This is a genomic window from Streptomyces sp. PH9007 (genome assembly GCF_059813725.1).
Map to the genome: position 1 here is coordinate 1,362,261 of NZ_CM187440.1, position 55,094 is coordinate 1,417,354.

Here is a 55,094-nt window from a genome sequence, read left to right on the forward strand (position 1 = left end):
ACTTCGACGCCGGGGCGCGCGGCAGCGCCGAGACGTTCGTCTCGGCGTGGCGCTCGGCCACCGCGCTCATCGGGGACAAGGGCTTCATCTCGCTGCCCACCGCCAATCACGACTTCTCCCGGCTGTGCTGCGGCCCGCGCACCGCCGAGCAACTGCCGCCCGCCTTCGCCTTCCAGCTGACCTGGCCGACGCTGCCCGCCATCTACTACGGCGACGAGATCGGCATGCGCTACCTCCCCGGGCTGCCCGACCACGAGGGAAGTGTGCTGGAGGCCACGTACAACCGGGCCGGCTCCCGTACGCCCATGCAGTGGGACGCGACACCGGGCGCCGGGTTCTCCACCGCCCCCGCCGACCGGTTCTACCTTCCGCTCGACCCGGACCCGGACCGCCCCGACGTCGCCACGCAGCGCGCGGACGAGAACTCGCTGCTGCATCTGGTGCGGCGGCTGATCGCGCTGCGCTCCGGCACGCCCGAACTGGGCGGCCGGGGCTCGGTGGAGGTGCTCTCCACCGGCTATCCGCTGGTGTACGTGCGCGGCGGGCGCTATCTGGTGGCGGTCAACCCGGGGCTCGCGCCGGTCACCTTCCCGTACCGGACGGACGGGGCCACGCCGCAGCCGGTGGAGGTGAGCGGGGTGCGGATCAGGGACGGTGCGATCAGCGCGGACGGTTTCGGTTTCGGGATCTTCGCGCTGTAGGACTCCCGGGCGGTCCGGTCGCCGGCGGAGGACGCCCCCGTACACCCCTTCCGCTGGAGCCCACTTCAGCGTGCAGACTCCCCGCATGACGACAACACAACGGGTGCTGGGACGTTCCGGGATCGCTGTCAGCCCGCTCGGCTTCGGCTGCTGGGCGATCGGCGGCCCGTGGCAGGACACCGGGGGCCTGCCGCTGGGCTGGGGCGCGGTGGACGACGAGGAATCGGTGCGGGCGGTACGGCGGGCGCTGGAGCTGGGTGTCACCTTCTTCGACACCGCCGACTGTTACGGCACCGGGCACAGCGAGGAGGTGCTGGGCCGGGCGCTGAAGGGGCGCCGCGAGGAGGTGGTGATCGCCTCCAAGTGGGGCAACGTCTTCGATCCGGCCACCGGCACCATGCTGCCGGAAGCGGATGTCAGCCCGGGCTACGTGCGGCGGGCGCTGACCGCGACCCTGCGCCGCCTGGGCACGGACCATCTGGACCTCTATCAGTTCCATATCGGCCACGCGCCGCCCGAGGCGGGCGAGGAGTTGCGCGAGGTGTGCGAGGAGCTGGTGGCCGAGGGGCTGATCCGGGCGTACGGCTGGTCCACCGATCTGCCCGACCGGGCGAAGGTGTTCGCGGCCGGCGCGCACTGCGCGAGTGTGCAGCTGAACTGCAATGTGCTGGAGGACGCGCCCGAACTGCTGGCGCTGTGCGAGGCGGAGGGGCTGGCGGCGATCAACCGGGGGCCGCTGGCGATGGGGGTGCTGACGGGGAAGTACGACAGCGCCCCGGGCGGCGGCGCGAGCCTGAGCCCCGGGGACATCCGGGCCGAACCGCCCGCCTGGCTGCGGTACTTCAAGGACGGCCGGCTGGAGCCCGGGTGGCGGGCGAAGTTCGAGGCGGTGCGCGACGTGCTCACCAGCGGGGGACGTACCCCGGCGCAGGGCGCGCTGGCCTGGCTGTGGGCGCGCAGCCCGGCCGCGGTGCCGATCCCGGGCATCCGCACCGTGGCGCAGGCCGAACAGAACGCGGCGGCGATGGAGTTCGGGCCGTTGACGGCCGAGCAGCTGATGGACATCGAGAGGCTGCTCGGCCGTCGCTGACCGGCCGGGGCCATGACGGCCGGTGGGGAGGCACGTGCCCGCCGGCCGGGCGTTGACCGGCGGGCACGCTGGCTGTCGTGGGCTGGACCGTCAGCCCAGCGACAGCGTGCGGCGGCGGGCGGCGTAGAACGCCGCGACACCTGCCGCGCTCAGGGCGGCGGCGCCGCCGGCCAGTTCGGCGAGCGGGATACCGCTGCCGGTGCTGGCCAGTGCGCCACCGAGGGCACCGCCGGAGGCGCCGCCCTGGGGGGTGGTGCCGGCCGGGGTGGTGACGGGGTCGGTGCCGCCGGGGTTCTCCCCCTGGGGCAGTTCGGCGTCCTCGCTCAGGGCCACCGTGACGGTGAGCGTGTCGAGTGCGGTGCCCGCCGGGTACATCGGGGTGCCGTTGTACGCGAACACCTCGGAGCCCTCGGCGGTCAGCGTCGCCGGGATGTCCGTGAGGACGATGACATCGTCCTCGGAGGTGATGGCGCCGGCCGGGATGTCGAGGTCGGCGACCGTGACGGCGTCGTACGTGCCGTCCTTGGTGACGACATCGGCGATCAACTCACCCTGGGTGCCGTCGATCTCCACCGCGAAGTCGGAGAAGGTGAGGTCGAGGGCGTACCCGCCGCCGGCCTCGGCGTGGCCGAAGAAGCGGACGCTGCCGTCGAAGGCGGCGCCGAGGGTCTCCTCGGTGGTGTCGAACTCGCCCTCGGCGTCGGTGAAGCGGTAGCCGTCGCCGCTCTGGAGGGCGCCGTCGGCCAGCTCCACATCGCCGTGCGCGATGGGTCCGTTGATGTAGGTGCGGAAGGACTCCTTGACGCCCCAGTCCAGGGTGCCGTCGTGGATGACACCGGCGAGGATCGGGTCCTCGGCGTCCGGCTCGTCGTCGACGGGGTTCTCACCGTCCGGGTTCTCGGGCTTCTCGGGGTTTTCCGGGTTCTCGGGGTTTTCCGGGTTCTCCGGGTTCTCCGGGTTCTCCGGGTTCTCCGGGTTCTCCGGGTTCTCCGGGTTCTCCGGGTTCTCCGGGTTCTCCGGGTTCTCCGGGTTCTCCGGGTTCTCCGGCTCCGGCTCGGGCTCCGGCTCCGGCTCCGGTTCGGCCGTCTTCGGGGTGACGGTCAGGGTGGCCGGGTCCAGTTCGGTGCCCTCGGAGTACATCGGGCTGCCGTTGTACGAGAACGCCTGCTCGCCGTCCTTGGTCAGCGTGGCCGGGATGTCGGCGAAGACCATCGCGCCGCCGTCGCCCGAGCCGGGCCGGACGCCCGACAGGTCGAGGCTGGCGACCTCCACGTCCTCGGTGACCTCACCGGCGACGGTGATGTCCGCGACGATGGCCCCCGCGGTGCCTTCGGTGACGACCCGCAGATCGGAGAATGTCAGGTCGAGCGCGCCGTGGTGCCCCTCGTAGTGGACGCTGCCGTCGAAGGCGGTGTCCACGCCGTGGGTGGAAAGGTCGTAGCTGCCGGTGCCGTTGGTGAAGCGGAAGGTGGAGTCGGCGTTCGTCTCGGCGCCGTCGGCGGTGGTGATCGAACCGCCGGCTATCGGACCGGAGATGTAGCGGTTGAAGGAGGCTTTGACGCCCCAGTCCAGGGTACCGTCGATCAGCTCGAAGGAGCTCGCGCCGGGCCGCTCGTCGGCGAAGGCCGGGGCCGCGAAGCTGGTGGTGTACAGCACGGTGGCGGTCGCCGCCGCCAGCAGCATGCCGCCCCGCCGTACGGTACGGGTACGGGCTCGGGTTGCGGTCGTCATGATCGCGTTGACTCCTCGGGTGTTCCGGAAGGATCTTCTGTGTGCCGCGCGCTGCGGCGCCTCGAGATGAGGTAGGCGGTGAGGGCGGCCAGTACGAGGACCGTGCCGGCGCCCGCCGCGATGAGGGAGGTCGGGGAGGAAGAGGAGGCGGCGGCCGGTTCGGGCTCGGGTTCCGCGTCGCTCTCCGGTGCGGGGGCGGCGGTCTCCGTCTCCACCGGGTCGCTGCCGATGTCGGGCAGGGCGGGGAGTTCGGCGTCCTCGGTGAGGGCGAAGGCCACCGTGACCGGGTCCATCTGTGTGCCCGGCTGGTACAGGCCGAAGATGTCCGCGCCCTCGTCGGTCAGTTCGGCGGGGGTCTCCTCGATGAGGATCAGGCCCTCGGACGGGGCCAGGTGTTCCGGGTCGGCGGCGAAGGTGACCAGCGGCTGCCGCTCGCGGGCGCCCTCGTCCGTGGTGACATCGGCCGACAGGGTTCCGGTGCCGTCCGCGATGTCGACGCGTACGGCGCTCAGTTCGAGGTCGAGGTCGTTGCCGGTGAAGCGCAGCGCCCCGCTGAAACGCGCCTCGGCGGTGCCCTGTTCGGGGTCCACGGTGCCCTCGCCCGCCGGGAAGCGGAACAGCGCGCCGCCGTCCTGGGCCCCGTCGGTCAGCTCCCACCGTCCGGCCGCGATGTCACCGGTGACGTACTCGCGGAAGGTGCGCCGTACCCCCCAGTCGACGGCCGCGTCGGTGATCTCTTGGGCGGCGGGCTCCTCTTCCGTCCCGTCCTCGGGCTCCTCCCCCGGCCCGGGGCCGGGTTCGGGGTCCTCGGTGGACGGGGCGGCGGGCTCCAGGGTGTCGGCGGTGAAGGTCACCGGGTCCAGCGCGTCGCCCGCCTCGTAGTAACCGGCGAAGGCGGTCGCGCCGTCACTCGTGAGGGTGGCGGGGATGCCGGAGACCGCCAACTGGGTGCCGCCGCGCAGGTCGACGCCGGAGAGGTTGAGGGAGGCGAGCGCCACCTGGGCGCGGTCGGTGATCTCGCCGCTGCCGCGCGCCTTGCTGCGCACGTCGGCGTACAGGGTGCCGGAGCCGCCGGAGAGGGAGAGCGTGGGGTTGGAGACGGTCAGGTCCAGTTCGTAGGAGCCGTCCGCCTGCTGGTGCCCCAGGAAGCGCACGCCCCCGGAGTAACCGGCGGTGGCCGCGCCACTGTCCGGGTCGTAGGAGCCGGTGGCGGAGTGGAAGCGGAACTGGCTGGTTCCGACGGTGGAGGCCCCGCCGCTGAGCGACCAACTGCCCTGGGCGATGGGCCCGGTGATATAGGTGAGGAAGGAGGACCTGATGCCCCAGTCCAGCCGGCCGCCGGAGACGGAGCGTTCAGCGGCCTGGGCCGTGCCGGGCAGCAGCATCACCGCCAGCAGCGACGGCAGGAGGGCGAGCAGCGCGAGGACGAGTGCGCGGGCACGCTGGGATCTGGGCAGCATCGAAGGGTTCCTTCCAGCAGACCCGGGGTCATGGACTGAGGTTAGGCTAACCTAAGCTACATGTGGCCGGATCGGAAACCCCGGGCCCGAAAGGCGGACTCCCCGTGACACAACGGCACCTACTGCGCGGCCCACTTGCCGCACTGCTGCTGCTCGCCACACTCGTTCTCGGCGGGTGCGCGACCGGCACCGGAGACGGCAGCGGCACCGGGGAAAAGGCCGGCACGGGATCGGCGGGCTCGGCCGGCGACACCGCCGACCGCCTCGAACCCCTGGAGGGGCCCGCGCCGGTGCCCGCGCTGCCGGTCACCGTGGACTCGGCGGACGGCGTGGAGATCACCGTGGACAGCGCCGAGCGGATCATCCCGCTGTCCGGATCCATCGCCGAGATCGTCTACACCCTGGGCCTCGGCGAGCGCGTCGTGGGCCGAGACGTGACCGCCACCTTCGAGGAGGCGGCGGATCTCCCGGTCGTCACCCGGGGACATGAGGTCTCGGCGGAGAGCGTCCTGTCGCTCCACCCGGACGTGGTGCTGATCGAGTCCACCACGGGGCCGGCCGAGGCCATCGACCAGATCCGCGGCGCGGGCGTCCCCGTGGTCGTCTTCGAGGCCGCCAAGGAACTGGACGACGTGGCGACCCGCATCACCGCGGTGGCCGGCGCGCTGGGCGTACCCGAGGCCGGGGACGTGCTGAACGACCGTACGGGGCAGCGGATCGCCGCCGTGCAGGCCGGTCTTCCCTCCGGCGGCGACCGGCCCCGGGTGGCGTTCCTCTATCTGCGCGGCACGGCGTCCGTCTATCTGATCGGCGGAGCCGAGTCGGGGGCCTCCTCGCTGATCGAGGCGGCCGGCGGCATCGACGCGGGCAAGGAATCGGGACTGACGAAGGACTTCACCCCGATCACCAGCGAGGCGCTGGTGACGGCCGCGCCCGATGTGATCCTGGTGATGACCAAGGGCCTGGACTCCGTCGGTGGCATCGACGGGCTGCTGGAGATCCCCGGCATCGCCGAGACCCCGGCCGGCGCGGACCGGCGGATCGCCGACATCCAGGACGGCGTCCTGCTGAACTACGGCCCCCGCACGGACGAGGTGCTGGCCGACCTCACCGCCCAGATCCACGCCACGGGCGACGCCGCATGACCGCCCCCGCCCCGTCCCCGGGCGGCGGCGCGGCCCCCAGCACGACCCTCGACGCCTCCCCGGTGTCCGCCGGGCCCGCGCCCGTGGCGCCGGTCAGGCGGCGGAGCGCCGCCCTGCTCACCGTCGGTCTCCTCGCCGCCCTCGTGCTGCTCGCGCTCGTGGCCACCGGTACCGGCGCCTACCGGATCGCGCTGCCCGACATCCTGTCCTCCGTCGCGCACCGCACCGGGCTCGGCGGCCAGGCCATGGACCGCACCGCCGAGAGCGTGCTGTGGAACGTCCGGCTGCCGCGCGTCGTCCTCGCGCTGCTGGTCGGTGCCTCGCTCGGCTGCGCGGGAGCGCTGATGCAGGGGGTGTTCGGCAATCCGCTCGCCGAACCCGGCGTGATCGGCATCTCCCTGGGCGCCGCCGTGGGCGCGGTGGCCACCATCGCGTTCGGCTGGACGTTCCTCGGCAACTGGACGGTGACGGCCGCCGCGTTCGTCTCCGGACTGTTCACCGTCCTGCTGGTGTACGTGCTCTCGCGCTCCGCCGGGCGCACCGAGGTCGTCACCCTCATCCTCACCGGTATCGCCGTCAACGCCTTCGCGGGCGCGCTCGTCGGCCTGTTCACCTTCTTCGCCGACAACGCCCAGGTCAGCCAGATCACGTTCTGGCAGCTCGGTTCGCTCGCCCAGGCCACCTGGCCCAAGGTGCTGGCCGTTCTGCCCTGCGCGCTCGCCGGGCTGCTCATCGCCCCGCTGTACGCGCGCCGGCTGGATCTGCTGGCCCTCGGCGAACGCCCCGCCCGCCACCTGGGGGTGGACGTCGAACGGCTGCGCATCACCCTCATCCTGGTGGTGGCGCTGCTGACCGCCGCCGCCGTGGCCGTGGCCGGGGTGATCACCTTCGTCGGGCTGCTGGTGCCGCATCTGCTGCGGATGGCGGTCGGGCCCGGTCACCGTTTCCTCATTCCGGGCAGCGCGCTGGGCGGCGCGCTCGTCCTGCTGGCCGCCGATCTCGGCGCCCGCACCCTCGTGGCACCGGCCGAGCTGCCGCTCGGGGTGCTGACCGCCCTCATCGGCAGCCCGTTCTTCTTCTGGCTGCTGCGCAGGACCCGTCGCAGGCAAGGAGGCTGGGCGTGATCCGCCAGTTGCTCACCGGACTGACCGCCCGCGCCCCGCGGCCCCCGGCGCCGCCCGCGCCGGGCCGGCCGCTGGCGCACGCCAGGGGGCTGACCGTACGGCTGGGCGGGCGCGCCGTGCTGGACGGCGTGGATCTGTCGGTCGCCGCCGGTGAGGTGGTGGCGCTGGTCGGCCCGAACGGGGCGGGCAAGTCCACGCTGCTGGCCGCGCTCGCCGCCGATCTGCGCCCGGACGCGGGCGAGTTGTTCATCGCGGACCGGCCGGCCGGTGACTGGGACGCCCGCGATCTGGCGCTGCGCCGCGCGGTGCTGCCGCAGTCGGCCGAGCTGTCGTTCCCGTTCGCGGTGGCCGAGGTGGTGGCGATGGGCCGCGCGCCGTGGGCGGGGACACCGCAGGCGGACGACGACGAACGGGCGGTCGCGGAGGCGATGGCGGCGACGGAGGTGACCGCGTTCGCGGCCCGGCCGTTCTCCGCGCTGTCGGGCGGTGAGCGGGCCCGGGTGGCGCTCGCCCGTGTCCTGGCCCAGCGTGCCCCGCTGCTGCTGCTCGACGAGCCGACGGCCGCGCTGGATCTGCGGCACCAGGAACTGGTGCTGCGCATCTGCCGCGAACGGGCGGCGGCCGGGCAGGGCGTGGTGGTCGTGCTGCACGACCTCGGGCTCGCCGCCGCGTACGCCGACCGGGCCGCCGTGCTGCACGGCGGGCGGATCGCGGCCGAGGGCCCGCCCGGGGAGGTCTTCACAAGCGGACTGCTGTCATCCGTCTATCAGTACCCCGTCGAAGTGCTGCCGCACCCCCATACGGGTGTGCGGTTGGTGATACCCCGCAGAGCGACTGAATCCGGGCGCTGACAACGGCACATCGGGAAAGATTCGACCAACAACCGCCAAACGGTGGTGCTTTCCCCTAAGCTCTCTGCTGCTGCACGGGCGCGACTCACGGGGAGATGAGGACGCGCCCTGTTCACTGCTGATTCACCACACCCGCACAACCACCCGCCCGTCCGCCCGGCCGGGCGCCGCCGCTCCCGCGCACCGCCTCCGTACCGCCGCACCGCCTCCGTACCGCCGCAACTCAGCACCGTCGCACCGCCGTACCGTCGCACCGTCGCACCGCGTCCACCATCGCGCATCACCTGGGGGGTCCATGCGTCCACTGGGTACCTCACGCTCCGGAGCCGTCCGAAGACCGTCCGCCGCGAGCGCGCCGCCCCCCACCCGGCGCCGCGACAAACCCGCCTGGTACGCCCCCACCGCCCTGGCGACCGACGCCCTCGGCGTCTTCGTCCCCGTCCTCGCCGCCTACACCGCCACGGGTGAACCCCGCCCGCTGGCCGCCGCGGCGACCGCCGCCACCGCCTGGGCCGGCGTCCGCGCGGCCCACCACCGCTACGCGTTACGCACCCTCGGGGAGACCCGGGGCCTGCTCAGCTCGCTGCACGACTGGCTCATCCTGCTCGGCCTGCTCGCCGCGCTCCGCGTCCTCACCGGCGAGTCCTCCACCCTCCTCACCGCCGTCGGCGCCCTCGCCCCGGCCCCGTTCCTCACCGCGCTCGCCGCCGCCCTCACCCACCGCCATCTCACCCGCAGCCGCCGCCGCGCCCAAGCCCTGTGCCGGGTCCTGGTCGTCGGCGAACCGGGCCCGGTGGACGCTGTCACCGCACAGCTCGCCGCCCGCACCGACCACGCCTACGTCGTCATCGGCACCGTCCCCGTCGGCGGCGGCCACCTCACCTGCGGCGCACCGGAGACCGGCCGGCTCACCGCCGACGAACCCACCCTCACCCTCGCCCTGTCCGAGGTGCTTCCCGAGGGCCCGGACGGCTCCACCGTGCTCGACGCCGCCCGCCGGCTGGAGGCCGACCTCATCCTGGTCGCGCCCGGCTCGCTGCTCACCGGCGACCGGCTGCGCCGGCTGTCCTGGGCGGTGCACGACGCCGGGCTCGGCTTCGTCATCGCCTCCGGGCTGAGCGAGGTGGCACCGGGCCGGGTACGCATCCAGGCCACCGCGGGACTGAGCCTGCTCCATGTCGCCCCGCCCCTGCGGCGCGGCCCGCAGCCGCTCCTCAAGGCGGCCCTGGACCGTACCGGAGCGGCCCTCGGCCTGCTGCTGCTCGCCCCGCTGCTGGCAGCGGTGGCGCTGGCCGTACGGCTCGACTCGCGCGGCCCCGCCCTCTACCGGCAGACCCGGGTCGGGCTGCGCGGCGAACCGTTCACCATGTGGAAGTTCCGCACCATGGTCACCGACGCGGAACGGCTGCGCCCGGCGCTGGAGGCCGCCAACGACCACTGCGGTGGCCCGCTGTTCAAGATGCGCCGCGATCCGCGCGTCACCCGGGTCGGACGCTGGCTGCGGCGCAGCTCGCTGGACGAACTCCCGCAGCTGCTCAACGTCGTGTCCGGCCGGATGTCCCTGGTCGGCCCGCGCCCGCCGCTGCCGGACGAGGTGGAGCGGTACGGATCGGCGGCGCTGCGGCGGCTGTCGGTGAAACCGGGCCTCACCGGGCCCTGGCAGGTCGGCGGGCGCTCGGAGCTGTCGTGGGACGAGAGCCTGGCGCTGGATCTGTCCTACGCCGACAACTGGTCGCTGACCGGCGATCTGGACGTGCTGGCCAGGACGTTCCGCGCCGTCGTCGACGGCCGGGGCGCGTACTGAGGGGCGGGACGGGTGATGACACCTCTACGCGGTCCGCGCCGCCCGCTCGCCGCCCGGGGCCAGCTGGTCCTGACCGTCCTGCGCACACCACCAGCGGTAGGTGTCCCGGATGCCGTCCGCCAGCGGCACGGCCGGGGCGAAACCCAGCGCGCGCAGCCGGGAGACCTCCAGCAGCTTGCGCGGGGTGCCGTCCGGCTTGCCGGTGTCCCAGCCGATGCCACCGGTGAACCCGGTGGCGTCCGCCACCAGGCCGGCCAGCTCCGCGATGGAAAGGTCCTCGCCGCAGCCGACGTTGACCGGGCTGTCCCCGTCGTACCGGCGCAGCAGCAGCAGACAGGCGCGCGCCAGGTCGTCGCTGTGCAGGAACTCCCGGCGCGTGGTGCCGCTCCCCCACAGCACCACCTCCTGGCGGCCGGCCGTGCGTGCCTCGTGGAAGCGGCGGATCAGGGCGGGCAGGACGTGCGAGGTCTCGGGGTCGAAGTTGTCGCCGGGCCCGTAGAGGTTGGTGGGCATCGCCGAGATGTACGCGCGCCCGAACTGCCGCCGGTAGCCGCGTACCTGGGTGATCCCGGCGATCTTGGCGAGGGCGTACGGCTCGTTGGTCGGCTCCAGCGCGCCGGTGAGGAGCGCGTCCTCGGTGATCGGCTGAGTGGCGTGCTTGGGGTAGATGCACGAGGAGCCCAGGAACAGCAGCCGGTCGATGTCCGCCGCGTGCGCTCCGGCGATCACGGACAGCTGGATGCGCAGGTTGTCCTCCAGAAAGGGCACCGGGTAGCGCGAGTTGGCCATGATCCCGCCGACCCGGGCCGCCGCGAGCACCACCGCGTCGGGGCGGGTCTCGCGCAGGAAGGCGCCGGTGCGCCCGGCGTCGCGCAGATCCAGCTCGTCACGGGTGCGGGTGAGGACCTCGTACCCCTCGGCCGTCAGGAGGCGGGTGAGGGCGGAGCCGACCAGGCCGCGGTGGCCGGCGACGAAGATCCGGGCGGCGGGCGGCAGCAGGAGCGGGGGCGTGGGCGAAGGCGCGGGCGACGTCACGCCACCGGATTCTGCCAGCCCGTCCGCACGCGGCAACGCCGTTTCACACAAGCCGACTTCACATCCCACTGGGGGAACCGCTGATGCCGAGGACCGCGCTGATCACCGGGGTGACCGGACAGGACGGCTCGTACCTGGCCGAACTGCTGCTGGGGAAGGGGTACACGGTGCACGGGCTGGTGCGCCGCTCCTCCTCCTTCAACACCGAGCGGATCGACCACATCTACCAGGGCCCGCAGGATTTCGAGCGGCGGCTGATCCTGCACCACGCCGATCTGTCGGACGGGGTGGCGCTGGTCAACCTGCTGCGGGAGGTCAGCCCGGACGAGGTGTACAACCTCGGCGCCCAGTCGCACGTGCGGGTGTCCTTCGACGCGCCGCTGTACACCGGGGACGTCACCGGGCTCGGTTCGCTGCGGCTGCTGGAGGCGCTCCGGGCCAGCGGCGTACCGGCCCGGGTGTACCAGGCGTCGTCCTCGGAGATGTTCGGCGCGGCGCCGCCGCCGCAGCACGAGGGGACGCCGTTCCACCCGCGCAGCCCGTACGGCTGCGCCAAGGTGTTCAGCTACTGGTCGACCGTCAACTACCGCGAGGCGTATGGGATGTTCGCGGTGAACGGCATTCTGTTCAACCATGAGTCGCCGCGCCGTGGTGAGACCTTCGTGACCCGCAAGATCACCCGCGCCGTCGCCCGGATCAGGGCCGGGCTCCAGGACAAGCTGTATCTGGGCAATCTGGACGCGGTACGGGACTGGGGCTACGCGCCGGAGTACGTCGAGGCGATGTGGCGGATGCTCCAGCGCGAGGTGCCCGACGACTACGTGGTGGCCACCGGTGACGCGGCGACGGTACGGGACTTCCTGGCCGAGGCGTTCGCGGCAGCGGACATGGAGTGGGCGGACCACGTCCGGTTCGACCCCAAGTACGAACGCCCCAGCGAGGTGGACGCGCTGATCGGGGACGCGGGCAAGGCGCGGGAGCTGCTGGGCTGGGAACCGACGGTGCGCTGGCGCGAGCTGGCCCGGCTGATGGTGCGGGCCGATATCGCCGCGCTGGAGGAGGAGTTGAGCGGTGCCCGGGTACGGGTGGATCGGTGAAGGGGAGCGACCGGTGAAGGACGGCGAGGCGGAGTGGGCGCGATGAGAGCACGGCAGAACCGGAGTGGGTGGCGGCGGGCCACCGTGTACGGCACGGCCTTGGCGCTGGCCGCCGGGGCCCTGGTGGGAGCCGGCGGTGGGGTCGGCGGCGAGAGTGGCAGCGCGCAGGCGCTGACCCCTCCCGTGGGGTTCACCGCGGACGAACTCCCGACCTGGCAGACGAACGGCATCGTGCACGCCCTGGCGGAGGCGGACGGCACGGTGTTCGTGGGTGGGACCTTCTCCACGATCCGTCCGCCGGGCGCCGAATCCGGCACCCAGGAGCAGGCCGTGGACAACTTCGTCGCCCTGGACGCCGCCACGGGCGAGCCGGTGGCGTGTGATCTGCGGTTCACCGTCGGCTCGGGCACCGCCACGGTCCGTGCCCTGGAGGTCTCCCCCGACGGCGAAACGCTGTACGTGGGCGGCACGTTCGGTTCGGTGAACGGGGCCGGGGCCTCCTCGGTGGCGGCCTTCGACCTGCCGGGCTGCACCCGCAAGAGCTTCCCGGTCGCCGCCAACAGCATGGTGCGCTCCTTCGCCGTCAGCGACGACCGGGTCTATCTGGCCGGCAACTTCACCCAGATCAACAGCACCGCCAGGTCCCGGTTCGCCGCCGTGACCCAGGACGGCACACTGACCGACTGGGTCGCCAACGCCGATGAGCCGGCCAAGGCGGTGGAACTGACCCCGGACGGCAGCCGGGTGATCCTGGGCGGCGACTTCTTCACCGTCAACGGCGCCGACTCGCACGCGCTGGCGGTGGTGCGGGCCGACACCGGCGCCAACGTCCGCACATACCCCGTCGGGTTCATCCCGCGGACCTCCACCGTGCAGGACATCGCGGTGGACGCCACCGGCTTCTACACCGGCAACGAGGGCACCGGGTCGGGAGTCTTCGACGGGCGGATCGCGCTCAACCACAGCGACCTCAACGAACGCTGGCGCGACACCTGCCTGGGCGCCACCCAGGCGGTCGAGGTGTACCAGGACGTGCTGTACAGCGGGCACCACGCCCATGACTGTTCCAGCATGGGCGAGTTCCCCGACCAGCCGCGCTACCACCTGTTCGCCCAGTCGGTGAACGACCCCAAGCTGCTGGGCTGGTTCCCCAACACCAACGACGGCCTCGGCGAGGCGCTGGGGCCGCGCGTGCTCCAGGCCGCCCTGGACCACCCCACCGACGGCCGCGACTTCCTGTGGGTGGGCGGCGGCTTCACCACCGTCAACGGGCAGCCGCAGTGGGGCCTGACCCGGTTCGCCGACCGCCCGGACACCGGGAATCCGTCCGTGCCCGAGGTGTACGCCTCCTCGCACACACCGGGCCAGATCGAGGTGAACTGGCGGCCCAGCATCGACCTGGACGACCACCTGCTGACGTACCGCGTCTACCGCGACGGCTCCGCCACCCCGATCCACACCAGCGAGGTGGAGTCGGTGCCCTGGCGCCGCCCGCAGCAGACCTTCACCGACACGGCGGTGACGGCGGGCGAGACCCACAGCTACCGGGTCACCGCGACCGACGGGGCCGGCAACACCACGGCGCTGTCCACCCCGGTCTCGGCGACGGCCGCCTCCGGCACCCAGCCGTACGTGCAGGCCGTGCGGGCCGACAACCCGCTGCTGTACTGGCGGTTCGACGAGACCTGGGGGAACCTGGTCACCGACGCCTCGGCGAACAACCGGGCCAACGGCGTGCACCGCAACGGCCCGCAGCGCGGCGTCACCCCCGGCGCCGTACCGGGGCCCGGCGCGGCGGGCGTGGGGCACAACGGGACCTCGACGTACACCTACAGCGACCGCAGCTACTCCGGCCTGACCCGGTTCACGGTCGAGACCTGGTTCAAGACCACCACCACGCAGGGCGGCAAGCTCATCGGGCTGGGCAACCGGACCCTGGAGCCGAGCTCGGTGCGCGACAACAACCTGTACATGCTGAACGACGGCCGGCTGTCGTTCGGGGTGTACGACACGGCGCTGCGCACGATCACCAGCGGCGGCACGGCGCGTTACAACGACGGCCGGTGGCACCATGTGGTCGCCTCGGTGGGCGCGAACGGGATGCGGCTGTACGTGGACGGCACCCAGGTCGCGAGCAACACGTCCATCACCCAGGTGCGGAACCGCACCGGCTGGTGGCGCGTCGGCGGCGACAGTACGGCGAGCCTGGCCTCCCGCCCCTCCAGCGACTTCTTCAACGGACAGCTGGACGAGACGGCCGTGTACGGGACGCAGTTGTCGGCGGCCCGGGTCACCGCGCACCACCAGGCGGCCTCGCAGCCGGTGGACACCGTCATCCAGCTGACGCCGGTCGCCGACACCTACGTCAACGCGGCGGCGGTCAGCGCCAATTACGGCACGCACCAGAATCTGGCGGTGCGCGGCACCCCCGGGTACGAGGCGTATCTGCGCTTCCAGCTGCCGGCCGCGCCCTCCGGGACCGTGCTCAAGAGCGCCGCGCTGCGGGTACGGGTGACGACGGACGCGGTGGCGGGGTCGGTGGACGACTTCACGGTGCTGCCCATCACCGGGAGCTGGACGGAGACGGGCACCACGTACACGAGCAGACCCGCGCTGGGGACGGGCGCGCTGGGCACGCTGAGCGCGCCGGAGTCGGTGGGCGGCACCTACACGGTGCCGCTGACGACGGCGACGGTGCGCGGTTCGCTGGGCGGGCAGCTGAACGTGGCGCTGGTCGGCGACGGGGACGACAGTCTGTGGCTGTACGCGCGCGAGTCGGGCGCCGAGGCCAACCGTCCGCAGCTGCTGCTGACGTTCGGGGCGCCCTGATGGCGTGGCTGCGGAGGTACAAGCTGCTGTTCGCGCTGGGGCTGCTGGCGACGCTGGCGGGGCTGCTGGTGCTGAACCAGTGCTCGGCGCGCAGCGGCGGTGGACAGGTGACGGTCGGCGCCGGGCAGCCCGGGGCGACGGAGGGGGCGGACGGGGCGGACGGGACAGTGGAGCCGGACGCCGCCGGGGAGCGGGACGCGGCCGGGGACGCGGATTCCGGGGCGGACCCGGAGGCCGGGGCCGAGGCCGGGGCGGCAGGGGAGCCGGACGCACCGGCGCAGCCGCAGGGCCCGCCCGCCGGTCAGGCACCGTCCGGGGGCGGACTGACGGCGCAGCAGCGGGCGTTCGTGACCGAGCTGTCCGACACCCCCGAGGTACCGGCCGGCACCGACCCGGCGGCGGTGCTGGAGATCGGCACGGAGGCGTGCGAGCGCCTCGGCTACCTCGACCGGCACGCCACCGGGGAGGAGATCACCGGCGCGCTGCGCGACGGCGAGATCCCGCAGGCGGAGGCGGCGATCGAGAACCTGTGCCCCGAGTACGGGGACCTGTTGGACCAGGCCCGAGGAGAGTGAGCGCACCGGTGCGGAAACTACCCATCGTCGTGGTGATCCCGACGAAGAACGAGGCGGAGAACATCACCTCCACGGTGCGCTCCGTCATCCACCACTTCGAGACCGTCGTCGTGGTGGACTCCGACAGCACGGACAGCACCCGCAAGCTGGCGAAGGCGGCCGGCGCCGAGATCGTCCCGTACACCTGGAACGGCAAGTACCCGAAGAAGAAGCAGTGGTGCCTGGACCATGTGCACCGCGAGAGGGACTGGGTGCTGTTCCTGGACGGCGACGAGACGCCGAGTCCTGAGCTGCTCGCGGAGCTGCGGCGGATCTTCTTCGACGGTCGCGGGGTGAAGCCGGCGGCGTTCGACATACCGCTGGGCTACTGGTTCGGCGGGCGGCGGCTGCGGCACGGGTACACCATCGTGAAGCGGGCGCTGCTGGACCGGACCCGGGCCAGGTTCCCCGAGCCGGACGATCTGGACGCGCCGGGGATGGGTGAACAGGAGGGGCACTACCAGCCGTTGGCGCACCCGTCGTTCCGGCTGCGGGCGCCGATCGAGCACCGGGACCTGGACCCGGTGGGGACATGGTTCGATCGGCACAACCGCTACTCGGACTGGGAGGCGTGGCTGGAGCTGAACCCCGAGGTGCGGGAGCAGATCCGGGTGGCGAAGACCCGGCAGGGCCAGCTGTTCCACCGGGCCCCGTTCAAGCCGCTGGTCTCGTTCGCCTACGCGTATGTCGGCAAGCGTGGCTTCCTGGACGGGCGGGCGGGGCTCGACTACGCGCTGGCGATGAGCTTCTACCGCTGGCAGATCGGCGTGAAGGCGCGGGAGCTGGCCGAGTCCCGTTTCTAGAGCCTGCGTTCGAGGCGCGCGTAGATGCCGAGGAGTTCGCCGACGACGGCGTCGAGGGTGAACCGGCGCCGCACCAGGTCCCAGGCGGCCAGCGAGGCTTTCTCGTTGGCCGCCGGGTCCAGCAGTTCCAGCACGGCGCCCGCGATGTCCCGCGGCGATTCCACGACCCGCCCGGCGCCCGCCCCGGCGACGTCCGGGGCGAGCCCCGTGGTGGCGGTGATGACGACGGGGGTGCCGACCGACATCGCTTCCAGGACGGAGACGGAGAAGGCGTCCTGGACGGACGGCAGTACGAACACGTCCGCCGCCCGCAACTGCCGCAGCACGTCCGGCCCGTCGAGCCCGCCGGGCACGTCGAGCGCGTCGCGCACCCCGAGTTCGCCGGCGAGCGCGAGCGTGCCGGCGAGCGCCCCGGTGTCGGGCCCGGCGAGTACGAACCGCGCGTCCGGGTGCCGGTCGAGCACGGCCGGCATGGCCCGTACGAAATCCTGCGGCCGCTTGCCCTCCTGCACACGGGCGAGGTAGAGCACGGTCGGGGGGCGTCCGGGGCCGGGGAGGCGCGTCCGCCGCTCGCGCCCCGGCACCCCGTTGACGAGGCGGTGGGCGGGGGCGATCGGGTCGGGGGCGACGACGGCGGCGGTCTCGCGCCGCTCGCGCTCGGTGAGGTGCAGGACGGCGTCGGCGCGCCGGAGCACCCGGCGCATTCCCAGGATGTCCACCAGTTGCGCGACGCGTTTGTCGGTCGGATCGACCATGCCGTGCGTCTGGACGACGAGGGGCCGGCCGGCCCGCAGGGCGAGCAGGGCGAAGGGCAGCGTGATCAGGTCCCGCATCAGGTGGACATGGACCACGTCGGCCGAGCGGATGTACGACCTGGCGCGGGCCAGCAGGGCGGGCGAGGTGATGCCGCTGACCTCGAACCGGGGCAGCACGTGCCGTGCCGGGAACAACCGCGCCGGCACCCCGTCCACGTGGCGCGGCAGAGGCTCCCCGGGCGGGAAACCGTCGCCGAGCGCGAGCATGACGGCCTCGTGCCCGCGTTCGCGCAGACCCCGGCAGAGGTTGAGCGCCACCCGGGTCGGGCCGCCGAACTCATGCGTCGGGGTGTGCAATGTGACCACATGAAGAACCCGCACGGGCCTCAGTCAAGCAGACCGGGGGTTCAGGCGGAGGCGAGTCGCAGAATCAGGGCGGCGACGGCGAGCAGGCCGGAGACGATGGGCGGGACCAGGCCGCGGTCACCGGCGCGCAGGTGGATGAGGACCGCCCCGATGAAGTAGCAGATCACGCCGGAGGCGGCCGCGGCGCCGAGCGGCACGATCACCAGGCCGGCGAGCAGCCCGATCCCGCCGGCCAGCTTGGTGAGGGCCAGCCGGGGCTGCCAGGCGTCCGGCACCCGCAGGGCGCGGAGATTGGCGCGGTATTGGGCGTTGCCGGACAGGGATACGGCGGCCGTGCCGATGAGTATGGCGGAAAGCAGGGCGCTGACGATGCCATAGGCGATGAACATGACCGCTCCGGGGTGGGGTGGCGCGAGGTGACGCGAGGTGACGGGTGTGTGCCGGAGGACACCCAATCAGGAGAACCGCCCCTGTACATAGGCCCTTTGCGCGTTTAACCGATCACACGTACGAGGGAGAAGCCGTCGTACCCCTTGCTTCCGACGGTCTGAACGGCGGTGGCGGACAACCGCTCGTCCCGCGCGATGCGTTCCAGGTACCGCCGTACGCCCCTGACCCGCTCGTCGGTGCTGTCGGAATCGATGACGGCGCCGTCCCGGACCACGTTGTCCCCGATGATCAGGCTGCCGGGGCGGGTGAGCTTGAGCGACCAGTCCAGATAGTGCGCGTTGTTGGGCTTGTCGGCGTCGATGAAGACGACGTCGAACGGCTCGGCGCCCTCCTCGGCCAGCGCGGCGAGCGTATCGAGCGCGGCGCCCACCCGTACCTCCACGGTCTCGGCCAGGCCGGCCCGGTGCAGATTCCGGCGGGCGACATCCGCGTAGACCGCGTCGGACTCCAGCGTGATGAGCCGGCCGCTGCCGTCGGTGGGCAGTGCCCGGCCGAGCCAGATGGTGCTGTAGCCGCCGAGGGTCCCGATCTCCAGGATCCGCCGGGCGCCCTGGAGCTGGGCGAGCAGTTGCAGCATCTTCCCCTGGTTCGGCGCCACGTGCAGGGGTGGCAGCCCCGCCGCGTCACTGTTGAGCAGCGCGGCCCGCAGGACCTCGTCCTCGGGCGCGAGCAGGCCGGAGAAGTAGTCGTCCACGGCGGTCCACCGCGACTGAAGGTGCTGCTGGTGATGCGAGTGGTGGAGAGGCATGAGCCGAACCTAACAAATCGGACAGCTGCCGCCGGGTGGCGAACCGCACGGGCGAGGTCCATGGCGCCGGGAGGGGGCCGGCGAGCGGGGCGGTGTCCCGGGTGTCGCAGACGCGGGCCGTATCGGGCCCGGCGGACGGAACGGCGCGGTGGGCACCCTCACGGTCACCGTGTACCACTGCGGCGCCGGATCAGGAACGCACTGCCCCCGATATGAAAGCCGTCCACTGCTCACGTGTGAAGGACAACCGCGCTCTTTGCGCGGCCTTCGTGTCACGGACCTGCACGCCGTCACAACTCTCGGCCACTTCAATACAGTTGGCACCGGAGCCATCGCTGTAACTGCTCTTTCGCCAAGCCGGCCGCTCACCGTTCACAGCTCTCCCGCCAATCGTTCGATGAGGCGCGCGGACCGCTCCGCGTCCAGCGCCTGCATACGGATAATGCCATGGCGCTGAGCCTGCACACCGACTCTCAAGCGGTCGGTGATCACCGCGCTGATCTCCTGTGACTCGGTATAGGCCACACTGCGCCCGTCCTTGGTGTCCAGCAGAGTGATGGAGCCGTAGATGCCGTGGTGCCGCCACTGGGAAGTCGGCATAATCTGAAGGGACACATTGCGCAGTGCGCCCATCCGCAGCAGCCAGTCACACTGCTCCGCCATCGTCTCCCTGCCCCCCACCGGGCGGCGCAGCACGGACTCCTCGATCACGAAGGCGGTGACGACCGCCTTGTGGCTCTCGAAGATGCCCCGGCGCTCCATGCGCGCGGCGACCAGTTCCTCCACCACCTCTTCGTCGATGGGCGGGCACTGGCCGCTGATCAGGGCCCGCGCATAGCTCTCCGTCTGCAACAGCCCGGGGACGACCAGGGGCTCGTACGAGTAAAGGCTGAAAGCCTCTTGCTCCCACTTGGCGAAGTCACGGAATCGGGCCGGGAAACGCGCCCGGTCGATGTCCTCCTGAATGGCCTTCAGTACGCCGCCGGCGTCGAGTACCGATTCCACGCCGTCGATGAAGGGACCTTTCGGGGCGCGACGCCCGCGTTCGACGGCCGACACCTGATCGACCCCGTATCCGATCCGGTCTCCGAACTCCTGCTGTGTCAATCCGGCTGCCTCGCGCAGCCGCTTGATCTGTTTTCCCACGACCCGCAACAACGGATCGACGACCTCCCGGCTCTCTCGGTTTCCCTGTTCCCCACCTTCGAATTCGGGAACATCGTGCTCGTCGGTACTCATGGTGCGACCACCTCACAGTCGTCCGCCTGACATCGTGTCAGGCTAGAGGCGGCTCCCTCCTCCGCACGGATTCCGCTGGGGAATTACCTCACACGGGTCATTGCCGCTCGGAGAAATTCCCTCGCCCCGGCGGCAATTGCGTCATCCGACCGGGGTGGGCCGGGGTCGACCGGTGTCGCCCCGGTCCGGTACTTCGGACGGCTGTCCTGACGAACAGGCTGGTCACAGCGCTGCCCGACGGTGCACGCCGGGGCCCGTGACGAACGGTGCTCCCGCCGCACCGCCGACCGCCTCCACCCAGGTCGCCCGCATGCCACAGCCGTCAACACGGCGTGCGCCCCGGCCTGCGCGACGGCCGGACGCAACGGCCTCTCCGGAAACGCCACTTGACCTCAATCGCGCTTGAACTTCTACGGTCGTGAGCGATGAAGGGAGTCCGTACGTGACGACTTTGGTAACAGGCGCGACCGGGAACACCGGACGGCATGTGGTGGCGGAACTGCTCCGCCGGGGCGAACCGGTACGGGCGCTCACCCGCGATCCGGCCGCCGCCGTGGCGGCGGGAAGACTTCCGGCGGACGGGGTGGAGGTGGTGACCGGCACGCACACCGCGCCCAAGTCCCTGGACGGTGCCCTCGCGGGCGTCGACCGGCTGCACATCACGGTGACGGCGGGACTCGCCGAGGCAGGTCCCGCGCTGGTGCGGCGGGCGGTGGACGCGGGCGTGCGGCGCATCACGGTGGTGTGGGGCGGCTGGGTGGGACCGGTCGAACAGGCCGTCGCGGACTCGGGGGTGGAGTGGACGCGGCTGGAGCCGCAGGAGTTCATGTCCAACGCGTTGACGTGGACGGAGTCGATCCGCGCCGAGGGCGTGGTGCGCGAACCGTACGACGCGCCCAGCGCCGTCATCCACGAGGCCGACATCGGCGCGGTGGCGGCGAGCGCTCTGCTGGACGACGGCCACGCCGGACGGGCGTACAACCTGACCGGGCCCGAGACGCTGACCACACGGGAACGGATCGCCGTGCTGTCCGGAGCCATCGGGCGCCCCGTGGAGTTCGTCCCGATCACGCACGAACAGGCCGTGGACAGGCTGCTGGCCGAGGGGGTGTCCCGGGAGGACGCCGACTACGTCATCAACTGGCACGCCGCTCCGCCGCCCGAGGCCTCGACCGTCGCGGACACCGTCGAGCGGGTGACGGGCCGCCCGGCGCGCACGTTCACGGAGTGGGCGACGGCCCACGCCGGCCGCTTCTGACCATGCCCGACCACGCCCGGCCGGCCGGGGGGCCGGCCGGGCCGGCCCGGCGGCGCCGAGGTCAGATGGCCGCCCAGCCGTTGTCCACCGGGAGGATCGCGCCGTTGATGTTGCTGGCGGCGTCGGAGGCCAGGAAGACGATCGCGGCGGCCTGTTCGGACGGCTCGGAGACCTTGCCGACCAGGCGCAGGTAGGGACCGATGGCGCGGGGGCCGTGGGCCTCGGGGTCGGCCTGGGGGCGCATGCCGGTGGCCGTGCCGCCGGGGGCGATGGCGTTGGTGCGGATGCCCTGCTCGCGGTACATGACGGCCAGGGACTTCGTCAGTCCGGCGATGCCGTGCTTGGCGGCCGTGTACGCGGCGCCCGCCGCGCTGCCGCGCAGGCTCGCCTCGGAGGCGGTGAAGACGATGGCGGCGCTCTCCCGTTCCAGCAGGTGCGGGAGGGCGGCGCGGGTGAGCAGGAACGGGGCGGTGAGATTGACGCGGATGACCCGGTCCCATTCGGCGTCGCCGGTCTCGCCGAGCGCGGACATCCGGTCCATGATCCCGGCGTTGTTGACCAGGATGTCGAGACCGCCGTGCGCCTCCACGGCGGTGGCGACGACCTCGTCCACCACGCGCTGTTCGCTCAGGTCGCCGACGACGGCGCGGGCGGTGCCGCCGTCGCCCCCGATGGCGGCGACGACGCGTTCCGCCGCCTCGCCGTCGAGGTCGGCGACGAGGACCCGCGCGCCCTCCCCGGCGAAGCGCAGGGCGGCGGCGCGGCCGATGCCCGAGCCCGCCCCGGTGACGATCACGCTCTTGTCGCGGAGTCCCGTGGTGCCTGTGGTGCTGGTCATCGTCTCTCCTCCTGGTGGCGGGTGCGGGTTCCCGGGCCCGCGCAGATCGGGCCCGGGAACCGGTGCCGATCCCCGTCCCCACGGGTTTCGGCGTACGGACCGCCTCCGCTCGTGGGCGGTCCGGTCCTGGGGGCCTCCCGGGAACGTGTGTGCCAGCTGGCACGGGGGTCTGAACTGCCGTTTCGCCGGGAAGTGGCTTACTTGACTTAGGCAAACATGATGAGCTTGCCTAAGTCAAACAATCACGGCGAAGACATTGCTTGACTCAGGCAAAGCTGAAGTAAAGTGGATCCATGACAGTCCCCACCCCCTCCTCCGGCGACGCTCCCGCCGACGGAGCGCCTTCCCCCGAGGTGCTGGCCATCGAGAGCGCCCTCAACCGCATCACCTACCTCACCGCCCGCGCCCGCCAGCACACCCGGCTGATGTCCCAGGCCGGGGTCCCCCTGGACCGGGCCGGCGCCGCCCTGCTGCGGCAGGTGGCAGAGGCCGAGCCGATGCGGCCCAGCGAGCTGGCCCTGCGGATGTCCGTGGAGGCGTCCCACGTCACCCGGCAGGCGCAGCAGCTCCAGCGGGCCGGCTATCTGACCCGGGTCGCCGATCCGGAGGACCGGCGGGCCCAGCGCATCCAGATCACCGAGGCCGGCCGGGAGGCGGTGCGCAAGATCCGGGACGCCAGCGGCCGGGGCATGGAGGTGGCACTCGCCGACTGGTCACCGGAGGAACTCACCCAGCTCGCCACCCTGTTCAACAGGATGGTGGACGACTTCCTCGCCCACGCCGACCACCTCGCCGAGGAGGAGGGTACGGACGGGGCCTCCCCCCACGGGCGCTGAAGCCCCCGCACTCCCCGCCCTCGCTCTCCCCACCCCTCCCCGATCCCTTGTCCCCGTCCCCCTCCCCGCCGCCCCACTCGCCGTGAAGTCCAAGTGCTCCTTCCGAATGGTCTTTCATGCTGGCATCGCAGGCACCCCAGGCAAGCACTCACGACAAGGCGCCGCCGGCCAGGGGGGACGGGGAGCAACTCCTTGTCCTCGCCGGCGATCCGCCGAGCGCCGAACTCCTCACCACCACCCTCGAACTGGCGGGCTACCGGGTCGACACGGGCGGCTGCGGCCGTGAGGCGGTGGCCCACCTCACCCGGCGCCGGTACGACCTGCTGATCCTCGACGTCGCGCTCCCCCGGCTCGACCGGCTGGCCGAGCACCGCCGGCCGCTGCCCGTACGGCCGCCCGTCCTCTTCCTCACCGACTGCGACTCCCTGTTCAGCCTGCTCCCCGGACTGGGCACCCGCCCCGCGCCCGAGGACTACGTCACCAAGCCGGTCCGGATCCCGGAGGTACTGGCCAGAACGCAGCTGCTGCTGCGCGGCCGGGGCGCCGGGCGGGCCGATCAACTCGCCCCGCACTACGGCGATCTCGTCCTGGACGACGCCACCTGTCAGGCCCGGCGCGGGGCACGCCCGCTCGATCTCACCCCCGCCGAGTACCGGCTGCTGCGCCAACTGCTGGTCAACGCCGAGCAGGTGCTCTCCAAGGAGCAGATCTGCCGCCACGTCTGGGGGGAGTTCCGGGCCGGCAACGCCATCGAGAAGCTCGTCTCCCGGCTGCGGCACAAGGTCGACCGGGAGGGGCCGCCGCTGATCCACACCCGGCGCGGCTTCGGCTACTGGCTGGGCCGCCGCGCCTCGGAGACCGTCGCACTCTGTGACCTGTGTCACGTCAGGTTGCCGTCAGGTAACTGACCGCAATGTGTCAGCTCCATCGGGTTGCCTGAACCCATCCTGCCCCGGTGCACCCCACAACCGAGGAGAGACATGGCCGACACCCTCACCGACGCCGCGCCCGGCTATCCGATGCCGCGCGCCGCCGGCTGTCCCTTCGCCCCACCGCCCGCCGTGGAAGAACTGCGGGATGCCGCCCCCATCGGCAAGGTCCGCATCTGGGACGGCAGTACACCGTGGCTGATCACCCGGCACGCCGATCAGCGGGCGCTGCTCACCGACCCCCGCATCAGCAACGACGATCTGCGCCCCGGCTTTCCGCACGTCAGCGCGCACCGCGCCGACATAGCCCGGACCACCCCGCGGCTGATCACCAACACCGACGCCCCCGAACACACCCGGCTGCGCCGCATGGTGACGGGCCCGTTCCTCATCAAGCGGGTGGAGGCGATGCGCCCCGCCGTGCGGCAGATCGTGGACCGGCTCATCGACGACCTGCTGGCCGGCCCCCGGCCGGTCGACCTGCTGACGGCGCTGGCGCTGCCCGTCCCTTCCCTGGTGATCTGCGAACTCCTCGGAGTGCCGTACGAGGACCACGCGTTCTTCCACCACCACAGCAGCCGCGCGCTGGACCGTTCGATACCGCCCGAGGAGGCCGGGGCCGCCGGGCGGGCCCTGGGCGGCTATCTGGCCAAGCTGCTGGACCAGAAGCTGACCGACCCGGCCGACGATGTGCTCTCCGAGCTGGGAGCGCGCGTCACCGCCGGGGAGATGACCCATGACGAGGCCGTCCACATGGGCGTCGCCATGCTCATCGCCGGGCACGAGACGACCGCCACCATGATCGGCCTGGGCACCCTGGCGCTGCTCCGGCACCCCGAGCAACTGGCCGTGCTGCGCGACACCGAGGACCCGAAGGCGATCGCGGGCGCGGTCGAGGAACTGCTGCGCTATCTGACCATCGTGGACTCCGGCATCCGGCGCGTCGCCCTGGAGGACATCGCGATCGGCGGCCTGACCATCCGGGCCGGTGACGGTCTCCTCTTCGATCTGGCCGCCGCCAACCGGGATCCGCAGGCGTTCGAGGGCGATGCCGCCGGTCTCGATCTCGGCCGCCCCGCACGTCACCACCAGGCGTTCGGTTACGGCCCGCACCAGTGCCTGGGCCAGTCGCTCGCCCGCCTGGAGCTGCAGATCGTGTACGGCACGCTCTACCGCCGGATACCCGGGCTGCGGCTGGCCGTGCCGTTCGAGGAGATCGAGTTCGTGCCCGACGGGACCACGTACGGCGTACGTGCCCTGCCCGTCACCTGGTGACCCACCTTTCTTTCTTTCCGAGGAATCGCATCATGCGCGTAGAAATCGACGAACCCAAGTGTGTGGCATCCGGCCAGTGCGTCGTGGCCTCGCCCGACGTCTTCGACCAGCGCGACGAGGACGGCGTCGTGATCCTGCTGGAACAGACGCCGCCGTCCGCCCTCCACGACGAGGTACGGGAGGCCGCCGCCGTGTGCCCGGCGGCGGCGATCCGGCTGGTGCAGGGGTGATCCGGTGACCCGGATCGTCATCGTCGGCGCCTCGGCCGCCGGGCTCGCGGCGGCCGAGACGCTGCGCCGCGAGGGGTACGACGGCACACTCACCCTCGTCGGCGACGAGCCGCACCCGCCGTACGACCGGCCGCCGTTGTCCAAGCAGGTGCTCGCCGGGCAGTGGGCCCCGGAGCGGCTGGCGCTGCGCGCCCCGGCCGATCTGGCCGCGCTCGGCCTGGACCTGCGGCTGGGCACCGCCGCCACCGGGGTGGACCCGGCCGCCCGCACGGTCCTGCTCGCGGACAACGGGAGCACCGGCGAACGCGACCTGTCCTACGACGGACTCATCATCGCCACCGGCGTACGGCCGCGCCTGCTCCCCGGCTCCGGCGGGGACGCCGCCCATGTGCTGCGCACCGTGGAGGACGCCCTGGCGCTGCGGGACCGGCTGCGCCCCGGCCGCCATCTGGTGGTCGTCGGCGCCGGGTTCCTCGGCGCGGAGGCCGCCGCGGTGGCCCGGGGCCTGGGCGCGGAGGTCACCCTCCTCGAACCGGCCCCGGTCCCGCTGGCGCACGCCGTCGGCGAGCGGATCGGTGACCTGCTCGCCGGAGTGCACCGGGAGCACGGCGTCACGCTGCGCACCGGGGTCACCGTCCGCGAGGTGCTGGACGGCGGGCGCGGCGTACGGCTGGCGGACGGCGAGGAGATCCCGGCCGACGACGTCCTGGTCGCGATCGGGTCCCGGCCGAACACGGAGTGGCTGGCCGGCAGCGGACTGCCGGTGGACGACGGCCTGCTGTGCGACGCGTACTGTGCCGCCGCCCCCGGCGTCTACGGCGCGGGCGATGTCGCGCGCTGGCACCATCCGCTGTTCGGCACGGCGCTGCGCGTCGAGCACCGTACGCACGCCGCCGAGCAGGGCATGGCCGCCGCCCGGAATCTGCTGCGCCCCGAGGGGCGCCGCCCGTTCGCGCCGGTGCCGTACTTCTGGTCCGACCAGTACGACCTGAAGGTCCAGGCGTACGGGCACCTGCGCGGCCACGACGAACTCGCCGTCGTGGCGGGCGATCTCGCCGAACGCCGGTTCCTGGCCGTCTACCGCACCGGCGACCACCTCACCGGCGCGCTCGCCGTCGGCATGCCGCCCCGGGCGATCCGCCCCTGGCGGGCGGCCGTCGCCGCCCGCACCCCCTGGCACGAGGCGCTGCGCGACGCCGCGCCCGGCACGACCGCCAGCACCATCTCCCCCGTTCCGTGAAGCAAGCAGAAGGGTTACGCGTGTCAGCGATAGACGACCTGGGGTTCGATCCGGACGCCCTGCGTGCCAAGTACCGGGCCGAGCGCGACCGCCGGGTCCGCCCGGACGGCAGCCGGCAGTATCTGCGTACCACCGGCGAGTTCGGGTACTACGAGGAGGACCCGTACACCGGCCCCGACGCGGAGAGCGCCACCCGCGAGCCGGTCGCCGACCGTGCGGACGCGGTCATCATCGGCGGCGGGTTCGGCGGACTGCTGGCCGGGGCGCGGCTGCGCCAGGCCGGGCTGCGGGACATCCGGATCATCGAGAAGGCCGGCGACTTCGGCGGCACCTGGTACTGGAACCGCTACCCCGGCATCCACTGCGACATCGAGTCGTACGTCTATCTGCCGCTGCTGGAGGAGATCGGCTACGTTCCGCGCTGGAAGTACTCCCCGGGTGAGGAGATCCGGCAGCACGCGCGGGCGATCGGGCGGCACTTCGGCCTGTACGAGGGCGCCTGCTTCCAGACCGAGGTGACCGCCCTGGACTGGGACGAGGACGCGCAGGGCTGGACGGTGCGCACCGATCGCGGGGACCGCATCGAGGCCCGCTACGTGGTGGTCTCCAGCGGGCCCTTCAACCGGCCCAAGCTGCCCGGCATTCCGGGGATCGAGACGTTCACCGGGCACACCTTCCACACCAGCCGCTGGGACTACGGCTACACCGGCGGCGACGCGAACGGCAATCTGCACAAGCTGGCGGACAAGCGGGTCGGGGTGATCGGCACCGGCGCCACCGCCATCCAGTGCGTGCCGCATCTGGGCGCGGACGCACAGGAGTTGTACGTCTTCCAGCGCACCCCGTCCTCGGTCGACGTGCGCGACAACCGGCCCACCGATCCGCGGTGGGCGGCCTCGCTGTCCCCCGGCTGGCAGGCGCACCGCCGGGAGAACTTCCTCACCGTGGTCACCGGTGGCGAGGCCGAGGAGGACCTGGTGGCGGACGGCTGGACCTCGGGCGCCGAGCTCCAGCGCACCATGATGCCGGTGGCGGGCCGCGAAAGCCCCGAAGTCCTCGCCGAACTGGCCGACTTCCGCAAGATGAACGAGATCAGGGCCAGGGTGGAGAGCGTCGTCACCGAGCCGGGCACGGCGGAGACGCTCAAGCCCTGGTACCGCTACATGTGCAAGCGGCCCACCTTCAGCGACACCTATCTGCCCACCTTCAACCGCCCCAACGTGACGCTGGTGGACACCGGCGGGCACGGGGTGGAGCGGATCACCGAGCGCGCCGTCGTGGTGAACGGCACGGCGTACGAGCTGGACTGCCTGATCTTCGCCACCGGCTTCGAGACGGCGGTGCGCCCGGCCGACCGGGCGGGTCTGGCGGTACGGGGCCGGGGCGGGGTCACGCTCGCCGAGTACTGGCGGGAGGGGCCGCGTACGCTGCACGGCTTCTACAGCCACGGCTTCCCCAACCTCTTCCATCTCGGCACGCTCCAGAACGCGGTGTCCGTCAACTTCACGCACGCGCTGGACGATCAGGCGGTGCACGTGGCGGAGGTGGTCGCCGAGGCGCGTTCGCGCGGCGCGCGGCGGATCGAGCCGTCGGCGCAGGCCGAGGAGGCGTGGTTGGCGACGGTGCGACAGCCCGTCCCCGCCCGGCTGGCGTTCCTCGCCGAGTGCACCCCCGGGTACTACAACAACGAGGGCAAGGTGCCCGAGCGCATCGAGTCCTACGCCGCGGGGCCCGTCGCCTTCTACGAGATGCTGCGGCAGTGGCGCACCGAGAGCGGCATCGGCGAGGTGATCGTCAAATGACGGCCGTCCTCGCCCCGGCGGGGCCGGCGGCGCCCACCCGGTTCGATCCGACCGGGCGGGCCCGGCCGCACAGCCGCCGCTGGCGGATCGAGCGGCTCAACCGGCCCAACCCGCTGTGGGGTTCGAACGGGGTGGCGTTCGGCCCCGACGGGCGGCTGTACGTGGCGCAGTTCCTGGCCGGGCAGATCAGCGCGGTGGACCCGGTCTCCGGCGAGATCGAGACGGTCGTGCCGCTGGACGGGCCCGTACAGGCGCCGGACGACCTGGCGTTCGGCGCGGACGGCTCGATGTACATCGCCGACCTGCCGGCGGGGCGGGTGTGGCGGCGCACCCCGGCCGGCGCGTACCACCTGGTGTCGGACGAGGTGGAGGTGCCGAACGGCATCACCTGTATCGGCGACCGGCTGTTCGTCAACGAGATGCGGGTGGACGGCCGGCTGCTGGAGCTGTTCCCGGACGGTTCGCGCGGGCCGAGGGTGGTGGCCGAGGGGCTGGCCATGGGCAACGCGATGCAGCAGGGCCCGGACGGGCTGCTGTACTACCCGCAGATCATGGTGGGCGAGTTGTGGCGGGTCCCGCCGGACGGCGGCATCCCGGAACTGGTCGCCTCGGACGTACCGGGGCCGGTCGGGGCGCGGTTCGACCGGGACGGGACGCTGGTGGGGGTCTCCAGCGGGATGTCCGGACAGCTCACCAGGATCGACGTGTTCGGCGACGGCCGCCGTTCGGTGCTGGCCACGGGGGTGCTGGGCATCGACAACCTGGCCATCGACGCCGCCAACCGGATGTTCCTGACCAGTTACGCGGGCGGCGGCGTCACGGTGCTGCGTCCCGACGGCCGGTCCCGGGAACTGGTGCCGCAGAGCCTCAACGGCCCGTTCGGGGTGACGGCGGACGCCCGGGGCACCGTGTACGCGGCGGACCACTACCGCCTCGGCCGGGTCGAGGGCCGGGCGGACGGCGGCGTGCAGACCCTGGAGATCTTCAACGGCGCGCACGGAGTGGTGGCGCTGGGCCGGGAACTGCACCTCACGTCCGAGACGGGCGAGGTGCTGACGTACCACCTCGGGGAGCGCACCCTGCGGGTACGGGCCGCAGGGCTGCGCCTGCCGATGGGGATCGCGGTGGGTGCGGGCGGCGTGCCGGTGGTCGCGGAGACCGGCGCCGGCCGGGTGGTGGCCGTGCCCGCGGCGGGCGGGATCACCGTGCTGGCGGCGGGACTTGACCATCCGGTGGATGTGGCGTTCGACGAGGAGGGCCGCTGCTATGTGAGTGAGGAGCGGCGGGGTGCGGTGCTGCGCGTCGAGTCGAACGGCGCGCTGACGACGTTCGCGAGCGGGCTCGGCGGGCCGCAGGGTCTGGTGGTGCGCGGCTCGGAGCTGTTCACGGTGGAGACGGAGCACCGGCGGCTGGTGTCGTTCTGTCTGGAGACGGGACGGCGGCGGGTGGAGGCGGAGCGGCTGCCGGTGGGGCTGCCCCCTGGGATCGAGCGGGAGGAGCCGGACCCAGTGCCGGGTGTGGCGGGCCGGCCACGGCGCTTCGCGGGGCTGGCGCCGGCCCCGGACGGTTCCCTGTTGCTGTCGGCGAACGGGGAGGGCACCGTTCTGCGCCTGTCGCCGCGCTGACCGGAGCCGGTGGGCCGAAGGGCCGGGCCACCCCCGAGGGGAGCGGCCCGGCCCCGGTGCTGTGCAGGTCAGGAGGCGTAGGTCTCGTACTCCGCGATCCTGGGGGTGCTGCTCGCGCTGGTGATCTCGAAGGTGATCTTCCGTACCGAGGTGGCCGGGAAGGAGATGACGCCCGCGCCGCTGCCGGTGGCCAGGACGGCGCCGGTGTCGGCGTTCAGCACCCGGTAGGAGCCGATCCGGCCGGTGGCGCCCGACGCCTCCCTGATGTTGATCTTGGAGACGGTGGTGGCGGAGCTCCACTTGATCGAGATGGAGCCCGTGGTGCCGTTCGGGGACCAGTAGGTGTTCATGTTGGCGTCCCGCACGTTCCCGTAGCTGGTGCCGCTGGCCTTGCTGCTGCCGTCGGAGTCACCGGCCAGGCTCAGGTTGGTGCCGCCGGGGGTGCCGGGGTCCGGGTTGCCCGGGTCGGGGTTGCCGGGGTCGGGGTTGCCGGGGTTGCCCGGGTCCGGGTTCTGCGGGGTGCAGCTGCCGTCCGAGACGCGGTTGCCCTTGTTCGCGCCCGCCGTCTGGGCGACCACGCTCGGCACGCAGTTGGCCGGGTCGAGGCTGTGGGAGTAGGGAATGCTCACCGAGGTGGTGGAGGTCGGGTTGGGGCCGGCCGGGTTGGTGGTGCCGCCGCGGCTGGACCAGGTCACGTTGTCGAACGTGTTGCCGTTGACGTGCCAGTAGCCGGCCTCGGAGGTGTAGAAGGTGCCCAGGACGTCCTTGGAGTCCTCGAAGTAGTTGTTGTCCACCCGGACGCGGGCGCCGGCCCGGGAGTTGATTCCCGAGTCGTTGATGTTCAGGAAGTGGTTGTTGTACGTGTGGGCGATCCCGCCGCGCATCAGCGGGGCGCGGGAGTCGATGTTCTGGTACAGGTTGTGGTGGTAGGTGACGTAGCCGTTGGAGAGGTCGCTCTCGCTGGACCCGACCAGGCCGCCACGGCCCGAGTTGCGCAGGATGCTGTAGGACAGGGTCACGTACTGGGTGTTGTTCTTCAGGTCGAACAGCCCGTCGTAGCCCTCCGATTCGCCGCCCGACGCCTCCAGGGTGACGTGGTCCACCCACACGTTGCGGACGTTGTTCTCCATGCCGATGGCGTCACCGCCGTTGGAGGTCGGCGAACCCGACTTCTTGACGTTCCGCACGGTCACGTTCTGGATGATGATGTTGCTCGACTCGCGGACGTGGATGCCCACCTGGTCGAACAGGGCACCGGTCCCGACGCCGATCAGCGTGACGTTGCTGATCTGCTTGAGCTCGATGACCCCGTCGGCGGTGTTGCAACTGCCGCCCGACACCTTGCTGGTGTTGCCGTGGTTGATGGTGCCCTGCACCTCGATGATGATCGGGGTGCTGCTGCTGGCCCGGCCGCACAGGGCGGCGTGGATCTGGGTTCCCGTGGTGGCCCGGACGGTCTGGCCACCGGCGCCGCCGGTGGTGCCGCCGTTCTGGGACGCGTAACCGGTGGCGTTGCCGACCGCGGCCGATGCCTGCGGCACCGACAGGAACGCGCCGGTCGCGACCACCAGGGCTGTCAAGGCCATGGTCACGCAGAGTCGCACAAGCGCGACTGATCCTCTCATTGCTCCGCTCGCCTCTCATTTCCACATCGTGGGGGGTTGCTGGGCGTTGCTGGGCATTACTGGATGACACGTGGTGCGGCCGCTCGCTGGGGCCACATCCCGGCATGGCGCAGTACGCCCTTTCCCTCCACGGCTGGTTGGTGCCGTGGCGGGCGGAGTCACACGGGATCAGTAGCGGCTGATGGCGCAGAACACAGCGGGTGTCCGGCAGTTACGGCTCACCGGACGCCCGTTGCAAGCGCTTTCTGGGATCGGAGAATAGAAGTGCGCCCGCCCGGTGGCAAGAGATCGGGCAGCATCCGTGGCCGACCGGGAAAACCGGTTGCCCGCGCGGGGCGCCGCGGGCACGGTGGCCCGGTGAACGAACCGGGGGAACGCCCCCACATCGACGCGGCACTGGTCCGCCGGCTGGTCGCCGCGCAATTCCCGCGCTGGGCCCACCTGCCGGTCGAGCAAGTGCTGCCCGGCGGCAACGACAGCCGCACGTTCCGCCTCGGGGACACCCTGACCGTCCGGCTGCCGAGCGCCACCGGGTACGCGGGGCAGGTCCGCAAGGAGCAGCGCTGGCTGCCGGAGCTGGCGCCGCTGCTGCCGCTGCCGATCCCGGCGCCGGTGGTCGCGGGCGCGCCGGGTGAGGGTTTTCCGTTCCCCTGGTCGGTGAACCGCTGGCTGGAGGGCCGTCCGGCGCGGCGGCACCGGATCGGCGATCTGCGCGCCTTCGCCACCGACCTGGCGGGCTTCCTCACCGCGCTCCAGCGGATCGACCCGACCGGCGGGCCGGCCCCGGCGCTGCACACCGGTTTCCGCGGCGGGCCGCTGACGACTTACGACGCGGAGACCCGTACGGCCATCGGCGCGTTGCGCGACGGCGAGGTGCCGGGGGCGCTGGCCACCGAGATCTGGGAGAAGGCGCTGGGGGCCGGGTGGCCGGGCCCGCCGGTGTGGTTCCACGGCGACATCGCGTGGGGCAATCTGCTGGTCGACGGGGACGGCCGGCTGTCGGCGGTGATCGACTTCGGCTGCATGGGCGTCGGGGATCCGGCGTGCGAGGCGGTGATCGCCTGGACGCTGTTCACGGGCGAGAGCCGCCAGGTCTTCCGGGAGGCCCTCGGGGTGGACGACGCGGCCTGGGCCCGGGCGCGCGGCTGGGCGCTGTGGAAGGCGCTGATCGTGCTGGCCGCGAGCCGGGAGAGCGACGAGGCGTCCGCGGCGGAGTCCCGGCGGGTACTGGCCGGGATCTTCTCGGAGTACGGCGGGTGAGTTGCGGCTAGCCTGAGCCCATGCCGCGCCGCGACAAGGACCATGAGCCGACGATCGCACACCAACACCCCGGCCGGAGCCGGGCGTTGAGCCGCAAGGACCCGGGGGGCACGGCCGCGTGGCTCCCCTGACGGCCGGGCCCGGACAACGGGCCGTTCTGTCGCGGCCGTTGTCGGTGCCGCTGGTGGCCGGGGTGGTGGGGCTGCTGCCGTTCGCGGTGGCCGCGCAGCCGGGTGAGGGGGTGCGGGACACGGCGTTCTGGCTCCAGCTGGTGGTCGCCGCATACGCCGGGGTACGGCTGTGCACGATGGTGCTGTCGGGGCGGCGGCGGCTGGTCCAGGGCGTTTTCTGGCTGTTCTGCTATCTGGCGATGGGCATCGCCCCGCTGGCCCAGTCGGTGCTCGGCCGCGATCCCACCCCGGTGCTCGGCCCGCGCTCGGACACCCTGCTGGCGACCGTGCTGGTGCTGACCGGGATGGTCGCCTTCGACGTCGGGGCGCTGCTGGCCCGGCACCGGCCCTCGCTGCGCAGTATGCGCGCGCCGGCCGCCACCGTGCACCGGCGCCGGCTGTTCGTGCTGATCGCGATCGCGTATGTCGCGAGCGGGCTGCTGATCGTGCGACTGGGCGGTCCGGCGGTCTTCTTCAGCAGCCGGCAGGAGGTGGGCGCCGCGCTGAACGAGGCGACGGCCTCCGGTGCGGACGGGGCCGGGGGCGAGGCGGGCAACGCGCTGCTGCGCGGTTTCGGCACTGTCCCGGCGCTGCTGGCGCTGCTGTTCCTCACCCGCTGGCTGGTCACCTCGCGGCGGGCGCGGCGCAGGCTGTGGCTGGTGCTGTGCTGGGCCGGTCTGCTCGTCCTCAACGTCATCGTCAACAACCCGATTTCCAATCCCCGTTACTGGTTCCTGACGGTGCTGTTCGCGCTGCTGTTCACGCTCTTTCCGCGCAGCAGCGTGATGTACCGGGCGGCGCTGGCGCTGGGCCTGGTGGTGGCGCTGCTGGTGTTCCCGTTCACCGACCGGTTCCGGTACGACGAGGAGGGGCGGCAGCCGGTGGAGACCGGGTCGCTGATGGAGCCGCTGGTCATCAAGGACTACGACCAGGTGGGGATGTTCGCGAACACGGTGACGTACGCGGGGGACGGCAACGGGCACACGCTGGGCCGTCAGGTGGTGGGCGCGGCGCTGTTCTTCGTGCCGCGCACGGTGTGGGAGTCCAAGCCGGAGGACACCGGGTTCCTGGTGGGCGGCTGGATGGGCACCTCCAGCGCCAATCTGTCCTCGCCGCTGTGGGCGGAACTGTGGCTGGACTTCGGCCCCTTGGGCATGGCGGCGGGTTTCGTCGCGGTGGGCTATCTGGCGGCGCGCACGGACCGCCGCTATGTGGCCCGGACGCTGGACGATCCCTCGCCGGGCAACGTACTGGCGGTGGTGGCGCCCGTGCTGGCCGGGTACAGCTTCATCCTGCTGCGCGGTTCGCTGCTCCAGGCGTCGGGGCGGATCGGGATCGCGCTGCTGTGTCTGGCGCTGGTGACGAGTTGGCGGGGGGATCCGCGGACACAGTTGCGCTGACGGGCTCTTGACGGCGCGGTCCGCACATCTGTCTGATGAGCGTGCACGCGTCAAAAGTCCCCCACGCTTCTGGAGCGTCCATGACCTACCGCCGTCCGGCCGTGCCCGTCATCGCCCTCACTCTCGCTCTCGCCGCCGGACTCGCCGGCGGTGCCACCGCCGCACCGGCGCCCACCGGAGCCACCACCCCCACGCCGGCCGCCGCGCCCGACATCGAGGTGGAGCGGGTCCTGGGCCACCTCACCGAGCTGGAGTCCATCGCCGCCGCGCACGGCGGCAACCGCGCGCACGGCCAGCCCGGTTACGCCGCCTCCCTCGACTACGTCGAGGGCCTGCTGGAGGAGGCCGGGTACGAGACCAGCCGCCACGCCTTCACCAACGCCGGCATCACCAGCTGGAACCTCATCGCCACCTGGCCGCACGCCGCCACCGACGAGGTGCTGATGGCCGGCGCCCACCTGGACTCGGTACGGTCCGGGGCGGGCGTCAACGACAACGGTTCGGGGTCAGCCGCGGTCCTGGAGGTCGCGCTCGCGGTGGCCGGGGCCGACGTGCGCCCGCAGAAGGAGCTGCGGTTCGGCTGGTGGGGCGCGGAGGAGCTTGGCATGGTCGGCTCGCGCGCCTACGTCGCGTCGCTGAGCGCCACGGAGCGCGCCCGGTTCGGCGAGTATCTGAACTTCGACATGATCGGCTCCCCGAACGCCGGTTACTTCGTCTACGACGACGACGCGGCGATCGAGGCGCTGTTCACCGACTGGTTCGCGGCGCGCGGCGTCCCCACCGAGCCGGCCACCGCCGCCCGCAACAGCTCCGACCACGTCCCCTTCCGCAGCGCCGGCATCCCGGTGGGCGGCCTGTTCACCGGGGCGGGCAGCACGATGACGGCGGCCCAGGCGGCGCAGTGGAACGGCACGGCGGGCGTCGCGTTCGACCCCTGCTACCACCGGGCGTGCGACACCCTCGACAACATCGACGAGACGGCGCTCGACCTCAACACGGACGCGCTGGCGCACGTCCTGTGGGAGCTGGGCTCCTGAGCACCGCCCCGCTCACGCCCTGACCGCCTGCCGATGGTGGCTGGGCCGGACTCCGTACACCCGCTGGAAGGCCACACTCAGCCCGAACGCGCTGCCGTAGCCGACCTGGTGGGCGATCGACTCCACCGTGGCGTCGGTGCGGGCCAGCAGGTCGGCGGCCTGCGCCAGTCGCCAGCCCGTCAGGTACGCCATCGGCGGCTCGCCGACGAGTTCGGTGAAGCAGCGCGCGAACGTGGCCCGGGAGACGCCGGATTCGGCGGCCAGCGCCTCCACCGTCCAGGCCCTGGCCGGCCGGTCGTGGATCAGCCGCAGCGCCGGACCGACCACCCGGTCGCCCAACGCGCGGTACCAGCCCGGCGGATCGGCCTCGGGACGGGCGAACCACTCGCGCAGGGTGGCGAGCAGCAGCAGGTCGAGCAACCGGTCGAGAACGGCCTGCTGGCCGGGGTCCTCCCGGCTGATCTCCAGCGCGGCGAGGTCGAGGATCGGCCGGGGCTCGCCGCCGTGCGGGACGACCAGCACCCGGGGCAGCGCGCGCAGCAGCCGCTCGGAGACGCGGCCCCCGACCTGGTAGCTGCCGGTGAGCAGGATCGCCTCCGGGCAGTCCAGGCAGTTGCCGCAGGTGCGCAGGGAGAGCAGCAGGTCGTCGCTGATCGCCTCGCCGTCCGCCGTGGTGCAGTGGTCGGGGCCGTGCACGACGTACAGCGGGGCGGTGCCGGGGTCCGGGGAATCGGCGACGGTGAACGGCTCGGTCCCCACCACGATGGCCACATCTCCCGGCCCGGCCGCGACCGGTGCGGCCCCGCCGCCCGGGTGGATGTGGCCGGTGCCGCGCACCATGGTGACCAGGGTCAGCGGGGTCCGCGCGGCGAACCCCACCGACCAGGGCGGGGCCATCAGGTTCCGGCTGAAGAGCGCGCCGTCGGACCGTACCTCGTACAGCAGTTGGGCGAGTGCGTCCATGCTCCTCAGATTAGACGATCAGACATCGGAGTGAGCCGATGAACCATTCCTCCGCTCACCCCTCCCGGGTTTGACTCTTCTCATGACAAGCACAGCGACGACGACAGCACAGCCCGTCCTGGTCCTGGGCGCCACCGGCAAGACCGGCCGCCGGGTGGCCACCGGACTGCGGGAACGCGGCCACACCGTCCGGGAGGCCACCCGCCGCGGGCGGACCCGCTTCGACTGGTACGACGAGAACACCTGGGAGCCGGCCCTCGAAGGGGTCCGCGCGGCCTATCTGGTCGACTCGCAGCGCGCGGACGCGGCCACGCCACTGCGCGCCTTCGGCAAACTGGCCGCCGAACGCGGCGTGCGGCGGCTGGTGTTCCTGTCCGCCCGGGACTGGGTGGTGCCGGCGGGCGAGGAGAAACTGCCGGGCGAGCGCGCGGTGCGCGAGTCGGGGGCGGAGTGGACCATCCTGAAGCCGGCCTGGTTCGCGCAGAACTTCAGCGAGGACCCGTTCTACCTGAGCCAGCTCCTGGACGGCGAGCTCGCCTGGTCCACCGGGGAAGGCGTCGAACCGTACGTCGACGCCCGGGACATCGCCGAGGTGGCGATCGCCGCGCTGACCGAAGACGGCCACGCCGGGCAGGCGTACGAACTGACCGGGCCGCGCACCCTGGGCACCGGCGAAGTGGCGGCCCTGATCGCGCGGGCCACCGGCCGGGACATCCGCTACCGCCCGCTCACCCCCGAGGAGTTCCGGCGCCACGCCACCGGCCGTGGCCTGGACGCGGAGCACACGGACCTGCTGAACGAGCTGTTCGGCTGGATCGCGGAGAGCCGGTTCGCCACCCTGGCGGACGGCGTGCAGCGGGCGCTGGGGCGCGCGCCGCGCGATTTCACCGACTACGCCCACGAGACGGCGGGCACGGGGGTGTGGCACCCCTGACCCGGTACCCCTGACCCCACGGAACGGAAACCCGTTCGACCAACGGGGGCGGGCGGAGCAGGATCAGCAGATGTGACACCGAACGAACCCCCCGCGTCCCTGGTCCTGGCCGCCGCCCGCAACAACGCCGCGTGGTGCGCCGTGATGAGCGCCGCCCACGGCGTGAGGGGCGGCGGCTTCGACCCGCAGTCCTGGGCCACCCCCGCCCGTACCCCGCCGTACTACCCGGACGCGGTCACGCTGACGCCGGGCGCCGACCCCGCCGCGCTGGTGGCCCGGATCGACACGGCCACCCCGGGCGCCTCGGTCAAGGACAGCTTCGCGGACCTGGAGCTGACCGGGGCGGGATTCCGGGTGCTGTTCGAGGCGGCGTGGATCCACCGGCCGGCCGGCGCGCCGGCGACCGTCTCCGGCTTGGCGTGGGAGGTGGTCCGCGACCCGGACGCGCTGCGCGCCTGGGCACACGCCTGGGACGACGGCGCCGGGGACGCCGGACTCTTCCCGCCCGCGCTGCTCGGCGACCCGGACACCTTCGTGCTGGCCGGGCGGCATCCCGGCGACCGCCGGGTGGTCGCCGGGGCGGTGGCCAGCCGCGCCGCCGGGGTGATCGGCGTCTCCAACGTCTTCCGCCGGGACGACGCCACCCCCGATACCGCCTGGCCGTTCGTGCTGGAGGCGGTGCACCACCTCTTCCCCGGCCTGCCGGTGGTGGGCTACGAGCACGGCGAGGACCTCTCGGCCGCCCTGGCACACGACTTCGAGACGGTGGGCCCGCTGCGGATCTGGCTGCACGAAGGGGATTGACGGCCTGCCCGGCGTGTGAGGGGGACCGCCGACCACGGCCGACCTGCCGGGACGAACATGGCGGGGCCCTCACCGCACCGGCCTCCGGCAGCCGTCGTGGTCCCGCTCCTCACCCGGGTACCGGCGTCACAGGGCCACCGGCCGGTACGCCAGTGCCCGGTCGACCACGACCTCGGCAGGCAACTCCCCCTCCCGTGGCCAGAAGACCAGATTGCCGAGGTAGCCGGACGGGCAGGACAGCGAGGTGTCGAGCGTGTCCAGCCAGTCGTTCAGCTCGTCCTCACCGGCGTACTCCCCCGCCATGATCCGCCGCACCAGCACGACCGCTTCCGCCCGGCTCAGCTTCACCGCGCTCATCAGGCTCCTCCCTCGGCCACCTCGGCCCCCTCCGCCACCTCGGCCAGGGGGCGTGATCGGCCGGAGACACAGGACCCGGTTCCGGCAGGAGGGTACACGCGCGGGGCCGTTCCGTACCGCCCGCGCGGAAGGCGCCGGACGGCGACCGAGGACGCCCCGGCCGGTCCGTTCAGCCCGCCACCCGGCCGCCCGGTTCCTCCGTCGGCTCGGCGCCCGGCACCTGCGCCTCCGGTTCCCGCTCGGCGGCGACCCGCACTTCGAAGGCCACCCGGGTCCAGGCCGCGACTGCCTTCGCCGCCGAGCCCGCGCACAGGCCCCAGGCGGCGCCCAGGATGCCGCCCAGCGCGTAGCCGGTCAGCAGGGCCACCACCGAGACCAGCGAGAACACCAGCTGGATCGGCAAGGTGGCGCGCGGGCTCAGCACCCGCAGCGCCAGCAGGCCGCAGGTGCCCATGGCCATCGCCGCGTACTGGCTGCCGGTCGCCGGGATGAGCGCGGACGCCGACTGCCAGGTGTCGCCCAGCAGTTGACGGCCCCAGCTGTCCGGCAGCACGGAGAGCAGCAGCGCCCAGCCCGCCGCCACCGCCGCGAGCGCGCCGCCCGCGAGCGCCGCCGTACGGGCCTTGCCGGCCCCCGACCGCTGCTCGCCGAGCAGCGGCGGGCCGAAGCCGGTGGCGGTGTTGAACAGCACGTTCAGCGGGCCGAAGACGGTACCGGCGCCGCGCAGCGCGCCGACGGCCAGCGGGTTGGCCAGCGCGCCGAGCCCGATGATCGCCAGCTGCGAGGAGGCGTTGCCGACGCCGAACTCCACCACGAACCGCTGCCCCAGGTGCCCGCGCGCCAGCAGCGCCGCCGGGCGCGGCCGGCCGGCCGCGTCCGCGGTGGCCCGGTACAGCAGCCAGCTCGCGAGCCCGAGCGCGGGCAGGGCCGAAAGACCCCAGGCCAGCACGAGCGTCGCGGCGCCGGGGCCGGCCGGCAGCAGCGCCAGCGCGGGTACGGCCACCGCCAGCCGCAGAAGGTCGGCCGCCAGGGCGAGTTGCGGCAGCCGCAGCACCGAGAAGGCGTAGCGCAGGGTGTCCTGGGTCAGCACGATGGGCAGCACCGCGCCCAGCGCCGCCAGCGCGCCGGCCGACAGCGCGTACGCGGGCAGCGCCAGCACCAGGCCCACGGCGGTGGCGGCGGCGAGCGCGAACAGGGCGGCCGAGCGGCAGTCCCTGGCCAGTTCGGCCCGGTCGCGGCCGGCGCCGCCGCGCAGTACGAGCGATTGGCCGACGTACGCGGTGCAGGCGCCGAGCAGCACGGCGAACACGGCGTAGACGAGGGCGAAATCGGCGAAGGCCCCGGCGGAGGACTGGCGGGCGGCGAACACCACCACCGCTATGTTGGTGAGGGCCGCCACCCCCTGATCGGCGATGGAGAAGGCGACGGCGCGCCCGGGTCGTATCACTGCGGTCTGCTCACGGCTTTCTCTCGGATCCCTGGTGTCGCTCAGTGGTGCCCTTCATGATCACCCAGCGCGCCGGGATCCAGGATCCGCAGTCCCATGGTTTCCGAATTGCTCCCCTGGGGCTCCCGGTTGACGCCACCCGGCGGCTGCCGGTGCCGCGCGCCGTGCGGCTGCCCCGGCACGGGGCGGACCGCCAGGGCCCGGCCGTCGCGGTCGCGGCTCTCGGCCTCCCCGGTCCGTTCCCCCGGGCGTTCGCCGTCCCCCTCGCCCTCGCCTTCGCGCGGGTCGGTGCCGCTGCCCCACGAGTGCAGGACCGCCCCCAGCAGCAGGCCGCCCGCCCCGACCACCAGCTCCCGTACCCGGGTCAGGTCGTCGCGGTGCACCTCGCTGGGGTCGCACACCACCAGCACCCCGTCCACCCGGTCCGTGAGGGCGATGGCGTCCGCGTACAGCAGCACGGCGGGGGCCAGCACCACCACCACGGCGCCCTTGGTGTCGGCGTGGTGGATCAGCTGGCTGGCGGCCGGGGAGGTCAGGGCGCGCGGCACGTTGCGCACCCGGCGGCCTGGCACCAGGTCGAAGATGCCGGACTCCTCGGCATCGATCGGTACCCGCAGCCCGCTGGGCCAGTCGGTGCTCTCGCCGCGCCCGCCGGGTGAGCTGGCCCAGCCGGGCCGTACGCCGTCCGCGTGCCGCAGTTGTTCGGTGAGGGTGGGGGTGCGCAGGTCGGCCTCCACGAGCAGGGCGTCCATGCCCATCTCGGCGAAGGCTGCGGTGAGGTTGACGGCGGCGGCCAGCGGGGTCTCTATGCTGCCGCGCGGTGCGACCACCAGCAGCCGGCGGCGCTGCGCGAACGCCTCGTCGTAGGCGAGCCGGAACGCCACCGAGCGGTACTCCTCGGCCAGCCGGCCCTGGGCGAGGAGTTCCTCGGGGCCGTCACCGCGCGCGGGCCGGGGCAGCACGCCCAGTACGGGGGCGTGCAGCGCCCGGGTGACATCGCCGGGCGAGCGCACGGTCGGGTCGAACACCAGCCGGACCCAGGCGGCGAGCAGGCCGATGCCGATGCCGACGACGTAGCCGAGCGCGAGCAGCAGCGGCAGGCCGGGGCCCGAAGGGCTGCCGGGTGGGGTGGCCTCGGTGATGACCCGGCCGCCGGTGGTGTCCAGGGAGGTCAGCCGGGCGATGGCCGCGTTGAGGTCGGAGATGGCGCTGGTGACGCCGGACAGGTCGGCGAGGGCGTTGTCGTAGGCGGCGCTGCCCTCGAAGAGGGTGCCGAGTTCGTCCTCCAGCGCGTCGCGCCGCTCCAGTTGGGGGGCGCGCTGGCTCTCCAGGGAGGCGACACCGGCGGCGATCGTGGCGTCGGCGTCGGCCTGCCGGTTGCCGAGGTAGGCCTGGACGAAGGCGTTGGCGCGCTCGGCGGCCAGATGCGGGTCGTCGGCCGAGTAGGCGAAGCGCAGAACCTCGGTGTTGGGCGGGTTGGTGACCTGGAGACCGCGCTTGAGCTGCTGGGCGCTGTCCGGGTCGCCGAGTGCCTCGGCGGCGCGCTGGGCGACGATGTCGCTGACGGCGGTGCGGCGTTCGGAGCCCATCGCGACGCGGTCGACGGTGCCGCCGGCGAACGGGTCGGCGGTGGGGGTGCGTACGGTGACCTCGGCGGTGGCCACGTACGTCTCGTTGGCGGTGAGCCCCAGCCAGCCGCCGCCCGCCAGGCCCAGCACGATGCCGCAGACGATGAGCAGGCGGTAGCGCAGCAGTTGCCGGAACTGGTCGCGCAGCAGGTCGGGTTCGTCGTACGGGGCGGCTGCGGCCTGGCTGCCGGCGGGGGCCTCCTTCAACGGGACTCCTTGAACGCGAGGGCCGGGTCCGTGGGCGCCGGGCGGGGTGCGGAACGGGAGGGGTGCGCACGCGCCAGGGCCTCGTCCAGCAGCGCGTCGACCCGGGCGAGCCCGGCGGCGCGGCCGAGCCGGGTGCGGGCGTAATCGGCGCCGCGCACGCCGATGGCGTCGGCGGCGGCCGGGTCGGCGGCCAGTTCGCGGGCGGCGGCGGCGAGCGCAGCGGGGTGCTCGGGCGCCACCAGCCAGCCGGCGGCGGAGTCGCGGATCTCCTGGGCCGTCCCGCCCTCCGCCGCGACCGAGGCGATGACGGGGCGTCCGGCGGTGAAGTAGGAGGTGAGCTTGGAGGGGACGCTCATGTCCAGGACGGCGGCCCGCTGGGTGACCACGAGGGCGTCGGCGGCGGCGAGGACGTCGGGGAAGTCGGCGTCGGCGGCGGGCGGCAGGAACTCCACGTTGGGCGTTCCCGCCGCCATCTCCCGCAGGCGTTCGCGCTGGCTGCCGTCGCCCATCAGCACCACCCGGATCTCAGGCGCCTCGCGGGCCGCGCCGATCAGCACCTCAAGTCCCTGCTTGAGGCCCATGTTGCCGGAGTGCAGCAGCACGGTCTGCTCCGGCGGCCAGCCCAGGCGGGCGCGGACGGCGGCGCGTGGGGTGGCCGGTCCGGAGACGTGCGACCAGTTGGGGACGAGCCGGATCCGCTCGTCGGGGACGCCCAGCGCCCGGACCCGCTCCCGGAACGTCTCGTGGATGATGCCGACCAGCGTGGCGCCGCGCAGCATCCGCCGCTCCACGGCGGCGGCGGCGGACGCGGCGCGGCCCCCGCCCCGGATGCCGCTCTGCGCGGCGGCGGCGCCCATCAGGTCCTGGATGACGGGGATGTACGGGGCGCGGTGGCGGCGCGCGATCCGCGCGGCGAGCACTCCGCCGGCGAGGCTGGGCACCTGGGCGACCACGGCGTCCGGGCGGCCCATGCGGGGCGGGGCCAGCAGGCCGTGGCCGAGGATGGTCGCCTCGTACAGGGCCCGGCGCAGCGCGGACTGGCGCGGGGGGACGGTGTGCCGGCGCCGGTGGACGAGGACCCCGGCGCGCTCGTCGACGGTGCGCCACACATGGCGGTAGGCGGGGTCAAGACGCCAGGCGGGGTAGTGCGGTAACCCGGCCAGGACGTGTACTTCCGCGGCGCGCGCGTGCGCCCAGTGCTCGGCGAGCTGGGTGGCGTACGGGCCGATCCCGGCCTGTTCGGGCGCGTAGTTCGTGGAGACCAGCAGCAGCCGTTCGTGTCGTTCGCCCACGGTCGAACTTCTCCCCCCTGAACGGGAATCCCGACAGCGCTCAGTGTCCACCCTATCCGCAGAACCTGCACCGCATGTCATCAATCGGGCCCGGGGAGTGAGGGTTTGGGACTAAGGTCGGGTGGATCCGCCGCCCGTGCCGCCCGGCCGGGCGGTCCCAGCGACCGCGTGGGGGTCACGAGTCATGCCGCAGGGACACGGGCAGCAGCGGGTACCGCACCTGGTGGGTTACGCACCGGGCGTCTACGACCTCTTCCACATCGGCCACCTCAACATCCTGCGGCACGCGCGCAGTCGCTGCGACTATCTGGTGGCCGGGGTGGTCTCGGACGAGATGGCGGAGCTGGCGAAGGGCAGACCGCCGGTGATACCGCTGGTGGAGCGGCTGGAGATCGTGCGATCGATCCGGTACGTGGACGCGGCGTTCGTGGAGACCGTGCCGGACAAGGTGACGACCTGGCAACAGGTGCGCTTCGACGTCCTGTTCAAGGGCGACGACTGGCGGGGCACGGCGAAGGGCGAGAAGCTGGAGCGCGACTTCCGGCAGGTGGGCGTCGAGGTCGTGTACTTCCCCTACACGGTGCACACCTCCAGCACCCAGCTGCGCGGCGCGCTGGACGCCCTGGCGACCCGGGCGGAACAGGGCTGACGCGGGCGCGACAGGGCCGACCCGGGTGGAACAGGGCTGACGCGGCCCGGGGCACGCTGCTTTGATGACCCCATGATTTCCGCCGACCGCCTGCTGGCCTTCGCTGTCATGTCCTTCCTGCTGATCATCATCCCCGGACCGAGCGTGCTGTTCGTGGTCGGCCGGGCCTTGTCCCTGGGACGCCGCGCCGCGCTGATGACGGTCGCCGGCAACGCGGTCGGCGCCTACGTGCTGATCGTGGCGGTGGCGGCCGGGGTCGGGGAGCTGGTGGAGCGCTCGGCGCTGGTCTTCACCGCGCTGAAGTTCGCGGGCGGGGCGTACCTGGTCTACCTGGGCGTGGCCGCCTGGCGCTCCCGCCGCGCCCTGGCGTCCGCGATCCCCGCAGCCCAGGCGGGGACGGGCGGCGGGCGGCGTACGTTCTGGGAGGGGTTCGTGGTCGGGGTGACCAACCCCAAGACGATCGTGTTCTTCGCCGCTGTCCTGCCGCAGTTCGTGGACCGCGGGCAGCAGCACCCGGCGCTCCAGATGCTGCTGCTCGGTGTGGTGTTCAACGTGATAGCGCTGGCCTCGGACAGCGTCTGGGGCCTGACGGCGGCCACCGCCCGCGACTGGTTCGCGTGCTCACCGGAGCGGCTGTCCATGGTGGGCGGCGCCGGCGGCCTGGCGATGATCGGCCTGGGCGTCACGGTGGCGGTGACGGGCCGCTCGGACTGATCCCGGACCGCCCCGGACTTTCCCGGACCGCCCCGGACCGCCCCGGACCGCCCCGGACCGCCCCGGACCGCCGCGGTCGTACCGGCTCCGCCGGCGGCCCGTCAGCCGTCCTCGCGGTAGAGGCCGCCGAGCAGGTCGACGACGGCCTGCGTCGCGGGGTGCGGGTCGGGGTGCCGCCACAGGAGATGGACGGGGATGGGCGGGGCGTCGCGCAGCGGCCGGTAGACGATGCCGTCGCGGCGGTACTGGGTGGCGGTGGAGCGGGGCGTCACCCCCACGCAGCGCCCGGTGGCGATGGCGGCGAGCCAGTCGTCGATGTCGTGCGTGTACTCGACGGCGGGCCGTTCGCCCTCGGGCCACAGGTCCAGGGTGGTGGTGCCGGTGCGCCGGTCCAGGACAAGGGTGCGCCCGCGGATCTCGGCCAGCCGGATGCTCCGGCGCCGCGCCCACGGATCGTCGGAGGCGAGCGCGATGACCCGCGACTCGTGGCCGACGAGGGCGTGGGCCCAGCGGCGGGTGTCGAAGGGCAGCCGGACCAGGGCCAGGTCACACCGGCCCTCGGCCAGGCCGCTGGTGGGGGTGTTGTGACGCACGAGGTGGAGTTCGACGTCCGGGTGCTGGGCGTGCCAGCGCCGCTGGAACTCGGTCGTGTGCCCGCCCATCGCGGACCAGGCGTGCCCGAGGTAGAGCCGGGTGTGTCCGGTGGTGGCCTGGGCGACGAGCGCGTCGGCCTCGCCGAGCAGGTGCCGGGCGCGGGCAAGGACGTGCACCCCGGCGGCGGTGGGGGTGACGGTGCGGCTGGTGCGGTGCAGCAGCCGCACGCCGAGGATCCGCTCCAGGGCGAGCAGGTTGCGGGAGACGGCGGCCTGGGAGACGCCCAGGGCGATGGCGGCGTCGGTGAAGGTGCCGGCGTCGGCGATCGCGACGAGACAGCGCAGGTGCCGCAGCTCCAGTTCCTTTCCCTCCATGCGTCCAGCGTATAGATACGCCGCGCTGTGCATTTTGTCCGCGCCCGGCCGCGGCGGAGGGTCGGGGCATGAGAGCCGGAGAACGCGCGTCGGGGATATCGCTGATGGTGGGCAGTGGCCTGGCCAACCAGACCGGGGCGTCGATCGGCGCGCTCGCCTTCCCCGTCCTGGGCCCGGTGGGCGTGGTGGCCGTACGGCAGTGGGTGGCCGCCGCCGTCCTGCTGGGCGTGGGCCGCCCCCGGCTGCGGGCCTTCAGCGCCGGGCAGTGGCGCCTGGTGCTCGCGCTCGCGCTGGTCTACGGGGCCATGAACCTGACCCTGTACGCGGCCATCGACCGGATCGGGCTCGGCCTCGCGGTCACCCTGGAGTTCCTCGGGCCGCTGGCCGTGGCCCTGGCCACCGCCGGGCGGCGCACCGGCGTGCTGTCGGCGCTGGCCGCCACGGCCGCCGTGGTGGTCCTGGTCCGGCCGCAGCCGAGCACCGACTACGCGGGCATCGCTCTGGGGCTGACGGCCGCCGCGTGCTGGGCCTGCTACATCCTGCTGAACCGCGCCATCGGCCAGCGGCTGCCGGGACTGGAGGGCTCGGCAGCGGCGGCGGGCGTCTCGGGGCTGCTGTACCTGCCGGTCGGCGCGGTCGTCCTGTGGCTGTGCGGCCCCACCCCGCTCGCCCTGCTGTGCGCGCTGGCGGCGGGCGTCCTGTCCTCGGTCGTCCCGCTCCTGGCGGACCTGCTGGCGCTGCGCCGGGTCCCCGCCCACTTCTTCAGCGTCTTCATGAGCGTGAACCCGGTGTTCGCCGCGCTGATCGGGCTGGTCGTCCTGGAACAGCACCTCGACCTGTGGTCGTGGGCGGCCATCGCGGTGATCGCCGCGGCCAACACGGTGACGGCGGGCGCGGAACGCTGATCAGCCCCGGTGTCCGTGCAGGACCCCGGCGGTGAACTCCGCCAGCTGGGCCCGCAGGTCGGCGCGGGAGACACCCTTCCGCCCAACGAGGTACTCCACGAGGTCGGCCCGGACGGCGGCCAGGAGGGCGTGCGCGGTGAAGCCGCCGTCGCCCCGTTCCGGGATCCGTTCCAGTTCGGCGCGAAGCAGGGCGTGCCAGCGGTCGTAGTGGGCCGTCTCGTACGGGCTGCCGCTGCCGGACTCCTCCAGGGCCAGGGCGAGATGGCGGTTGTCGATCTTGAAGCACAGGATGGCGTCGAGCACGGCGGGCACCCGGTCGAGCGGGGGCGCGCCGGGCCCGAGCGGGGGCGGTCCGGTCTCGACGGCCTCGCGGAGCGGCGTGAACCGGATCTCGTACAGCGCGCGGATGAGTCCGGTGCGGTCGCCGAAGGCGCGGAAGAGGGTGCCCTTGCCGACGCCCGCCGCCGCGGCAATGTCGGCCATGGTGAGGTCGGCCGGGCTGTCGCAGTCGGCGAACAGCGTGTCGGCGGCCTCCAGTACGGCCGCCCGGTTGCGGACGGCGTCCTTGCGCGGCTTGCGTTCGGTCATGGTGGGCCGTCCCTCCTGTTGCAATCCGGACCGACGGTCCGTATCGTTCAACGTAACGGACCCCGGGTCCGCATCGTACGCGTTGGAGGACACCCCATGCCCATGGCCGCCGCAGCGAGGAACCCCGACCGCGCGAGGACACACCTGCCACCGGACCGCACGACCACCGAACAGGGCGCCCCGCAGCACGAGAACCGCGTCCAGGAAGCCGGGGGCACCCGATGACCGCCATCCTCGTGACCGGCGCGACCGGCACCACCGGCAGCCGCACCACCGCCCGGCTGCGCGCCGCCGGCCACCCGGTCCGGGCCGCCGCCCGCAACGGCGACCCGCGCTTCGACTGGTACGACCCCACCACCCATGACGCCGCCCTCGACGGGGTGGACCGCGTCTACCTCGTCCCGCCCCCGGGCGAGACCGACCCCGCCCGCATCATGCTGCCGTTCCTGCGCCAGGCGCGCGCCGCCGGCGTCCGGCGGGCGGTGCTGCTCAGCTCATCGGCCATCCCGCCGGGCGGCCCGGCGGTGGGAGAGGTGCACGCGGCGCTGCCCGGCCTGTTCGGGGAGTGGGCGGTGCTGCGCCCCTCCTGGTTCATGCAGAACTTCCTGCGCGACCACGCCCACGCGCGGAGCATCCGCGCCACCGGGACCGTGGCGTCCGCGACCGGCACCGGCCGGGTCGCCTTCATCGACGCGGACGACATCGCGGCCGTCGCCGCCCACGCCCTGACCGCCGCCGAGGCGCCCAACACGGACCTGATCCTGACCGGCCCGCAGGCGCTGGCCTTCGACGACATCGCCGCCACCCTCACCGAGGTCACCGGCCGCCCGGTCACCCACCAGCGCCTGAGCTACGACCAGTTGCGAGAGCGGCTGGCGGCCGGGCTGCCGGCGGAGTTCGCCGCGCTGCTGGCGTCCCTGGACCTCGCCATCGCGGACGGCGCGGAGGACCGCACCACCCCCACGGTCCACCACCTGACCGGCCGCCCCCCGACGGACTTCCGCACGGTGGCCGTGCGGGAACTGGCCCACGGGGACGGGTGAGGAACCACCGCCCCGGTCCGGCGGGCCCGCCGTACGGCGACGATCAGCTTGTCGCGGGTGCGCGCGGCCCCGCCGTGGGGCCAGGTGATCAGCCGGTCAGGCGACCGGACTTGATCGCTATCAGCAGGCTGTGGGTCCTGGATGCCCGCGCCTTCAGGACGACCTCCGGTTCTTCACTCTCACGGAGCCACAGCGTGCCATCGGGTGCCATGGCGATGTTGACGCAGTTGGAGGCTTCCGCGCTGAACGACGACTTCTGCCACATCAGGTCAGTCATCGGGGTCCTTTCACAGAGTCTTCTCGACGCGATGGATGAAGTCGCGTGACTCATCCGGTGACAGAGCACACGTTTCCATGCGGTCGAGCACAGTCCGGTACTTGTCCAGTTGTGAGTAGGCGTCGAAGAACAAGGATCCGTGATCACTGTCCAGTTGGATGCTGTCCAGCTGAGGCAGCTCCGCGCCGAAATGGTCGATGCCCTGACCCGCGTTGGGGAATGTGCCCGCACCGAAGGGAATGACTCGCACGGTTACATGATCGCGCTCGCTCCAGCTGAGCAGATGCTTCAGCTGTGCGGTGGCCACCCGGGATCCGCCGAAGGCCATCCGCAATGCTGCCTCATGGATCACCGCGGTCAAGGGTGTCGGCTTGTCGCCGTAGAGAATGCCCTGCCTCTTGATCCGATGCGAGACGCGCTGCTCAACCGCGTGGGGCGGCAGCGGCGGCACCGCGTCCGCAATCACTGATCGTGCGTGGTCCGCTGTTTGCAGCAGGCCCGGCATGTGGATCACCGTGGCAACACGTATGACCGTCGCGTGATGTTCCAGTTCCGCAAGGTCCAGTGCGCCGGTCGGCAGGATCTCGCGGTAGTCCTCCCACCAGCCCCGGGTGCGGCCACCCGTCATGGCGGCCAGCGCATCGATGAGTGGCCCGTCGCCGCAGTCATAGAGGTTGGCCAGGGCTCGGACGCGCTCCGCGCTCACGGCGTATCGGCCGATCTCGATGTTGCTGATGCGGGATTGCGTCACGCCGAAGAGCTGGCCCGCGCGGGTGGCGGTGAGCCCGGCACGTTCTCTGAGCACACGGAGCTCACTGCCGAGCCGCCGTTGCCGGATGGTCGGCAGGATCTTGTCGCGCGTCATGATCATCCCTTCCCGTCACCCACACGGATGGCCTTTTGGGCTCCAATCCATGAATCGATGGACTGTAGTCCAACGCAAACGCTAGCGTCGTTCGCGATGGATCGTTAATCCCTCCTAACGACAGGAGACTTCGCATGGACACCGCAGCCGCGCAGGATGGCATTGAGCTGGGCTTCGACCCGTACGACGAAAAGCTGCACGCCTACGTCCGCAGCCTCGCCCCCAGGACGTACGCGCTGGTCGAGGAGTCCTTCAGCGAGGACGACAGGGCCCGGGTCAGCGTGGTGGGGTGGGGACTCGCGTTTCCCACCGGGCCCACGGAAGTGGTGCGGGAGGGGGAGCCGATGCGCCTGTACTGCGCGTCGCCCGAATCGGCCGCCGATCATCTGGCGTTCGTACGGCGGCAGTCCGTCTTTCTCGTGTGGCCCGACGCCGCTTAGCGGAGTTCGCGGAACCACTTCGTCAGGAATGCCGCACAGAACAGTACATAGGCGGCGCACAGCGCCAGGTAGCCCAGCCGGAAGGCGGTTTGGCTGCCCAGGAGCAGGAACAGGGCGCACAGCACGCCGTAGTCCACCGGGAGGAGCGCCACCACCCTGACGCGGGAGGGGGGCGGGGGCGCGGGGGCCCCGGGCGCGGGCTTCGGGGCCGGCTTGAGTTTCTCCCGCAGCAGGCCGCCGAAGAAGATCACCACCGCCGCGAGCTGGAACAGCAGCGGGAGGAGGAGCCAGCCGTCGTGCGGCAGGTCGAAGTGCCGGTAGAAGCTGATCAGGACGACGGAGTGCAGGGCGGTGATCTTCGCCGCGTCGACCACATGGTCCAGCCACTCCCCCGCCGCGCTGGACTCGCGGCGCAGCCGGGCCAGTTGGCCGTCCGCCGAGTCCAGGGCGAAGCCGAGGACCAGCCCGGCGTACACCCCCGCCGCTAGAGCCCAGGACGGTGGGAGGAGAGCGACGGCGGCCAGGGCGGTGTAGCTCACCAGTGCCGACAGCAGCGTGACCCGGTTGGGGGTGAGGCCCGCGCGGAAGGCCGCCGCCGCCAGGACGCGGCCCAGCGGGCGGTTGATGTGGCGGGAGTAGAGCGAGACACCCTTGGAGGTCTTCTGTGCGGTGCGCAGTTCCCGTAACGCCGCTGTGAAAGTCATGGTCCCCACCATGGTTCGCATCCTCCCATGCGAGGGCCGTCGGCGGGCACGGTTACGATGCCTGGGCCCGGGGCCACAGGGCCGGGGCTGAGCAAGAGGGTATGGGGAGGGCTTCACGATGCGGGTGCGAGCGCGGGTGGCCAGGACCGCCGTGGGCGTGGTCATGGCTGTGGCCACGGCGGCGTCCGTGTCGGGGTGCGTCACGGTGCACGGGGAGACCGCCATCGTGCCGGCGGCCTCCGAGGAGGAGGCGGAGGCGGCGCTCGACCGCTTCGTCGAGGTGAGCAACGAGTCCAACGCCGCGTACGACGCCGAGCTGAACGAGACGATCGAGAACGGCCCGCTGGGCGAGATCGATCACGCGGGCCTGGTGGCGCGCGGCGAGGTGACCCCGGGCGGCAACCCGGACTTCGAGCCGCTGGAGCTGACGGACGCGACGTTCCACATACCGCAGCAGGCGGGCTGGCCGAAGTTCTTCGTGGCCGACACCGCCACCAACCGCAGCGGGGACAACCGCTGGCTGCTGGTGTTCACCCGGGACGGGATGGACGAGGAGTGGCTCGCGTCCTATCTGAGCGTGCTGGAGCCGTCCGCGGTGCCGGAGTTCGCCGTCGACGACGACGGCTACGCCGAGGACATCCCGATCCCGGCGGACGCGGAGGAGGCGGCCGGGGACGACGCGGGGCTCGTTCTGCCGCCGGCCCTGCTGGGCTCGGCGTACAACGACTTCCTCGGGTCGAAGGCCGGGCCGTTCGCGGACGGCCCGTACACCACGGAGGCCGTCGAGCGGCGCGAGGAGTCCAACAGCAACCCGGCGTTCGCCATGCAGTACCAGGACTCGGTGCCCACCGAGCCGGGCTTCGCCCCGGTGGCGCTGCGCGACACGGACGGCGGCGCGCTGGTGTTCTTCGCGACCCGGCACCACGAGAAACAGACCATGGCGGAGGGCGAGACCCCGGTGGTCGATCCGCTGGTGGAGGCCCTCATGGAGGGCAGCGCGGAGACCTCGGTGACGCTGGTACGGATGGCCATGCACGCCGCTCTCGTCCCGGCCTCCGGTGCGGGCGATGTGGCGGTGCCGAGCCGGATCACCGGAGTGACGTCGGCCATCGGCGAATGACGGCGGCGCCGGGCCGGGGCGCCGGGCCGGCGCGTGTCACCGGGTGACCTCGGCCTTCGGTGGCTGACCGCCCGGCGCGCTGTGCGCCGCCGGTCAGCCCGTCGCCCGCTCAGCCGGTGAGCCAGTCGGCCGGGATCTCCTTCTCGGCCTCCCTGGCCAGTTCGGCGGCGCAGGCGTCCGTCAGTGCTTCCAGCAGGGTGAGCGGTTCGGGCAGCGGCAGACCCGGTTCACGCAGCCAGCGGACGCCGCCGCCCGCCACCTGGGACGGGGGCACCAGCACGTAGCTGCCGCGGCAGTGCCAGCGCAGCCCGGGGTGTTCGTCCATGGTTTCGGGGAGGCAGTCCAGCGCGCAGGGCCACCACTCGTCCTCGTCGTCCGGGGTGCCGCGGGTGGCGGTGAAGAAGAGCATCCGGTCGGGGTCGGCGATGGCGACCGGGCCGGTGTTGGTGCCTTCCGAGGCGAGACGTTTCAGCGCGGCGTGGCCGGCCTCGGCCGGGACGTCCAGGACGTCGTGGGTGACACCGGTGGCCGTAATGAAATTCGCCTCCTGGTCGGCGCGGAGCCAGGCCAGGAGGCGTTCGGGGTCGGTGGTCGCCTGGGTCTGCCAGGCGAGGGATACCGGGTGGCGACCGGGAGTGGGGCACCCGATGCGCTCGCAGGAGCAGCCATAGCCCTGGGGGTGGGCGGCGGGAGCCAGCGGGAAGCCGGCCCCGGCGGTGGCGAGCAGCAGTTCCTCACGGGCCTGGGCGGCGGCGGCCGAATCGGCGGCGGCGCGGGCGCCCCTGCGCATCCAGCGGGGAAGTTTGCGCTCTTTTTCCATGGGCTGAGGTCGCCTCACTTCCGTCCCGCTCGTCCTGCGTGCTCCGTGACATTACCGGATCGGACATCGCCACGGGTGCGGATGGGGGCGGGGTGCGGCGAGGGTCACTCCCGGGGGGCGCGGGTGAGCAGTCCGCGCAGCGCGTGATCGACGAGGGCGTCGGTGAACTCGTACGTCAGCGGGGCGCTGCGGGTGAGCCAGCGCTGGGAGAACGGGGAGAGGATCAGCTCGGTGGCGATCCGCAGATCCGTGCGGGGGTCGATCTCCCCGGCCTGCTGGGCGGTGCGGAGGCGGTCCATGTAGACCTGGATGCCGCGTTCGGAGAGCCGGGTGACGAAGGAGTGGGCCAGCTCGGGGTCGCCGGCGGAGGCGATGGCCAGGGCGCGGTAGGGGGCCTCGAAGGCGGGGTCGTTGAACTCGTCGACGGTGGCGCGCAGCACGCCCTTGAGGTCGGCTACGAGGTCGCCGGAGTCGGGGAACTCGGCGTCGTAGTCCGGGTGTTCGACGGTGGCGGTGAAGGCGTCGAGGAGGACGGCGGCCTTGGAGGGCCACCAGCGGTAGATGGTCTGCTTGCCGACCCCGGCCTGGGCGGCGATGGCCTCGATGGTGAGTTTCTCGTAGCCGACCTTGCCGACGAGGTCGAGGCTGGCGTCGAAGATCGCCTGCCGGGAGCGGGGGTTGCGGCGGGCGGGGTCGGGGGTGGAGGGGCCCCGGGTGGCGCGGGGCGTGTCGTGCGGAGAGGTCGTTCCCATGAGGGCAGTGTAATGAGAAAAGGCGTTTGACAAGACGATACGTCTCGTTCAGTCTTGGTGGCGACGGATCCACTCCGGAACGACGACGAACGAAGGAGGACCGGCCATGAGCAAGGGACGCAGTGGCGCCATGATGGGCGTCGGCGGGCCGCGCACCCACCTGTCACGCAAGCAGCTGCGCGGCGGCAGGGGCGCCGCCGGAGCGGGCGGCGCCGGCCAGGACGCGGCGGCGCAGAAGCGGGAGCTGCTGAGGAGGCTGCGCGAGCAGCGCGATGCGTAGCCCCGGAGAGAGCAGTCCCGGGGTAACACCTCAGAGGAAAACGGGCGGCGGCGCCGGGGCGCCGCCGCCCGTACGCGCGTCTACGGGGCGGGCTTGAGGGTCTTCATCGTGAAGTGCGAGGTGACGTTCCTGACCCCGGGGATCGTCATGACCCGCCCGCTCAGGAACGCCTCGTAGGCGACGAGATCGGCCACCGCCACCCGCGCGAAGTAATCCGGGCTGCCGAACAGCCGCCGCAGCTCGATGACCTCCTCGGCCTCGGCGAGGGTGCGCTCGAAGTGCTCCACGATCCCGGACGCCTGACTGTCCAGGGTCAGGTCGAGCAGCACTTCGAAGGACCGGCCCAGCGCCGCCGGGTCGACCACGGCCCGGTAACCCCGGATCACTCCGTCCGCCTCCAGACGCTGCACCCGCCGCAGGCACGGGCCGGTGGTCAGGCCGATCCGCTGGGCCAGCTGGACGTTGGTCAGCCGCCCGTCCCGTTCCAGCTCGGCAATGATTGCGCGATCCGTGGCATCCATGGCCCATACATTGCACGACGTAGCGTCCTTTGGGCAATGTTCGCCACCATATGGCGCGGATTCTGCGCGACCATGGAGACGTGCGAGAGAACACCCCGGGCCCGGCCACGGCGCCCGGCCCCACCGCCCCCATCGCTCCTCCTCCCCCGGCACCGGCACCGGCCCCCTCCGCTCCCCCGCCCGGCCTGCGCCGGGAACGGATCGCCGCCGGCGTACGCGACTCCTTCTCCGCCGGGCTCGGGATCTTCCCGCTGGGCATCGCGCTCGGCCTGCTCGTCGTCCAGGCCGGGCTGCCCTGGTGGCTGACGCCCGCCCTGTCCGTGGCAGCCTTCGCGGGCTCCCTGGAACTGCTGCTGGTCGGCATGGTCGCGACCGTCACCCCGCTGGCCGCCGTGGCACTGACCACGCTGGTGGTCAACTTCCGGCACGTCTTCTACGCCTTCTCGTTCCCCCTGCACCTCGTGCGGAACCGGTACGCCAGGGCCTACGCCGTCTACGCGATGATCGACGAGGCGTACGCCGTCACCGCCACCCAGACCACGGCGGAACGTTCGGCGCCCCGGCTGCTGGCGATGCAACTCGCCTGCCAGCTCTACTGGGTCGGCGGCGGCCTGCTCGGCGTCGCCCTCGGCGCGGCCCTGCCCGCCCCCGTCGAGGGCCTGGAGTTCGCGCTGTGCGCGCTGTTCACCGTGCTCACCCTCGACGCCTTCCGCTCCCGCCGGGAGATCCCCTCGGTGCTGCTCGCCGCGGGAGGGGTGACGGTGGCGCTGCTGCTGACCCCGGACGTCGCCCTGTTCACGGCGCTGCTGCTGTTCGTCGGGCTGCTGCTCGCCCGCCACGCCCTGGCCGGGAGGCGCGCCGATGCCTAGTACGCCCTATCTGCTCGCCGTGCTCGCGATCGTCTTCGGCATCACGCTGGCGCTGCGCGCCGTACCGTTCGCGGTGCTGCGCACCCTGCGCGGTTCGGCCGTCGTCCAGCGGCTCGCGCTGTGGATGCCGGTGGGCATCCTGGGAATCCTCGCCGTCACCTCGCTGCGCTCCACCCTGACCGCCGCCCCCGGCACCCTGCCGTACGCGCTGCTCGCCGTCGCGGTCACGGCGGCCGTTCATCTGGCGTTCGGGCGCCGCACCATCCTGAGCGTGGGCATAGGCACCGCCGTCTTCGTGGTGCTGGTCAACGCGGTGTGACGTCCGCGCCCTCCGGCGGCCACGCCGCGCCCCAGGGGGTGTCGCGGGCGGTGCGGTAGGTGTCGCCGTGCCGCTTGGTGACGGTGGTGCGGGTGAGGGCACCGTCCGGGGTGCACAGGTCCAGGAGCACCTGGCCCTTGCGCAGTTGCGGCTTGCGCACGACCCGGGCGACGGGGTGCGGCGCGTTGTCCCGCGCGGGGGCGGGGGCTGCGGTGGCCGCGACGTAGGCGAACTTCTCGTCCTCGTACGGCAGTACGCCGC

The 55,094-nt window shown here is 72.7% G+C and carries 56 protein-coding genes (2 of these 56 cut by a window edge); 32 read left to right on the forward strand and 24 right to left on the reverse strand.

The window, feature by feature from the left end; translation table 11 throughout:
• Together ACTFAP_RS06025 and ACTFAP_RS06030 are read left to right on the forward strand one after the other, a co-directional pair.
• Positions 1-701 carry the 3' portion of an alpha-amylase family glycosyl hydrolase gene (locus ACTFAP_RS06025; RefSeq protein ID WP_500468400.1) on the forward strand. 901 nt of this gene lie to the left of the window's left edge, so the window shows 701 of its 1,602 coding nt (coding positions 902-1,602); its start codon lies beyond the left edge, outside the window; it ends in the stop codon at positions 699-701.
• An 85-nt stretch (positions 702-786) separates the two neighbouring features.
• A complete protein-coding gene (locus tag ACTFAP_RS06030) occupies positions 787-1,791 on the forward strand; it encodes an aldo/keto reductase (RefSeq protein ID WP_500468401.1) in 1,005 nt (334 codons plus the stop codon).
• A gap of 90 nt (positions 1,792-1,881) precedes the next feature.
• Here the strand turns inward: ACTFAP_RS06030 and ACTFAP_RS06035 are convergent, their stop codons facing one another.
• Positions 1,882-3,522: an HtaA domain-containing protein gene (locus tag ACTFAP_RS06035; protein ID WP_500468402.1), complete on the reverse strand. Its 1,641-nt coding sequence runs from the start codon at positions 3,520-3,522 to the stop codon at positions 1,882-1,884.
• Entirely contained in the window at positions 3,519-4,982 is a 1,464-nt protein-coding gene (locus tag ACTFAP_RS06040) for an HtaA domain-containing protein (protein WP_500468403.1), read from the reverse strand. Before ACTFAP_RS06040 ends, ACTFAP_RS06035 begins: the two co-directional genes overlap by 4 nt.
• Positions 4,983-5,086: 104 nt before the next feature.
• Between ACTFAP_RS06040 and ACTFAP_RS06045 the strand changes: the two genes are divergently transcribed.
• The 4 genes from ACTFAP_RS06045 (at position 5,087) to ACTFAP_RS06060 (ending at position 9,906) form a co-directional block, all read left to right on the forward strand.
• Positions 5,087-6,127, forward strand: coding sequence for an ABC transporter substrate-binding protein (locus ACTFAP_RS06045; RefSeq protein WP_495683719.1), 1,041 nt, complete (start codon positions 5,087-5,089; stop codon positions 6,125-6,127).
• The gene (locus ACTFAP_RS06050; RefSeq protein ID WP_390116905.1) at positions 6,124-7,251 is read left to right on the forward strand and encodes a FecCD family ABC transporter permease; all 1,128 of its coding nucleotides are present in this window, start codon (positions 6,124-6,126) and stop codon (positions 7,249-7,251) included. The genes ACTFAP_RS06045 and ACTFAP_RS06050 overlap by 4 nt, the downstream gene beginning before the upstream one ends.
• Positions 7,248-8,102, forward strand: a complete 855-nt coding sequence (locus ACTFAP_RS06055) for a heme ABC transporter ATP-binding protein (RefSeq protein WP_495683720.1) — start codon at positions 7,248-7,250, stop codon at positions 8,100-8,102. Before ACTFAP_RS06050 ends, ACTFAP_RS06055 begins: the two co-directional genes overlap by 4 nt.
• A 295-nt stretch (positions 8,103-8,397) precedes the next feature.
• Positions 8,398-9,906 (forward strand): exopolysaccharide biosynthesis polyprenyl glycosylphosphotransferase, encoded by a 1,509-nt coding sequence (locus ACTFAP_RS06060; RefSeq protein ID WP_500468404.1) that lies wholly within the window; start codon positions 8,398-8,400, stop codon positions 9,904-9,906.
• A 24-nt stretch (positions 9,907-9,930) separates the two neighbouring features.
• Here ACTFAP_RS06060 and ACTFAP_RS06065 read toward each other — a convergent pair whose 3' ends face one another.
• Positions 9,931-10,941, reverse strand: coding sequence for a GDP-L-fucose synthase family protein (locus ACTFAP_RS06065; protein ID WP_500468405.1), 1,011 nt, complete (start codon positions 10,939-10,941; stop codon positions 9,931-9,933).
• A gap of 83 nt (positions 10,942-11,024) precedes the next feature.
• On the opposite strand from ACTFAP_RS06065, the gene gmd reads away from it, so the two are divergent.
• The 4 genes from gmd to ACTFAP_RS06085 are packed head-to-tail and all read left to right on the forward strand — an operon-like array spanning position 11,025 to position 16,284.
• A complete protein-coding gene (gmd, locus tag ACTFAP_RS06070; RefSeq protein WP_495683723.1) occupies positions 11,025-12,038 on the forward strand; it encodes a GDP-mannose 4,6-dehydratase in 1,014 nt (337 codons plus the stop codon).
• Positions 12,039-12,080: 42 nt separating this feature from the next.
• The gene (locus tag ACTFAP_RS06075) at positions 12,081-14,867 is read left to right on the forward strand and encodes a CBM96 family carbohydrate-binding protein (RefSeq protein WP_500468406.1); all 2,787 of its coding nucleotides are present in this window, start codon (positions 12,081-12,083) and stop codon (positions 14,865-14,867) included.
• Positions 14,867-15,442, forward strand: coding sequence for a hypothetical protein (locus tag ACTFAP_RS06080; RefSeq protein ID WP_500468407.1), 576 nt, complete (start codon positions 14,867-14,869; stop codon positions 15,440-15,442). The genes ACTFAP_RS06075 and ACTFAP_RS06080 overlap by 1 nt, the downstream gene beginning before the upstream one ends.
• An 8-nt stretch (positions 15,443-15,450) precedes the next feature.
• On the forward strand, positions 15,451-16,284 hold the full coding sequence (locus ACTFAP_RS06085) for a glycosyltransferase family 2 protein (protein ID WP_500468408.1): 834 nt from the start codon (positions 15,451-15,453) through the stop codon (positions 16,282-16,284).
• Here ACTFAP_RS06085 and ACTFAP_RS06090 read toward each other — a convergent pair.
• The 5 genes from ACTFAP_RS06090 to ACTFAP_RS06110 form a co-directional block, all read right to left on the reverse strand.
• Positions 16,281-17,420, reverse strand: a complete 1,140-nt coding sequence (locus ACTFAP_RS06090; RefSeq protein ID WP_500468409.1) for a glycosyltransferase — start codon at positions 17,418-17,420, stop codon at positions 16,281-16,283. The genes ACTFAP_RS06085 and ACTFAP_RS06090 overlap by 4 nt on opposite strands.
• Positions 17,421-17,446: 26 nt before the next feature.
• Positions 17,447-17,794, reverse strand: a complete 348-nt coding sequence (locus ACTFAP_RS06095) for a DoxX family protein (RefSeq protein WP_400009340.1) — start codon at positions 17,792-17,794, stop codon at positions 17,447-17,449.
• A 104-nt stretch (positions 17,795-17,898) separates the two neighbouring features.
• Positions 17,899-18,603 (reverse strand): O-methyltransferase, encoded by a 705-nt coding sequence (locus ACTFAP_RS06100; RefSeq protein ID WP_500468410.1) that lies wholly within the window; start codon positions 18,601-18,603, stop codon positions 17,899-17,901.
• 190 nt (positions 18,604-18,793) lie between these two features.
• Entirely contained in the window at positions 18,794-18,979 is a 186-nt protein-coding gene (locus tag ACTFAP_RS06105) for a DUF397 domain-containing protein (protein ID WP_390116887.1), read from the reverse strand.
• The gene (locus ACTFAP_RS06110; RefSeq protein ID WP_495683731.1) at positions 18,976-19,842 is read right to left on the reverse strand and encodes a Scr1 family TA system antitoxin-like transcriptional regulator; all 867 of its coding nucleotides are present in this window, start codon (positions 19,840-19,842) and stop codon (positions 18,976-18,978) included. Before ACTFAP_RS06110 ends, ACTFAP_RS06105 begins: the two co-directional genes overlap by 4 nt.
• A gap of 442 nt (positions 19,843-20,284) precedes the next feature.
• Between ACTFAP_RS06110 and ACTFAP_RS06115 the strand changes: the two genes are divergently transcribed.
• A complete protein-coding gene (locus tag ACTFAP_RS06115; protein ID WP_500468411.1) occupies positions 20,285-21,100 on the forward strand; it encodes an NmrA family NAD(P)-binding protein in 816 nt (271 codons plus the stop codon).
• A gap of 61 nt (positions 21,101-21,161) precedes the next feature.
• Here the strand turns inward: ACTFAP_RS06115 and ACTFAP_RS06120 are convergent, their stop codons facing one another.
• Complete coding sequence (locus ACTFAP_RS06120; RefSeq protein ID WP_495683733.1) at positions 21,162-21,938, reverse strand: SDR family NAD(P)-dependent oxidoreductase; 777 nt, start codon at positions 21,936-21,938, stop codon at positions 21,162-21,164.
• 293 nt (positions 21,939-22,231) lie between these two features.
• Between ACTFAP_RS06120 and ACTFAP_RS06125 the strand changes: the two genes are divergently transcribed.
• The 7 genes from ACTFAP_RS06125 to ACTFAP_RS06155 all read left to right on the forward strand — a co-directional run bounded on the left by ACTFAP_RS06125 (position 22,232) and on the right by ACTFAP_RS06155 (position 29,875).
• Positions 22,232-22,774, forward strand: a complete 543-nt coding sequence (locus ACTFAP_RS06125) for a MarR family winged helix-turn-helix transcriptional regulator (RefSeq protein ID WP_390116879.1) — start codon at positions 22,232-22,234, stop codon at positions 22,772-22,774.
• Between the two features lie 116 nt (positions 22,775-22,890).
• On the forward strand, positions 22,891-23,682 hold the full coding sequence (locus tag ACTFAP_RS06130; protein ID WP_500468412.1) for a response regulator transcription factor: 792 nt from the start codon (positions 22,891-22,893) through the stop codon (positions 23,680-23,682).
• Between the two features lie 72 nt (positions 23,683-23,754).
• The gene (locus tag ACTFAP_RS06135) at positions 23,755-24,978 is read left to right on the forward strand and encodes a cytochrome P450 (protein ID WP_500468413.1); all 1,224 of its coding nucleotides are present in this window, start codon (positions 23,755-23,757) and stop codon (positions 24,976-24,978) included.
• 32 nt (positions 24,979-25,010) lie between these two features.
• Positions 25,011-25,208, forward strand: coding sequence for a ferredoxin (locus ACTFAP_RS06140; RefSeq protein ID WP_390116875.1), 198 nt, complete (start codon positions 25,011-25,013; stop codon positions 25,206-25,208).
• Between the two features lie 4 nt (positions 25,209-25,212).
• On the forward strand, positions 25,213-26,448 hold the full coding sequence (locus ACTFAP_RS06145) for an NAD(P)/FAD-dependent oxidoreductase (protein ID WP_500468414.1): 1,236 nt from the start codon (positions 25,213-25,215) through the stop codon (positions 26,446-26,448).
• A 20-nt stretch (positions 26,449-26,468) separates the two neighbouring features.
• Positions 26,469-28,250 (forward strand): flavin-containing monooxygenase, encoded by a 1,782-nt coding sequence (locus ACTFAP_RS06150; protein WP_500468415.1) that lies wholly within the window; start codon positions 26,469-26,471, stop codon positions 28,248-28,250.
• Positions 28,247-29,875, forward strand: coding sequence for a virginiamycin B lyase family protein (locus ACTFAP_RS06155; protein WP_500468416.1), 1,629 nt, complete (start codon positions 28,247-28,249; stop codon positions 29,873-29,875). Before ACTFAP_RS06150 ends, ACTFAP_RS06155 begins: the two co-directional genes overlap by 4 nt.
• Positions 29,876-29,943: 68 nt before the next feature.
• Here ACTFAP_RS06155 and ACTFAP_RS06160 read toward each other — a convergent pair whose 3' ends face one another.
• Complete coding sequence (locus ACTFAP_RS06160) at positions 29,944-31,500, reverse strand: pectate lyase family protein (RefSeq protein WP_390116869.1); 1,557 nt, start codon at positions 31,498-31,500, stop codon at positions 29,944-29,946.
• Between the two features lie 357 nt (positions 31,501-31,857).
• Between ACTFAP_RS06160 and ACTFAP_RS06165 the strand changes: the two genes are divergently transcribed.
• The 3 genes from ACTFAP_RS06165 (at position 31,858) to ACTFAP_RS06175 (ending at position 35,367) form a co-directional block, all read left to right on the forward strand.
• Positions 31,858-32,760 (forward strand): aminoglycoside phosphotransferase family protein, encoded by a 903-nt coding sequence (locus tag ACTFAP_RS06165; protein ID WP_500468417.1) that lies wholly within the window; start codon positions 31,858-31,860, stop codon positions 32,758-32,760.
• A gap of 118 nt (positions 32,761-32,878) precedes the next feature.
• Complete coding sequence (locus tag ACTFAP_RS06170) at positions 32,879-34,330, forward strand: hypothetical protein (RefSeq protein WP_500468418.1); 1,452 nt, start codon at positions 32,879-32,881, stop codon at positions 34,328-34,330.
• Between the two features lie 80 nt (positions 34,331-34,410).
• Positions 34,411-35,367 carry a M28 family metallopeptidase gene (locus ACTFAP_RS06175; protein ID WP_500468419.1) on the forward strand — a complete coding sequence of 319 codons (957 nt, stop codon included), beginning with the start codon at positions 34,411-34,413 and terminating at the stop codon, positions 35,365-35,367.
• A gap of 12 nt (positions 35,368-35,379) precedes the next feature.
• Here the strand turns inward: ACTFAP_RS06175 and ACTFAP_RS06180 are convergent, their stop codons facing one another.
• Positions 35,380-36,330 carry a cupin domain-containing protein gene (locus ACTFAP_RS06180; RefSeq protein WP_500468420.1) on the reverse strand — a complete coding sequence of 317 codons (951 nt, stop codon included), beginning with the start codon at positions 36,328-36,330 and terminating at the stop codon, positions 35,380-35,382.
• An 82-nt stretch (positions 36,331-36,412) separates the two neighbouring features.
• On the opposite strand from ACTFAP_RS06180, the gene ACTFAP_RS06185 reads away from it, so the two are divergent.
• Positions 36,413-37,264 (forward strand): NmrA family NAD(P)-binding protein, encoded by an 852-nt coding sequence (locus ACTFAP_RS06185; protein WP_500468421.1) that lies wholly within the window; start codon positions 36,413-36,415, stop codon positions 37,262-37,264.
• 144 nt (positions 37,265-37,408) lie between these two features.
• Positions 37,409-38,068, forward strand: coding sequence for a hypothetical protein (locus ACTFAP_RS06190; RefSeq protein ID WP_500469416.1), 660 nt, complete (start codon positions 37,409-37,411; stop codon positions 38,066-38,068).
• Positions 38,069-38,194: 126 nt separating this feature from the next.
• Here ACTFAP_RS06190 and ACTFAP_RS06195 read toward each other — a convergent pair whose 3' ends face one another.
• The 4 genes from ACTFAP_RS06195 to ACTFAP_RS06210 all read right to left on the reverse strand — a co-directional run bounded on the left by ACTFAP_RS06195 (position 38,195) and on the right by ACTFAP_RS06210 (position 42,999).
• Complete coding sequence (locus ACTFAP_RS06195) at positions 38,195-38,425, reverse strand: bacteriocin immunity protein (RefSeq protein WP_495683744.1); 231 nt, start codon at positions 38,423-38,425, stop codon at positions 38,195-38,197.
• A gap of 169 nt (positions 38,426-38,594) precedes the next feature.
• Entirely contained in the window at positions 38,595-39,869 is a 1,275-nt protein-coding gene (locus ACTFAP_RS06200; protein WP_495684900.1) for an MATE family efflux transporter, read from the reverse strand.
• Between the two features lie 44 nt (positions 39,870-39,913).
• A complete protein-coding gene (locus ACTFAP_RS06205) occupies positions 39,914-41,707 on the reverse strand; it encodes a lipopolysaccharide biosynthesis protein (RefSeq protein ID WP_500468422.1) in 1,794 nt (597 codons plus the stop codon).
• Positions 41,704-42,999, reverse strand: a complete 1,296-nt coding sequence (locus tag ACTFAP_RS06210; RefSeq protein WP_495683746.1) for a glycosyltransferase — start codon at positions 42,997-42,999, stop codon at positions 41,704-41,706. Before ACTFAP_RS06210 ends, ACTFAP_RS06205 begins: the two co-directional genes overlap by 4 nt.
• Positions 43,000-43,183: 184 nt before the next feature.
• Here ACTFAP_RS06210 and ACTFAP_RS06215 point away from each other — a divergent pair, with 184 nt between their 5' ends.
• Both ACTFAP_RS06215 and ACTFAP_RS06220 read left to right on the forward strand, forming a co-directional pair.
• Positions 43,184-43,648, forward strand: a complete 465-nt coding sequence (locus tag ACTFAP_RS06215) for an FAD synthase family protein (protein WP_390116858.1) — start codon at positions 43,184-43,186, stop codon at positions 43,646-43,648.
• A gap of 72 nt (positions 43,649-43,720) precedes the next feature.
• Positions 43,721-44,362 (forward strand): LysE family translocator, encoded by a 642-nt coding sequence (locus ACTFAP_RS06220; RefSeq protein WP_500468423.1) that lies wholly within the window; start codon positions 43,721-43,723, stop codon positions 44,360-44,362.
• A 101-nt stretch (positions 44,363-44,463) separates the two neighbouring features.
• Here ACTFAP_RS06220 and ACTFAP_RS06225 read toward each other — a convergent pair whose 3' ends face one another.
• Positions 44,464-45,330: a LysR substrate-binding domain-containing protein gene (locus ACTFAP_RS06225; protein WP_495683748.1), complete on the reverse strand. Its 867-nt coding sequence runs from the start codon at positions 45,328-45,330 to the stop codon at positions 44,464-44,466.
• A gap of 68 nt (positions 45,331-45,398) precedes the next feature.
• Here ACTFAP_RS06225 and ACTFAP_RS06230 point away from each other — a divergent pair, with 68 nt between their 5' ends.
• Positions 45,399-46,235 (forward strand): EamA family transporter, encoded by an 837-nt coding sequence (locus ACTFAP_RS06230; RefSeq protein ID WP_500468424.1) that lies wholly within the window; start codon positions 45,399-45,401, stop codon positions 46,233-46,235.
• Here the strand turns inward: ACTFAP_RS06230 and ACTFAP_RS06235 are convergent, their stop codons facing one another.
• A complete protein-coding gene (locus ACTFAP_RS06235; RefSeq protein ID WP_376046433.1) occupies positions 46,236-46,823 on the reverse strand; it encodes a TetR/AcrR family transcriptional regulator in 588 nt (195 codons plus the stop codon).
• A 221-nt stretch (positions 46,824-47,044) separates the two neighbouring features.
• On the opposite strand from ACTFAP_RS06235, the gene ACTFAP_RS06240 reads away from it, so the two are divergent.
• Positions 47,045-47,866, forward strand: coding sequence for an NAD-dependent epimerase/dehydratase family protein (locus ACTFAP_RS06240; protein WP_500468425.1), 822 nt, complete (start codon positions 47,045-47,047; stop codon positions 47,864-47,866).
• Positions 47,867-47,954: 88 nt separating this feature from the next.
• Here ACTFAP_RS06240 and ACTFAP_RS06245 read toward each other — a convergent pair whose 3' ends face one another.
• On the reverse strand, positions 47,955-48,143 hold the full coding sequence (locus tag ACTFAP_RS06245; RefSeq protein ID WP_500468426.1) for a DUF397 domain-containing protein: 189 nt from the start codon (positions 48,141-48,143) through the stop codon (positions 47,955-47,957).
• Between the two features lie 10 nt (positions 48,144-48,153).
• Positions 48,154-49,008: a helix-turn-helix domain-containing protein gene (locus tag ACTFAP_RS06250; protein ID WP_500468427.1), complete on the reverse strand. Its 855-nt coding sequence runs from the start codon at positions 49,006-49,008 to the stop codon at positions 48,154-48,156.
• Positions 49,009-49,142: 134 nt separating this feature from the next.
• On the opposite strand from ACTFAP_RS06250, the gene ACTFAP_RS06255 reads away from it, so the two are divergent.
• Complete coding sequence (locus tag ACTFAP_RS06255) at positions 49,143-49,448, forward strand: hypothetical protein (RefSeq protein WP_500468428.1); 306 nt, start codon at positions 49,143-49,145, stop codon at positions 49,446-49,448.
• Here ACTFAP_RS06255 and ACTFAP_RS06260 read toward each other — a convergent pair.
• Positions 49,445-50,152 (reverse strand): CDP-alcohol phosphatidyltransferase family protein, encoded by a 708-nt coding sequence (locus ACTFAP_RS06260; RefSeq protein ID WP_500468429.1) that lies wholly within the window; start codon positions 50,150-50,152, stop codon positions 49,445-49,447. The genes ACTFAP_RS06255 and ACTFAP_RS06260 overlap by 4 nt on opposite strands.
• Before the next feature lie 118 nt (positions 50,153-50,270).
• Here ACTFAP_RS06260 and ACTFAP_RS06265 point away from each other — a divergent pair, with 118 nt between their 5' ends.
• Positions 50,271-51,272 (forward strand): SCO2278 family lipoprotein, encoded by a 1,002-nt coding sequence (locus ACTFAP_RS06265; protein ID WP_495683757.1) that lies wholly within the window; start codon positions 50,271-50,273, stop codon positions 51,270-51,272.
• 109 nt (positions 51,273-51,381) lie between these two features.
• On the opposite strand, the gene ACTFAP_RS06270 is transcribed toward ACTFAP_RS06265, so the two are convergent.
• Positions 51,382-52,092 carry a bifunctional DNA primase/polymerase gene (locus tag ACTFAP_RS06270; RefSeq protein WP_500468430.1) on the reverse strand — a complete coding sequence of 237 codons (711 nt, stop codon included), beginning with the start codon at positions 52,090-52,092 and terminating at the stop codon, positions 51,382-51,384.
• A gap of 104 nt (positions 52,093-52,196) precedes the next feature.
• Positions 52,197-52,844, reverse strand: coding sequence for a TetR/AcrR family transcriptional regulator (locus tag ACTFAP_RS06275; RefSeq protein WP_500468431.1), 648 nt, complete (start codon positions 52,842-52,844; stop codon positions 52,197-52,199).
• A gap of 106 nt (positions 52,845-52,950) precedes the next feature.
• On the opposite strand from ACTFAP_RS06275, the gene ACTFAP_RS06280 reads away from it, so the two are divergent.
• Positions 52,951-53,124, forward strand: a complete 174-nt coding sequence (locus ACTFAP_RS06280) for a DUF6243 family protein (protein ID WP_400009384.1) — start codon at positions 52,951-52,953, stop codon at positions 53,122-53,124.
• Between the two features lie 80 nt (positions 53,125-53,204).
• Here ACTFAP_RS06280 and ACTFAP_RS06285 read toward each other — a convergent pair whose 3' ends face one another.
• Positions 53,205-53,645, reverse strand: a complete 441-nt coding sequence (locus ACTFAP_RS06285; RefSeq protein WP_500468432.1) for an Lrp/AsnC family transcriptional regulator — start codon at positions 53,643-53,645, stop codon at positions 53,205-53,207.
• Between the two features lie 80 nt (positions 53,646-53,725).
• Between ACTFAP_RS06285 and ACTFAP_RS06290 the strand changes: the two genes are divergently transcribed.
• Complete coding sequence (locus ACTFAP_RS06290) at positions 53,726-54,514, forward strand: AzlC family ABC transporter permease (protein WP_495683759.1); 789 nt, start codon at positions 53,726-53,728, stop codon at positions 54,512-54,514.
• A complete protein-coding gene (locus tag ACTFAP_RS06295) occupies positions 54,507-54,833 on the forward strand; it encodes an AzlD domain-containing protein (RefSeq protein WP_030726541.1) in 327 nt (108 codons plus the stop codon). Before ACTFAP_RS06290 ends, ACTFAP_RS06295 begins: the two co-directional genes overlap by 8 nt.
• Here ACTFAP_RS06295 and ACTFAP_RS06300 read toward each other — a convergent pair.
• Positions 54,820-55,094: the final stretch of a small ribosomal subunit Rsm22 family protein gene (locus ACTFAP_RS06300; protein ID WP_500468433.1), read on the reverse strand. 811 nt of this gene lie beyond the right edge of the window; the window shows 275 of its 1,086 coding nt (coding positions 812-1,086); the start codon falls outside the window, past its right edge; the stop codon is at positions 54,820-54,822. The genes ACTFAP_RS06295 and ACTFAP_RS06300 overlap by 14 nt on opposite strands.

Coding starts and splice junctions, on each gene's coding strand:
- ACTFAP_RS06030 (WP_500468401.1), top strand. CDS start 787: ATGACGACAACACAACGGGTGCTGGGACGTTCCGGGATCGCTGTCAGC.
- ACTFAP_RS06035 (WP_500468402.1), bottom strand. CDS start 3,522: ATGACGACCGCAACCCGAGCCCGTACCCGTACCGTACGGCGGGGCGGC.
- ACTFAP_RS06040 (WP_500468403.1), bottom strand. CDS start 4,982: ATGCTGCCCAGATCCCAGCGTGCCCGCGCACTCGTCCTCGCGCTGCTC.
- ACTFAP_RS06050 (WP_390116905.1), top strand. CDS start 6,124: ATGACCGCCCCCGCCCCGTCCCCGGGCGGCGGCGCGGCCCCCAGCACG.
- ACTFAP_RS06060 (WP_500468404.1), top strand. CDS start 8,398: ATGCGTCCACTGGGTACCTCACGCTCCGGAGCCGTCCGAAGACCGTCC.
- gmd (WP_495683723.1), top strand. CDS start 11,025: ATGCCGAGGACCGCGCTGATCACCGGGGTGACCGGACAGGACGGCTCG.
- ACTFAP_RS06075 (WP_500468406.1), top strand. CDS start 12,081: ATGAGAGCACGGCAGAACCGGAGTGGGTGGCGGCGGGCCACCGTGTAC.
- ACTFAP_RS06080 (WP_500468407.1), top strand. CDS start 14,867: ATGGCGTGGCTGCGGAGGTACAAGCTGCTGTTCGCGCTGGGGCTGCTG.
- ACTFAP_RS06095 (WP_400009340.1), bottom strand. CDS start 17,794: ATGTTCATCGCCTATGGCATCGTCAGCGCCCTGCTTTCCGCCATACTC.
- ACTFAP_RS06100 (WP_500468410.1), bottom strand. CDS start 18,603: ATGCCTCTCCACCACTCGCATCACCAGCAGCACCTTCAGTCGCGGTGG.
- ACTFAP_RS06110 (WP_495683731.1), bottom strand. CDS start 19,842: ATGAGTACCGACGAGCACGATGTTCCCGAATTCGAAGGTGGGGAACAG.
- ACTFAP_RS06120 (WP_495683733.1), bottom strand. CDS start 21,938: ATGACCAGCACCACAGGCACCACGGGACTCCGCGACAAGAGCGTGATC.
- ACTFAP_RS06125 (WP_390116879.1), top strand. CDS start 22,232: ATGACAGTCCCCACCCCCTCCTCCGGCGACGCTCCCGCCGACGGAGCG.
- ACTFAP_RS06130 (WP_500468412.1), top strand. CDS start 22,891: ATGCTGGCATCGCAGGCACCCCAGGCAAGCACTCACGACAAGGCGCCG.
- ACTFAP_RS06135 (WP_500468413.1), top strand. CDS start 23,755: ATGGCCGACACCCTCACCGACGCCGCGCCCGGCTATCCGATGCCGCGC.
- ACTFAP_RS06140 (WP_390116875.1), top strand. CDS start 25,011: ATGCGCGTAGAAATCGACGAACCCAAGTGTGTGGCATCCGGCCAGTGC.
- ACTFAP_RS06155 (WP_500468416.1), top strand. CDS start 28,247: ATGACGGCCGTCCTCGCCCCGGCGGGGCCGGCGGCGCCCACCCGGTTC.
- ACTFAP_RS06160 (WP_390116869.1), bottom strand. CDS start 31,500: ATGAGAGGATCAGTCGCGCTTGTGCGACTCTGCGTGACCATGGCCTTG.
- ACTFAP_RS06175 (WP_500468419.1), top strand. CDS start 34,411: ATGACCTACCGCCGTCCGGCCGTGCCCGTCATCGCCCTCACTCTCGCT.
- ACTFAP_RS06180 (WP_500468420.1), bottom strand. CDS start 36,330: ATGGACGCACTCGCCCAACTGCTGTACGAGGTACGGTCCGACGGCGCG.
- ACTFAP_RS06185 (WP_500468421.1), top strand. CDS start 36,413: ATGACAAGCACAGCGACGACGACAGCACAGCCCGTCCTGGTCCTGGGC.
- ACTFAP_RS06190 (WP_500469416.1), top strand. CDS start 37,409: ATGAGCGCCGCCCACGGCGTGAGGGGCGGCGGCTTCGACCCGCAGTCC.
- ACTFAP_RS06195 (WP_495683744.1), bottom strand. CDS start 38,425: ATGAGCGCGGTGAAGCTGAGCCGGGCGGAAGCGGTCGTGCTGGTGCGG.
- ACTFAP_RS06215 (WP_390116858.1), top strand. CDS start 43,184: ATGCCGCAGGGACACGGGCAGCAGCGGGTACCGCACCTGGTGGGTTAC.
- ACTFAP_RS06220 (WP_500468423.1), top strand. CDS start 43,721: ATGATTTCCGCCGACCGCCTGCTGGCCTTCGCTGTCATGTCCTTCCTG.
- ACTFAP_RS06225 (WP_495683748.1), bottom strand. CDS start 45,330: ATGGAGGGAAAGGAACTGGAGCTGCGGCACCTGCGCTGTCTCGTCGCG.
- ACTFAP_RS06230 (WP_500468424.1), top strand. CDS start 45,399: ATGAGAGCCGGAGAACGCGCGTCGGGGATATCGCTGATGGTGGGCAGT.
- ACTFAP_RS06235 (WP_376046433.1), bottom strand. CDS start 46,823: ATGACCGAACGCAAGCCGCGCAAGGACGCCGTCCGCAACCGGGCGGCC.
- ACTFAP_RS06240 (WP_500468425.1), top strand. CDS start 47,045: ATGACCGCCATCCTCGTGACCGGCGCGACCGGCACCACCGGCAGCCGC.
- ACTFAP_RS06245 (WP_500468426.1), bottom strand. CDS start 48,143: ATGACTGACCTGATGTGGCAGAAGTCGTCGTTCAGCGCGGAAGCCTCC.
- ACTFAP_RS06250 (WP_500468427.1), bottom strand. CDS start 49,008: ATGACGCGCGACAAGATCCTGCCGACCATCCGGCAACGGCGGCTCGGC.
- ACTFAP_RS06255 (WP_500468428.1), top strand. CDS start 49,143: ATGGACACCGCAGCCGCGCAGGATGGCATTGAGCTGGGCTTCGACCCG.
- ACTFAP_RS06260 (WP_500468429.1), bottom strand. CDS start 50,152: ATGACTTTCACAGCGGCGTTACGGGAACTGCGCACCGCACAGAAGACC.
- ACTFAP_RS06265 (WP_495683757.1), top strand. CDS start 50,271: ATGCGGGTGCGAGCGCGGGTGGCCAGGACCGCCGTGGGCGTGGTCATG.
- ACTFAP_RS06270 (WP_500468430.1), bottom strand. CDS start 52,092: ATGGAAAAAGAGCGCAAACTTCCCCGCTGGATGCGCAGGGGCGCCCGC.
- ACTFAP_RS06275 (WP_500468431.1), bottom strand. CDS start 52,844: ATGGGAACGACCTCTCCGCACGACACGCCCCGCGCCACCCGGGGCCCC.
- ACTFAP_RS06280 (WP_400009384.1), top strand. CDS start 52,951: ATGAGCAAGGGACGCAGTGGCGCCATGATGGGCGTCGGCGGGCCGCGC.
- ACTFAP_RS06285 (WP_500468432.1), bottom strand. CDS start 53,645: ATGGATGCCACGGATCGCGCAATCATTGCCGAGCTGGAACGGGACGGG.
- ACTFAP_RS06295 (WP_030726541.1), top strand. CDS start 54,507: ATGCCTAGTACGCCCTATCTGCTCGCCGTGCTCGCGATCGTCTTCGGC.